Genomic DNA, 47,748 nt, shown 5'->3' on the forward strand with positions numbered 1-47,748 from the left:
GCGACGAGGTCCGGCGCGGCCGCTGGGCCACCCTCGACCTGGCCGCGGGCCCGGCCCCGCAGAGCGAGCAGGAGGCCGTCGAACTCGTCCGCGCCGACCTCGAAGCCGCGGTCGACGTGCGGCTGCGCAGCGATGTCGAGGTCGGCGTCTACGCCTCCGGCGGCCTGGACTCCTCGATCATCGCGCACCTCGCCGCGCAGCGGACGAGCCGCCCGCTGCGGACGTTCTCGATCGAGTTCGAGGACGGCGAGTTCGACGAGTCGGCCGAACAGGCCGCGCTGGCCGCGCATCTGGGCACCCGGCACTCCACCGTGCGGGTGTCCGACGAGGACGTCGTCAACGCCTTCCCCGAGGCCGTCCGGCACGCCGAGGTGCCCGTCTTCCGCACCGCCTTCGTCCCCATGTACCTGCTGGCGCGCCACGTACGGAGCGAAGGGATCAAGGTGGTGCTCAGCGGAGAGGGAGCCGACGAGGCGTTCCTGGGCTACGGCGTCTTCAAGGACACCCTGCTGCTGTCGAGCTGGCACGAGCTGGACGACGACACCCGCCTGCGCCGCATGGGTCAGCTCCACCCGTATCTGCGCCACTTCAGCGGCGAGGACGGCCACCGCCGCATGCTCGGCCTCTACCGGCAGTTCACCGAGGAGACCCTGCCCGGCCTCTTCTCCCACCAGATGCGCTTCCAGAACGGCCGCTTCGCCGCACGCCTGCTGAAGAACGCCGGCGACCCCTTCGCGGCCCTTACGGACCTCGTGGCCGGCGAGCCCGGATACGCGCAGCTCACCGCCGTGCAGAAGGCCCAGTGGCTGGAGTTCCGCACCCTGCTGAGCGGCTATCTGCTCTCGACCCAGGGCGAGCGCATGGCGCTGGCCCACGGCGTGGAGAACCGCTGCCCCTTCCTCGACCCCGCCGTGGTCCGCCGCGCCGCATCGGTCAACCTGCGGTTCGGCGACCCCTACGACGAGAAGTACCTGCTCAAGCGCGCCTACGCCGAGGTGCTGCCGGAACGGATCGTCAAGAAGGGGAAGTTCCCCTACCGCGCCCCGGACAGCGCCGCGTTCGTCCGCTCCCGCCCGGACTACCGCGAGCTGCTGACCGACCCCGGCACCCTCGACGAGATCGGGGTCCTCGACGCGCGCTTCGTGCGGCGGTTCACCGACCGCGTCTTCGACAGCCCGCCCGAGCAGATCGGCACCAAGGAGAACCAGGCCTTCGTCCTCCTGGCGTCGACGGTCTGGCTGCACCACTGGTACGTGCGCGGCAACGCCCGCCACCGGGACCCGCTGAGGGTCCCCCTGTACGTCGTCGACCGGCGCAGCGGCGCCAAGTCGGCCTAGGACGAAAGAGCGCGCCATGAACAAGGAGAACGACGTCCTCGCCGACGACCGGGACATCGCCGTCGTCGGCCTGTCCCTGCGGCTGCCCGGCTCGCGCACGCCCGAGGAGTTCTGGAGCCACCTGGCCGCCGGCCGCTCGCTGATCAGCGAGGTCCCCGAGCGCCGCTGGCGCAAGGAGGACCACCTCGGCCACCCGCGCCGCGAGTTCAACAAGACCAACAGCGTCTGGGGCGGCTTCGTCGACGACGCCGACTGCTTCGACGCCGACTTCTTCCAGATCTCCCCGCGCGAGGCGCGGTCCATGGACCCGCAGCAGCGGATGGCCCTGGAGCTGAGCTGGCACGCCCTGGAGGACGCCGGCTACCGGGCCGACCGCGTCGCGGGCTCCGCCACCGGCGTCTTCATGGGCGTGTGCCACTGGGACTACGCCGAGCTGATCGAGCAGGAAGTCGAGGAGATCGACGCCTACTACCCGACCGGCGCCGCCTACGCGATCATCGCCAACCGGGTCTCCCACCACTTCGACCTGCGCGGCCCCAGCGTCGTCAACGACACGGCCTGCGCCGGCTCGCTGGTGGCCGTGCAGCAGGCGGTGTCGGCCCTCCAGGCCGGCGACTGCGACCTGGCGCTGGCCGGCGGGGTCAACCTGACCTGGTCGCCGCGGCACTTCATCGCCTTCGCCAAGGCGGGCATGCTCTCGCCCGACGGCCTGTGCCGGGCCTTCGACGCCGGCGCCAACGGCTATGTGCGCGGCGAGGGCGGCGGCATCGTCCTGCTCAAGCGGGCCGCGGACGCCCGTCGCGACGGCGACGCCGTGCACGCCGTGATCAAGGGCATCGGCAGCAACCACGGCGGGCGCACCAGCTCGCTGACCGTCACCAACCCCGCCGCACAGGCCGAACTGATCGCCGGCGTCTACCGCAAGGCCGGCATCGCACCCGAGACCGTCAGCTACGTGGAGACCCACGGCCCCGGCACACCCGTCGGGGACCCCATCGAGGTCCGCGGCCTGAAGCAGGCCTTCGCCGACCTGGCCGCGGACCGGCCCGGCCCGGCCGTGGCCCACCGGTGCGGCATCGGCTCCGTGAAGACCAACATCGGCCATCTGGAAGGCGCCGCCGGCATCGCGGGCATGCTCAAGGTCATCCTCGCCATGCGCCACCGCAAGCTGCCCGCGACGGTCAACTTCCGCAAGCTCAACCCCCTCATCAACCTCGACGACAGCCCGCTGTACGTCCTCGACCGCCTCACCGACTGGCACACCGAAGGGTCCGCACCGCTGCGCGCGGGCGTCAGCTCCTTCGGCTTCGGCGGGACCAACGCCCACGCCCTGCTGGAGGCCGTGGAGCCGGTGGCCGCCACCGAGGACACCGGCGAACAGTGGCTGCCGGTGTCCGCCAGGGACGAGGACCGGCTCCGTGAGACCTGCGACCGACTCGCCCGCTGGGTCCGCACCCGCATCGAGCACGACGACCCCCCGTCCCTGACGGATGTCGCCCGCACGCTGCGCGAGGGCCGGGTGCCGCTGCGCGAGCGCGTGGTGTTCCGGGCGAGCGACATCGAGGAGTGGGCGGCACAGCTGGAGAGCGTCGCCGCGGGGGAGGAGCCGCCCGCGCACTGCCCGCGCGGCCGGGCCGGCGCCGAAGCGCCCGAGGGCCTGGACGCGGACGATCTGACGGCGCTGGCCGAGCGCTGGCTGGAGCAGGAGAGGTGGGACAAGTTCGCGGCCGCCTGGGCCCAGGGCCTGCCCGTGGACTGGGCGCAGTGGCCCGAGCGCGGCCGCCGGGTTCACCTGCCCGGCTATGCGTTCGCCCGTACGCCGCACTGGTTCCGGCCGACCCGGAACGACCCGGCCGGACGGCCGGAGCACGGCGGGGCGGACACCGGGCCGGAGCACGGCGCGGCGGACCCCGCGCCCGCCCCGCTCGGCGCGGGCGAGCCGCACGGCGACGGCTGGACCTTCCCCCTGCACTTCGACGCCGCACAGGGCTTCGTCCGCGACCACCTCGTCAACGGCGCACGGATCGTCCCGGGCGTGCTGGCCCTGGAACTCGTCACCGCGGCGGCCGGACGGGCCGCCGTCGCGGGCACCCGGGCCGGGCTCGTGCCCCGCATCCGCAACGCGGTGTGGATCCGCCCGCTGCTCGTCGGCGACGCCGGGCTCTTCCCACGGCTCCGCCTGACGCCCGCCGCCGACGGCTACGACTACGCGATCATCGACGGCGACGGCACGCCGTACACCAGCGGCCGGGTCGAGTACGCCGAGGCCGCCGAGGACGAGCGGACGGATCCGGCCGCGCTGCGCGAGCGGTTCCCCCGGCGCGTGGACGTCGCCGAGGGGTACGCCGCGCTGCGCTCCAGCGGCATCGAGCACGGCCACGCGCTGCGCGGCCTGCACGCCCTGCACCGCGGTCCGGACGGCGTGCTGGCCGAGCTGCGGCTGCCCGCGGGCACCCCGGACGGCATGGCGCTGCAGCCCGCGATCCTCGACAGCGCCCTGCTCGCGGCCCTGGCCCTCGGCGAGGCCGACGACGGCTGGCGCCGGCCCGCCGCCCCGTCGGTGCCCTTCGCGCTGGACCGGCTCACCGTGCACGCGGCGACGACCTCGACGATGTGGGCGTGGCTGCGGCCGGCCGGCGGCGACAAGGGCGTCCCGACCGGAGCCGACATCGAGCTGTTCGACGACGCCGGCCGGCTGTGCGTGCGCCTTTCCGGCTACACGTCCAGGGAGCTGCCCGGCGCGAAACCGGCGGCGGCGCAGGCCCCGGACGGGGAACTGCTGGAGGTCACCGGCGTCTGGGAGGAGGCCCCCGCCCCGGCCCCCGCAGCCGGGCAGGCCACCCCGGACCGCCCGGTAACCGTGCTCAACGCCGCACTCGACGGCGACCTCGCCGCGGCGAGCGCCGCCCGGCTGGGCCTGGACGTCCGGCAGCTGGCGGTGGCCACCGCCGCCGCCACCGACGCCGCCGCCATGAAGACGGCCTTCGAGGCCTGCTATCCGCAGGTACAGCAACTGCTCGGCCAGGGACGGCAGGTGCTCGTCGTCGCGCCGGGCGCCCCGGACTCGCCGGTCTACGCGCCGCTGGCGGCGCTGCTGAAGACCGCACAGCAGGAGAACCCCTCCTTCAGCGGCCGACTGGTGCTCCTCGACGCCTGCGACCCCCGCGACGCCGACCGCTTCGAGCGGGTGGTCCGGGCGGAGGCCGGCACCGGAGACGACACCGAGGTCGCCTACGACGCCCAGGACCGCCGGGTGCGGCACCGCTTCGTGGAGCTGCCCCGTGGCGAGGCGGGCGGGACCCTGCTGCGCGACGGCGGCGTCTACTGGATCACCGGCGGCGCCGGCGGACTCGGCCTGTTGCTCGCCGAGCGGCTCTGCGAGCGCCACCGCGCCACCGTCGTCGTCAGCGGCCGCTCGGCGGACAGCCCGGCCACCCTGGCACTGCGGGCCCGCCTGGCCCACGGCGAGGTGACCTACCGCCGCATCGACGTCACGGACCCCGACGCCGTGCGGAACGCGGCCGCGGACATCCGCGCGCTGTACGGACGGCTCGACGGGGTGTTCCACGCGGCCGGCGTCCTCGACGACGGCTACCTCGCGACCAAGCCCCTCGCATCCGCCGCCGCCGTACTCGCACCCAAGGTGGACGGCGCCACGAACCTCGACGAGGCGACCCGCGCCCACGACCTGGACTTCCTGGTGCTGTTCGGCTCCGTGGCGGGCGCCTTCGGCAACGCCGCGCAGGCCGACTACGCCGCCGCCAACGCCTTCCTCGACGCCTTCGCCGCACGACGGCAGGCCGCCGGCCGGGTGACCCGCTCGGTGGACTGGCCGCTGTGGGCCGACGGGGGCATGCGCGTGGACGACGCCAGCCTGGCCTATCTGCGCAAGCGCACCGGGACCGTGCCGCTGCCGAGCGGGACCGGCCTGGACGCGCTGGAGCGCGCACTGCACCCCGCCGCGCCGGTGCGCCGCGTGGTGCTCTTCGGGGAGCGCGCCAAGCTGCGCGGATACGCGGGCCTGGACCGCGCCGCGAAGCCCGGGCCGCGCACGTCCGGGGAGGCGGCCGGTGCGGCCGCGCCGGCCGCCTTGGACGAGGGCGAACTCCTCACCCGTACACAGGACCTGCTGCGGAACCTGTTCGCCGAGGTGACCCTCCAGGACCCGGAGCACATCCTGGCCGAGGAGAAGCTGGAGACCTACGGCATCGACTCGATCTCCATCGTCGAGCTGACCAGCAGGCTGGAGGACACCTTCGGGTCGCTGCCCAAGACGCTCTTCTTCGAGTACGTCGATCTGCGGGGCGCGGCCGGCTACTTCGTCGCCGAGCACCGCGACCGGCTGCGGGAACTCTTCGCCCCCGAAGCACCCGCACCCGAGGAGCCCGCCCCGGTGGCCGCCGCGGTCGAGGAGCCGCCCGCCGCCCCGCCCGCCGCCGAGGTTCCCGCCGTGACGGAGCCGCACCCGCCCGCTCCCACGACCGGGCCCGCCCCGGCCCCCCGGCCCGCCGACCCGGACCGCCACGACATCGCGGTGATCGGCATGGCGGGCCGCTACCCCGGCGCCGACACCCTGGAGGAGTTCTGGGAGCTGCTCAGCGAGGGCCGGCACAGCTTCGAACCCGTCCCCGAGGCGCGGTGGCGGCACAGCGACATCTACTTCGACGAGCGGGACGTCGACGGCAAGACCGTCGTCAGGACCGGCACGTTCCTGCGGGACGTCGAGGCGTTCGATCCGCGCTACTTCAACATCTCCCAGCGCGACGCCGAGCTGCTGTCCCCGGAGGTCCGGCTGTTCCTGCAGGCCGGCGTGACGGCCCTGGAGGACGCGGGCTACTCACGCGAGACGCTGCGGCGCCGCTACGACGGAGACGTCGGCGTGCTCGTCGGCTCGATGAACAACAGCTACGCGCTCTACGGCTTCCAGAACATGCTGATGCGCGGCACCGCGACCAGCGGCAGCGAGCTCGGCGTGATGGCGAACATGCTGTCCTACCACTACGGCTTCACCGGGCCGTCGGTGTTCCTCGACACCATGTGTTCCTCGGCGTCGGCCTGCGTCCACCAGGCGGTGCGCATGCTGCGCGGCGGCGAGTGCCGGGTGGCCGTCGTCGGCGGCATCAACCTGATGCTGCACCCGTTCGACCTCATCGCGACCTCGCAGGCGCACTTCACCACCAAGTCGGCCGACGTCGTGCGCAGTTACGGCCTCGGCGCCGACGGCACGATCCTGGGCGAGGGCGTGGGCACGCTCGTGCTCAAGCCGCTGGCCGACGCCGTCGCCGACGGCGACCACGTCTACGGCGTGATCAAGGGCAGCGGCATGACCAACGCCGGGGTCCGCAACGGCTTCACGGTGCCGAGCCCGCAGCAGCAGGCCCGCGCCATCGAGAAGGCGCTCGACGACGCCGGCGTCGACGCCCGCACCATCAGCTACCTGGAGGGCCACGGCTCGGCGACCTCCCTCGGCGACCCCATCGAGATCAAGGGCGCCACCCTCGCGTTCGGCCGCCACACCCCGGACCTGGGGTTCTGCGCGCTGGGCTCGGTCAAGTCCAACGTGGCGCACCTGCTGTCCGGATCCGGCATGGCCGGCCTGACCAAGGTGCTGCTGCAGCTCAAGCACCGCACGCTGGCGCCCTCGCTGCACGCCGAGACGCTCAGCTCGGCGATCGACTTCGACCGCACGCCGTTCGTGGTGCAGCGCCGCCGCGACGCGTGGCGGCGCCCCGTGGTCGGCGGCGAGGAGGTGCCGCGCCGGGCGGGTGTGACGTCCATCGGCGCGGGCGGCATCAACGTGCACCTCGTCGTAGAGGAGTACGACGGGCAGGTCGCCGCCGCACCGGAGCGCGGTCGCCCGCGGCTGCTGGTGTTCTCCGCCATGACGCCGCAGGCCCTGCGGACGGTGCTGGGCGACCTCCACGCGCACATACGGCGGACCGCACCGGGCCTGGACGCCCTGGCCTACACCCTGCAGACCGGCAAGAACGAACTGCCGTGCCGGCTGGCCTTCGTCGCGGACGACCTCGCCGACGCCGAGGCCCGGCTGGCCCAGCTGTCCGCCGTGGACTTCACGGCGCCGTCACCCGCCGTCCCCGCGGGCGTGCACTTCACCGCGAGCACGCTGCGGCGCCGGCGCACCGCCGACGCCGCGAGCGTCGAACAGGCCCTGCGCGACGGCGGCCAGGCGGAGCTGGCGCGGCACTGGGCGGACGGCGCGAGCGTCGACTGGGACCGGCTGTGGCCGGCGGGCCACCGCCCGGCCAAGTCGCCGCTACCGGCTTACCCCTTCGACAAGGTGCGCTGCTGGTACCCCGAGGACGACGACGCGCCCAGCGTGCTGCGGCCGCTCGCCTTCACCCGGCGCGCGCACCCCTGGGTCGGCGTCAACGCCTCCGACCTCAACGGCGTGCGCTACACCCTCCGGCTGCGCGGGGACGAACTCCTCGACTACGTCTACACCGTGGGCCGCAAGCGCCGTTACGCCACGGTGGCGCTGCTGGACGCGGGGCTGGCGTTCGCGCGGCTCGCCGGGCTGGCAGGCCCGCTGCGGCTGCGGCACGCGCGGTGGGCCGCGCTCCCCTCGCCCGCCGACGCCCCCGAGGCCTTCACCTGGCGGCTCGGCACGTGCGACGACGGCGGGCACCGCGTCGAGCTGTGGGACGCCGCCGAGGCCACCGTGCGCTTCGCCGCCGACGTCGTACCGTCCGCGCCCGCCGAGGACGCCTCGATGCCGCAGGTGCTCTCCGCGCCCGCGACCCTGGACCAGGACGACTTCTACGCCGCGCTCGGCCGTGCGGGTCTCGACGCCCGGCCGTACGCCCGCAGCGTCGAAGGGGTCACCGAACTCGACGGCCACCGGCTGCTCGTCCGGGTCGCCGAACCGGCCATGTGCCAGGACCCGCACAAGCGGCAGGTGCAGCTCCCGGCCTGGGCGCTCGCCGGGCTGGTCCAGGGCGCCTCGCACGCGTTGGGGCGGGTCGACGCCGCCGTGGCGCGGGTCGGATCGGTGCAGGGCGAGCACTGGGAGCGCACCCGGGCGATCGTGCTGGCGCGGACGTCCGAGACGGTCTTCCATGTGGCCTTCCTCGACGAGGACGGCCGGGTGCTGGGCCGTATCGAGGACGCCGAGTTCACCGTCGACGCCCTCGATCCGGCACTTCCCGCCGAGGCCGGACGGGCACCGGCGGCACTGTCGCCGACGCCGCTTCAGCTGCCGCCGGCACCGGCCGGTACGGGGGAGCGGAACCGGCCGGCGGCCGAGCGGCCGGAGTCCGCGCCGCCCGTGACCGCCGCGGGCGCGGACGCCCCGGCGGCGCTCCTGGCGTCGCTGCGCGAGACCGTCGCAGACCTCCTCAAGTTCGACCTGGCCGAGATCGACCTCGACACGCACTTCCACGCCTACGGCTTCGAGTCCATCGCGCTGGCCAAACTGGCCTCGGAACTCAACGGCCTCCTCGGCACGGACCTCACCCCGGCCGTCTTCTTCGAGTGCCCCGACATCCGCAGCCTCGCCGAGCACCTGCAGAGCCGCTACGGCCCCGAGCTGACCCGCCCCGCGGCCGCCGACGCCCCCGCGCCGGTCGCCGCCGCCCAGGCGTTCCCGCAGCCGCTCCAGGCCCCCGAGCCGCCGGCGGCACCCGAGCCGGACGACGACGCGGTGGCCATCGTCGGCGCCGCCGGGCGGTTCCCCGGCGCGGACGACCTGGACGCCTTCTGGCAGCGGCTGCGCGCGGGGGAGGACCTGATCACCGACTACCCCGGCGACCGCTTCGACGGCCCCTACGCGGACGTCGTGGCGCGGGCGGACTTCCCGAAGTTCGCCGGCCTGGTCCAGGACGTGGACCGCTTCGACGCGGACTTCTTCCACCTCTCGCGGCTCGAAGCGGAGCTGATGGACCCGCAGCACCGACTGGCCCTGCAGACCGTGTGGGCCGCGCTGGAGAACGCCGGCTACGCCCCGGCGCGCCTCCCCGCCGACACCGGCGTCTACTTCGGCGTCTCCGGCGGCGACTACCACCACCTGCTCAACGCCAGCGGCGTGGCACCCGACGGCTTCACCGCCACCGGCAACGCCCACTCGATGCTGGCCAACCGGATCTCCTACGTGCTGGACGTGAACGGGCCGAGCGAACCCGTCGACACGGCCTGCTCCAGCTCGCTGGTGGCGCTGCACCGCGCCGTCGAGAGCATCCGCTCGGGCCGCTGCGAGATGGCCGTCGCGGGCGGGGTGAACCTGCTGCTGAGCGTGGACACCTTCGCCGCGACGCAGATGGCGGGCATGCTCAGCCCGGACGGCCGCTGCAAGACCTTCGCCGCCGGCGCGGACGGATACGTACGCGCCGAGGGCGTCGCGGCCGTGCTGCTCAAGCCGCTCGCCCGGGCGCGGCGGGACGGCGACGCCATCTGGGGCGTGGTCCGCGGCAGCGCCGAGAACCACGGCGGCCGCGCCGGTTCGCTGACCGCCCCCAACGGCAAGGCACAGACCGCGCTGATCCAGGACGCGATGCGCGGCATCGACCCGGACAGCATCGGCTACGTCGAGGCGCACGGCACCGGCACCGGTCTGGGCGACCCGGTCGAGGTCAACGCCCTCGACCGGGCCTACCGCGCGCTGCGCACCGCCGAGGGCAGGCCGCCGCACCCGGCCCGGCCGTGCGCGCTCGGCTCGGTGAAGTCCAACATCGGCCACGCGGAGTCGGCCGCGGGCCTGGCCGGCGTGCTGAAGGTGCTGCTGGCCATGCGCCACCGCGAGCTGCCGCCGAGCCTGCACTGCGACCGGCCCAACCCCCAACTGCCGCTCGACGGCGGCGGTTTCGAGGTGGTGCGCGAGCTGCGCCGCTGGGAGCCGCGCACCGACGCCACCGGGCGGCCGTGGCCCCTGCGCGCCGGCGTGAGCAGCTTCGGCTTCGGCGGCGCCAACGCCCATGTCGTGCTCGAAGCACCCCCCGTGGCGTCCGCACCGGCGGAGCCGGCCCGCCCGGCCGCCTCCCAGGCCATCGTGCTGTCCGCCCGCGACGACGGCCGGCTGCGGGCCGCGGCCGGCCGGCTGCGGGACTTCCTCGACCGGGCGCGCCGCGACGGACACGCCCCGGATCTGGCGGACCTGGCGTTCACCCTCCAGGTCGGCCGGGAGGCCATGGAAGCGCGCCTGGGCTTCGTCGCCGGAAGCCTCGACGACGTGCTCGGCACGCTGGAGCGGTTCCTCGCGGGCGACGAGCCCGCCGGCTGGCACACCGGCGGCCTGCGGCGGTCGCGCGGCGCCGGCGTGCGGCGCGAGCCGGAGCAGGCCCCCGAGGTCACCCGGGCCCTGCACGACGGGCGGCTCGACCACGTCACCGCCCTGTGGTGCGAGGGAGCCCCGGTCGACTGGCAGGCGGGCCATCCCGCGGGCGAACGCCGCACCGTGCGGCTGCCGGCCTACCCCTTCGCCCGCGACCGCTACTGGGTGCCCGCGGACGGCCAAGTACCCGTCCCGCCGCCGGGAGCCGTCCCGCCCCCCGCGGCCGAGCCCGCGTTCGAGACCGACGCCCGGGCGGCGCTGCTCGACGCGGTCCTCGACGGCCGGGCCGGCCCGGACGCCCTGAGCCGGATCTGACGCTTCCCCCCTGCCTCCTGACTGGACCGGGCCGCCCGGCCGCCCAGTGACCTGGAACGGAATGAACGTGAGCAGAAACATCCTTCGTGTGCCGGCCTGGCGCGACGAACCGCTGCGAGGGCGCACCGCGACCCCCGCCGCCCGTCGGCTGGTCGTGCTGTGCGACGTCCCCGACGCGGACGTGACCGCGCTGCGCCGGAAGCTGCCCGGTGTGTCCGTCGCCCGTGTGGAGAGCCGTGCCGACGGGCCGGCCGCCGTCTACGAGCACGCGGCGACCCTGCTGCTCGGCGAACTCCAGCGGCTGCTGAACCAGCCGGCCGGCGGCCCCCGTCGCGTGCAGGTCGTCTGCCGGGAGGGGAGCCCGTACGGCTACGCCGGTCTGATCGGCATGCTGCGCACCGCCGCACAGGAGGACCCGGCGCTGCAGGGGCAGCTGATCGAGTTCACCGCGTGGCCGCCGGGCGGGGAACTCGCCGAGGTACTGCGGGCGGAGTACGGGCAGGCGGCGGACCACGTACGCCACACCGACGGCCGCCGCCAGGTGCGCACCTGGGCGGCGGCCCCGGGCCAGACGGCGCCCCCGCCGGTGTGGAAGGCCGACGGTGTCTACCTGATCAGCGGGGGTGCGGGCGGCGTCGGCCGGCTGGTCGCCGCCGACATCGCGGCCCACGCCCCCGGCGCCCGGGTCGTGCTGTGCGGACGCTCGCCGGCGGACCTCCTGCCGGGGCGGCCGGGCCCGGGCATCGAGTACCGCCGGGTGGACGTCACCGACGCCGCCGCCGTGGCCGATCTGGTCGACTCCCTTGTGCGCACCTGCGGCAGGCTCGACGGAGTCGTGCACGCGGCGGGCCTGATCAGCGACGACTACGTGATCCGCAAGTCCCATCAGGACGCCCAGCGGGTCCTGGCGCCGAAGGCGGCCGGGCTGGTGAACCTCGACGAGGCCACCCGCCGGCTGCCGCTGGACTTCCTCGCGGCGTTCTCCTCCGGCGCCGGGACGCGGGGCAACCCCGGGCAGGCCGACTACGCCGCCGCCAACGGGTTCCTCGACGCCTATCTGACCCACCGCGCCGGCCTGGCCGCCGCGGGCGAGCGCCACGGCACGAGCGTGTCGATCGGCTGGCCGCTGTGGCAGGACGGCGGGATGGCCGTCCCGGCCGAGGAACTGCCCGCGCTCACCGCGCGCTTCGGGCGCCCCCTGGCAACGGACACCGCACTGCGGGCCCTGCACGGCGCACTGGCGCTCGGCACACCACACCTACTGGTCATGGACGAGGAGAGCGCAGTGGACGGCGAAGACCCGCAGGAGGCGGCGACGACGCAGCCGACCCAGACGATGCAGACGACGCGGACGGAACCGGCGGGGCTGCGGGCACGCGTACTGCCGCTGCTGAAGGAGCTGGTCGCCCGGACGGTGCGGCTGGACGTCGCCCGGCTCGACGCCGCCGCCCCGCTCGACGGCTTCGGCATCGACTCGCTGGCCGTGACCCGGCTCAACCGCCACTTCGCGCGGTGGTTCGGCGCCCTGCCCAAGACGGTGCTCTACCAGTACCCGACGCTCAACGACCTGGCCGGCCACCTGGCGGAGCAGCACGCGGACGGCTGCCGCCGCTGGCTGGACGACGCGGCGGGAGCGGCCGCCGCGCCGGAGGCGACGGCCACGACCGACGCGCCGGGCCCGGCGCGGACCGCCGAGGCCGCCGCACCGGTGCGCTCACGGGCCCGCGCGGCGAGGACGCCGCGTCCGGCCGGCGCCGACGAGCCGATCGCCATCATCGGCCTGAGCGGGCGCTACCCGGGTGCCGCGACCCTGGAGGCGTTCTGGGAGAACCTGCGCGCGGGCCGGGAGAGCGTCCGCGAGATCCCCGCCGAGCGCTGGTCGCTGGACGGCTTCTTCGAAGCGGACCCGCAGCGGGCCGTGGAGCGGGGCGCCAGCTACAGCAAGTGGGGCGCCTTCCTCGACGACTTCGCCCGCTTCGACGCCGCGTTCTTCGGGATCGCGCCGCGCGACGCGGCCGACATGGACCCGCAGGAACGGCTGTTCGTCGAGAGCGCCTGGTCGGTGCTGGAGGACGCCGGCTACACCCGGCGGCGCCTCGCCGAGCGGCACGGCTCGTCGGTCGGCGTCTTCGCCGGGATCACCAAGACCGGCTTCGACCGCCACCGCCCGCCGGCCACCGACGGACTGCCGCCCGCACCGCGCACGTCCTTCGGATCGCTGGCCAACCGGGTGTCGTACCTGCTGGACCTGCACGGCCCGAGCATGCCGATCGACACCATGTGCTCGTCGTCGCTGACCGCGATCCACGAGGCGTGCGAGCATCTGCGCCACGGCGCGTGCGAACTGGCCATCGCCGGCGGCGTCAACCTCTACCTGCACCCCTCCTCCTACGTCGAGCTCAGCCGCTCCCGGATGCTCGCCACCGACGGGCACTGCCGCAGCTTCGGCGCGGGCGGCGACGGGTTCCTGCCCGGCGAGGGCGTCGGCGCGGTGCTGCTGAAGCCGCTGGCCGCGGCCGAGGCCGACGGCGACCCCGTCCACGCGGTGATCGTCGGCTCCGCCATCAACCACGGCGGACGCACCAACGGCTACACCGTGCCCAACCCGCGCGCACAGGCCGCGCTGATCCGCGACGCCCTCGACCGCGCCGGGGTGTCCGCCGCCGGCATCGGCTACATCGAGGCGCACGGCACCGGCACCCGGCTCGGCGACCCCGTCGAGATCGACGGCCTGACCCAGGCCTTCGCGCCCGACACCGGGGAGAGCGGGGCCTGCGCCCTCGGCTCGGTCAAGTCGAACATCGGCCACCTGGAGGCCGCCGCGGGCATCGCGGGCCTGACCAAGGCCGTACTGCAGCTGCGGCACGGCGAGTTCGTGCCCACCCTGCACGCCGAGCAGACCAACCCCGACATCGACTTCGCGGCCACCCCGTTCACCCTGCAGACGGGCGGGGCCCCCTGGCCGCGGCCCGCGGACGGCGGCCCGCGGATGGCCGGCATCTCCTCGTTCGGTGCCGGCGGCGCCAACGCCCATGTCATCGTCGCCGAGTACCGCGGCACGACGCCCGCATCCGCCCCGCCCGCCCCGCCCGCACGGCCGGTGCTGCTGCCGCTGTCCGCCCGCACCACCGAGGACCTGAGCGCACGGGCCGGCCAGCTCTCCGCGCTGCTGCGCTCCGGGGCCCCGGTGGACCTGCCCGCCGTCGCGGCCACCCTGCAGACCGGCCGGGAGGAGATGGACGAGCGGGTGTGCTTCGTCGCGAGCACACCGGGGGAGTGGCTCGACCAGCTGGCCGCCTTCCTCGCCGACCCCGAGGCCGAGGGCCCGTGGTCCCGCGGCCGCGTCCGCGCCACCCGCGAGACCCTGGCCGCCCTGGCGGAGAAGGACGAACTGCGCGAGCTGGTCGCCCGCTGGACCGGCCGCGGCGACTGGCGGGACCTGGCCGCCTTCTGGGCCAAGGGCATGCCGCTCGACTGGACCCGTCTGCACGCCGGCGCGAAGGCGCCCGCACGGGTCCACCTGCCCGCCTACCCCTTCGCCGGACGGCGGTTCTGGTACGGCCCGGCCGGCGGCGAGCGCCCGCAGACCACGCCGGCCGCCGCCCCGCCCGGCACGTCGGCGGCCGGGACCGCCGACGTCGAGCGCATCCTGCTCGACGCGCTGGCCGAAGCCCTGCGGATGCCGGTCGCCGAGATCGAGCGCCGCCGCCCCTTCGCCGACTACGGCCTGGACTCCATCCTCGGTGTGAACCTGGTCCACACGCTCAACACGGCCCTGGGCACCGCGCTGGAGACCACCGACCTGTTCGACCACGGCACCGTCGAGCGCCTGCACGCGTTCCTCGTCGCCACCCGCGGCGACGCGTCGCCCGCACCGGCCTCCCCAGCGGCCGCCGCCGCGACACCGGACGACGACGCCGTCGCCGTCGTCGGGATGGCCGCCCGCTACGCCGACGCCGAGGACCCGCGCGCCCTGTGGGACCACCTGACGGCCGGCCACGACCTCGTCGAACCGGTGACCCGCTGGCCGCTCGGCCAGGACGTGGCCTGCCGCGCCGGCGGCTTCGTCCGCGGCATCGACCAGTTCGACCCGGTGTTCTTCGCCCTCTCCGGCGTCGAGGCCGCCGCCATGGACCCCCAGCAGCGGATCTTCCTCGAACAGTGCTGGAACGCCCTGGAGGACGCCGGCTACACCGGCGAACGCCTGACCAGCCGCAACTGCGGTGTCTACGTGGGCTGTTACGCCGGCGACTACCACGACCAGCTGGCCGCCCGGCCGCCGGCGCAGGCCCTGTGGGGCACCATGGGCTCGGTCGTCGCCTCCCGGATCGCCTACCACCTCGACCTCAAGGGCCCCGCCCTCACCACCGACACCTCCTGCTCCAGCTCGCTGGTCTCGCTGCACCTCGCCTGCCGCGACCTGCTCTCCGGCGACGCCGACATGGCCCTCGCGGGCGGGGTGTTCATCCAGACCACGCCGCGGCTGTACGAGTCGGCGACGCGGGCGGGCATGCTCTCGCCCAGTGGCCGCTGCCACAGCTTCGACGCCCGTGCCGACGGCTTCGTGCCGGGCGAGGGCGCGGGCGCGGTCGTCCTCAAGCGGCTCGCCGACGCCCGCCGCGACGGCGACCACATCTACGGCATCGTCCGCGGCTCGGGCATCAACCAGGACGGCACCACCAACGGCATCACCGCCCCCAGCGCCGCCTCACAGGAACAGCTGCTGCGCGAGGTCCACACCGCCTGCGGCATCGAGCCCGGCGGCATCCAGCTCGTCGAGGCCCACGGCACAGGCACCCAGCTCGGCGACCCGATCGAATTCCGCGCGCTGAGCCGCGCGTTCGAGGGCGCCCCGGCCGGCAGCGCCGTCCTGGGATCGATCAAGACCAACATCGGGCACACGCAGTTCGCCGCCGGCATCGCGGGTGTCATCAAGGCGCTGCTGGCCCTGCAGAACCGGCAGATCCCGCCGTCGCTGCACTTCCACGAGGCCAACCGGGCCGTCGTGCTCGACGGCAGCCCGTTCACCGTCACCACCACCGCGCAGCCCTGGGCGGCGCCCGCCCGCGGCCCGCGCCGGGCGGCCGTCAGCTCCTTCGGGGCCAGCGGCACCAACGCGCACGTCGTACTGGAGGAGCACCCGGCCCCCCAGGCCACCGGCGCGGTCGGGGAACACGCCTTCCTGCTGTCGGCCCGCACCCCGGCCGCCCTGCGCGCCGTCGCAGAACGGCTGCTCGCCCACCTCGACCGCGAACCCGCGCTGCCCGCCGACGCCGTCGCCTACAGCCTGGCCGCGGGGCGCAGCCACTTCGCGCACCGGCTGGCCGTCGTCGCCGCCGGGCTGCCCGACCTGGCGGCACGCCTGCGCCGCTGGCTGTCCGGCACCGCCGGTGACACGGTGCTGCAGGGGGAGACCGCCGCGGACCCCCGCCCGGTCGGCGGTGTGCGCGCCCTGGCCCCGGCCGCGCTGGCCGCGGCGTACGTACGGGGCGAGGCCGACCGGTTCACCGACAGCTTCCCGTCCGCCTCGCGCCGCCAGGTGTCGCTGCCGACCTACCCGTTCGAGCGGCAGCGCTACTGGACCGACACCGCCGACACCACGGCCACTCGGGAAGGCCGGGCGCCTGAAGGAGCCGATGACGCCGCGTACCGCCTCCGGCTCGGCGGCGAGGAGTTCTTCCTGGCCGACCACCACGTGGGCGGCCGGGCCGTGCTGCCCGGCGTGCTGGCGCTGGAGGCCGCCCGCCGCGCCGTGACCGGCGGTTCCTTCGCACCGGTCGGCCTGCGCGACGTGGTGTGGCCCGAGCCGTTCCCCGTCGGGGCCGGCGGCGCCGAACTGCGCGTCGAGCGGGAGGGCGACGCCTTCCGCGTCCTGCGCGACGACTCCGGTGTGCACGCCCAGGGACGGATCGCCACGCCCGGCTCGCCCCGGCCCACGCAACTGGACGCCCTGCGGGCCCGTTGCGGCCGCCGCACCCTGACGCGGAGCCAGGTACGGGCGGCCCTCGATGCCGTCGGCATCCGCCACGGAGCACGCCTGCGCGCCATCGACACCCTGGCCGTCGGCGACGGCGAGGTACTGGCCCGGCTCGTACTGCCCGACGGCGCCCGCGACGGCGCGTTCGCGCTGCACCCCGCGATGCTCGACAGCGCCGTCCAGGCCGTCGTCGGCCTCTACGGCGACGCCACCGGCACCCTCGACGAACAACGCGGCGCGCCCGCGCTGCCGTTCGCCCTGGACGCCGCCGACCTCTTCGCCCCCACCACCGAGCGGATGTGGGCCCACCTGCGCCACACCGAGGGCTACGCCCCCGCCGCCGACCAGGACGTCACGAAAGCCGACATCGACGTGTACGACGACGACGGACGGCTCTGCGCGAGCCTGCGCGGCTACGCGTTCCGCCGCATGACCGCCCCGACCGGCGAGGCGCCGCGCGCGACGCTGCTGGCACCGGTGTGGGACGCCCTGCCCGCCGCGCCCGCCGCACCGTGGCCCCACCCGCGGGCCCGCGTCGTGCTGCTCGGCGGCACCGCCGAGGAACAGGACCGACTGCGCCGCCGCTACCCGGACGCCACCGTCCTGGACGCCCGCGCCGACGAGCCGGCCGACCGGCTGGCCGCCCGGCTGCCCGCCGGCGCCGAGCACGTCTTCTGGCTCGCTCCGGCCGGCTCCGCCGGCGATCCGGCCACGGCGCGGTACGGCGCCCCCCTCGCCGTCTTCCGCCTGGTCAAGGCGCTCCTGGCCGACGGCGCCGACGCCCGTGAACTGGGTCTGACCCTGGTCACCCGGCAGGCGCGCCGACTGCCGGGCGACACCGGCTGCGACCCCGCCCACGCCGGTGTGCACGGCCTCGCCGGCACCCTGGCCAAGGAGTACCCGCACTGGCACCTCCGCGTCGCCGACGTCGAGGCGGACGCCCCGGTGCCCTGGCCGGCGCTGCTGGACCTGCCCGCCGACCCCCGCGGCGAGACCCTGGCCCACCGGCACGGCGAGTGGTACCGCCCGCGCCTGCTGGAGACCTACGAGCCCGGCACCGCGGCCGCCCCGCCCGAGCCCGGCGGCGTGCTCGTGGCCATCGGCGGCGCCGGCGGCATCGGCACCGTGTGGACCGAGCACATGATGCGCCGGCACGGCGCCCGGGTCGTCTGGATCGGCCGCCGCCCCCTGGACGCCGAGATCGCCGCCCGGCAGGAAGCACTGGCCGCGCACGGCCCCGCACCGGACTACGTCCAGGCCGACGCGACCGATCCCGACGCCCTGCGCCGCGCCCGCGACGAGATCGTGCGGCGGCACGGACCCGTGCGCGGCGTCCTGCACACCGCGATCGTCCTCGGCGACCAGACCCTCGCCCGGATGGACGAGGACCGGTTCCGCACGACCTACGCCGCCAAGGCCGACATCGCGGTGAACCTCGCCGACGCCTTCGCCGACCAGCCGCTCGCGTTCGTCGCCTTCTTCTCCTCCATGCAGGCCTTCTTCAAGGCCCCCGGCCAGGCCAACTACGCGGCGGGCTGCACCTTCGCCGACGCCTACGCCGAGCATCTGGCCACCCGGCTCGACTGCCCGGTCAAGGTCATGAACTGGGGTTACTGGGCCGGCGTCGGCGTGGTCACCGCCGACGGCTACCGCCGGCGCATGGCACAGCTGGGTCTGGGCTCGATCGACCCGGACGAGGGCATGGCCGCCTTCGACGCCCTGCTGGCCTCCCCGTACCCGCAGTTGGCGCTGCTCAAGGCCACCGACACCCGCAGCATCGACGGCCTCCACGACGACGACGCCCTCACCCACCCGGCCGCCACCCTCCCGTCCCTGATCGGCGCGCTGGGCGAGCACCGCCCCGACCGCCGCGCCGAGATCGCGCGGCTGCGCGAGCAGGCGGGCGGGCACGCCGGCGCCATGCAGGACGCACTCGTCGACCTCACCTGGGCGCTGCTTGAGTCCCTGGGTCTGTTCCGCGACGGCCGCGCGGCCACCGCCGCCCAGTGGCGCGCCGTCGGCGGCATCGAGGACCGCTACCAGCGCTGGACCGAGCACACCCTCGCCGTCCTCGCCGACGCGGGCCGCCTGCGCCGCGTGGGCGAGGACGCCTACGCCGCCCTCGACACCCGCACCGGATCCCTCGACGACGCCTGGGCCGACTGGGACCGGGCGCGGCAGCCATGGCTGGCCGACGACGCCAAACGCCCCCAGACCGTCCTCGTCGACACCACGCTGCGCTCGCTGACCGGCATCCTCACCGGCCGCCGCCGGGCCACCGACGTGATGTTCCCCCACGCCTCGCTCGAACTGGTCGAGGGCGTCTACAAGAACAACCCGGTCGCCGACTACTTCAACGACGTGCTCGCCGACACCCTCGTCGACTACCTCGAACGCCGGCTGGCCGAAGACCCGGACGCCCGCCTGCGCATCCTGGAGATCGGCGCCGGCACCGGCGGCACCAGCGCCACCGTGTTCCGCAGGCTGCGGCCGTGGGCCGGGCACATCGACACCTACAGCTACACCGACATCTCCAAGGCGTTCCTGCTGCACGCGCAGCGGGAGTACGGCGAGATCGCCCCGTACCTCGACACCCGGCTCTTCCACGCCGAGAAGCCCCTGGCGGGCCAGGAGGTGGCCCCCGGCGCGTACGACGTGGTGATCGCCACCAACGTGCTGCACGCCACCCGCAACATCCGCGCGACACTGCGCAACGCCAAGGCCGCCGCGCGCCCCCACGCCCTGCTGCTGCTCAACGAGCTGAGCGACAACATCCTCTTCAGCCACCTCACGTTCGGCCTGCTGGACGGCTGGTGGCTCTACGACGACCCGGCGCCGCGGATCGCCGGCTCGCCGGGCCTGGCGCCGGAGAGCTGGCGGCGGGTGCTCGGCGAGGTCGGCTTCCGCGCGGCGTTCGTCGCCGCCGAGGGCGCCGACGACCTCGGCCAGCAGGTGATCGTCGCCGAGAGCGACGGGGCGGTCCGCCAGCCGCGCCCGGACGGGGAGTCCGCCTTCCGCGGCACCCTCGCCCCGGCGCGGCCCCGGCCCGCCGAGCCGCGACCGCCCGCCCCCGCGCCGACGCCGGCCGCCGCCGACGGTGGGCGCGACGACGAGCGGCTGGCGGAGCTGGCCCGCGAGCACTTCCGCGCGCTGGTCGCGGACACCCTGCGACTGCCGGTCTCCGACATCCGGGCCGATGTGTCCTTCGACCGCTACGGCATCGACTCCATCCTGGTCGTCCAGCTGACCGAGGCGGTCCGCAAGGGGCTCGACGACGTCGGCAGCACGCTGTTCTTCGAGGTGCGGACGGTCGACGGCCTCGTAGGGCACTTCCTGCGGACCCAGCCCGACGCGCTGGCGGCGCTGGTCGGACTGGCGGACGAGGGCCCCGCGCCCTCGTCGACCGGGCCCCTGCCCGCTGAGCCCTCCGCCACCGCGCCCGAGCCGAACGGCGCCGCGGAGCGCCCTGCCGAGGCCCCCGTCCGCGCCCTCGCCGCCGAACCGGCGGCCGAGCCGCCCCGCGACGGACAGCAGATGCCCATCGCCGTCGTCGGCATGGCCGGCCGCTACCCCGGCGCACCCGACCTGGACACCTACTGGGAGAACCTGCTCGCCGGCCGGGACAGCGTCACCGAGATCCCCGCCGGGCGCTGGGACCACGACCGCTACTACGACCCCCGCCGCGGCGTGCCCGGCAGGACGTACAGCAAGTGGGGCGGCTTCCTCGACGGGATCGACGAGTTCGACCCGCTGTTCTTCGGGATCTCGCCGAAGGCGGCGTCCACGATGGACCCCCAGGAGCGGCTGTTCCTGCAGTGCGCCCACACCACGCTGGAGGACGCCGGCTACACGCGCGACGCCCTGCGCGCCGCGGCCCGCGCCCGGGTGGCCGAGGACGCCGGTGACATCGGGGTGTTCGTCGGCGCGATGTACTCCGAGTACCAGCTCTACGGCGCCGAGTACAGCGTGCGCGGCGAGCCGGTCGTCGTCCCGGGGAGCCTGGCGTCCATCGCCAACCGCGTCTCGTACTTCCTCGACGCGAGCGGCCCCAGCGCCACCGTCGACACCATGTGCGCCTCGGCGCTGTCCGCGATCCACCTCGCCTGCGCCGCCCTCCAGCGCGGGGAGTGCGGTGTCGCCCTGGCCGGCGGGGTCAACCTGTCGGTGCACCCGGGCAAGTACCTGATGATCGGCGAGGGCGGGTTCGCCTCCAGCGACGGCCGCTGCCGCAGCTTCGGCGAGGGCGGCGACGGCTATGTGCCCGGCGAGGGCGTCGGCGCGGTGCTGCTGCGCCCGCTCGCCGACGCCGTCGCCGACGGCGACCGCATCCTCGGCGTGATCCGCGGCACCGCCGTCAACCACGGCGGCCACACGCACGGATTCACCGTGCCCAACCCGCTCGCGCAGGCGGCGGTCGTCCGCAGCGCCTGGCGCCGGGCCGGCGTGGACCCGCGGGACATCGGCTGCATCGAGGCGCACGGCACCGGCACCGCACTGGGCGACCCGATCGAGATCGCCGGGCTGAACGCGGCCTTCGCCGAGTTCACCGACGACCGGAACTTCTGCGCCATCGGCTCGGCGAAGTCCAACATCGGCCACCTGGAGTCCGCGGCCGGCATCGCTGGCCTGGCCAAGCTGCTGCTGCAGCTGCGGCACGGCACGCTCGTACCGTCCCTGCACGCCGAACGCGTCAACCCCGAAATCGACTTCGCCGACAGCCCCTTCGTCCTGCAGCGCGAGGCCGCGCCCTGGCCGCGGGCCGGCGCCCGCCCGCGCCTGGGCGGCCTCTCCTCGTTCGGCGCGGGCGGCTCCAACGCCCATGTCGTGGTCGAGGAGTACGTCGAGCGGCCCGCCGGAACGGACCGCGCGCCCGACGCGCCCGCGCACCGCGGCGAACCCGTCGTCGTGGTGCTGTCCGCCTTCGACGAGGAGCGGCTGCGCGAGTCGGCCGGCCGGCTGCGCGACGCGCTGCGCACCGAGCGGTGGAGCGCCGCGGACCTGCCCGACATCGCCTACACGCTGCAGGTCGGCCGCGAGGCGATGACCGCACGGTTCGCCGTGGTCGCCGACACGCTGCCCGCCCTGGTCGACGCGCTGGACGCCTGCGCGCTCGGCGGCGCACTGCCCGCGGGCGCCTACCTCCACGCCGGCGGCGAACGGGGCCGCGCGGTACGGGACTTCCTCACCGACGAGGACTTCCAGGAGACGGTCGTGCGCTGGGCCCGGCGCGGCAAACTGTCACCGCTGGCCGAGGCCTGGACCAGCGGCCTGACCGTCGACTGGGCCCGCCTCCACACCCAGGGGGCCACCCCGCGCAAGGTCGCACTGCCCGGCTACCCGTTCGCCCGGGAGCGCTACTGGTACACCGACGGACTGCCGGAACTCGCGGCCGCGCCCGCCGCGTTCGGCGACGCCGCGCCGCGGCCGGCCGCCCCGCGCCCCGCCGCGGCGGCCGCGCCCGCGACGACGCCCGCCGCAGCGTCCCCGCCCGCCCAGCCGGCCCACTCCTACGAGCTGCCCGCGGGCGACCTCACCCTGCATCCCGTCTGGGAGCCCGCCCGGCTGCTGCGCGGCAGCCCCTACCCGTCCGCGGCCTCCCGGGTGGTGGCGATCGGCCTCGAACCGGACGTCCTCGCGGAGCTGACCGCCCGCCGCCCGGAGACCCTGGTGCTGGACACCACCGGCGCGTCGTCCGCCGAAGAGGTGCGTGACGCACTCGCCCGCCTGGGCGACGACTTCGACCACCTCGTCCTGCAGTTCCCGACCGCGGCCGCCACCGATGGCGCCCAGGCGCAGATCGGCGCCCAACGCGCGGTGATCCGGCGGATGTTCCGCGTGCTGAAGGCGCTGGCCCTCACCCGGGACGAGCAGCGGCTCGGACTGACCCTCGTGACCCGCGACGCGTTCGACGCGGGCGGCTCCCGGGCCGCCGACCCCGCCCAGGCGAGCCTGCACGGCCTGATCGGCGGTCTGGCCAAGGAACAGCCGCACTGGCGCATCCGCGCGGTCGACCTGGCCGACGGCGAACCGTTCGTCGCCGACGAGGTCTTCGCCCTGCCCGCCGACCGCCGCGCCCACCCGCTCGCCCGCCGCGGCGGCCAGTGGCTGCGCCGCCAGCTCCTGCCGGTGGACGCCGCCGAGCCGCCCGCCGAGCCCGTGCTGCGCCGCAACGGCGTCTATGTGCTCATCGGCGGCGCGGGCGACCTCGGCCGGCTGCTCAGCGAGTACCTCGTACGGCAGCACGACGCACACGTCGTATGGGTCGGCCGCCGCGCCGAGGACGAGGACATCCGGGCCAAGGCGGCCCGGGTCGGGGCGGGCGGGCGCAGCCCGGTCTACCTCTCCGCCGACGCCTCCGACCCCGGCGCGCTCGCCCGCATGCGGGACGAGGTGGTCCGCCGCCACGGCCGGATCGACGGCGTGGTGCACCTGGCGATGGTGTTCAGCCACACCCCGCTCGCCCGGATGACCGAGCACGAGCTGGAGGCCACCCTCGCGGCCAAGGTCGACCCGTGCGTGCACTTCGCCGACGTCTTCGCCGGCCACGGCCTGGACTTCGTCCTGCTGATCTCCTCGCTGGTCAGCTTCATCCGCAACTCCCACCAGGCGCACTACTCGGCGGCCTGCGCCTACGAGGACGCCCGCGCCGACGCCCTGCGCGCGGCGCTGGACTGCCGGGTCAAGGTCGTCAACTGGGGTTACTGGGACAACGTCCCCGACGAGCTGCTGCGCGAGGTGACCTCCATGGGGCTGGCCCCGATCGACCCCGCCACGGCGATGGGCGCGCTGGAACGCCTCCTGGCCGGCCCGCTGCACCAGATCGGCTTCATGCGGCTGGGCCGCCCGCTGCCCGTCGAAGGGGTGCTCACCACGGAGACGCTGACCCCGCAGGCGCACGGTGCGGCGGCCCGCGGCGGCGCCGCGGCCCTCGCCCTGCCCACCGACCTGGCCGCGTACCACGCGGGCCCGGTCCCGGGCGAGATCGACGCCTGCCTGCTCCGCCGCGTCGCCGCCGAGCTGCGCCGGGCGGGCCTGGACGAGCCGCGCCACGGCCTGGCCGAGTGGAAGGAGCGGCAGGGCGTGGACGCGCGGTTCGACGGCTGGCTCTCGGCCACCCTGCGCGTGCTCGCCGAGCACGAGGTCATCGACGGCGAGGGCCGCTGGAGCACCGGCGGCCCGACCGCCCAGGACGCCGACGCCTGCCGTGCCGACTGGGCCGCGGCGACGCCCCGGTGGGCCGCCGCCAACCCCGATCTGCGGGCACCGCTGCACCTGCTGGACCAGACCCTGCCCGCGCTCGCCGACATCCTGTGCGGCCGGGTGCGCGCCACCGACGTGCTGTTCCCCCAGGGGGCGTTCTCCCTGGTCGAAGGCGTCTACCGGGACAACCGCGTGGCCGGGTACTTCAACGCCGTCCTCGCCGAACACGTGGCGTCCTTCCTGCGGGCGCGCCGGGACGCCGATCCGGGGGCCCGTCTGCGGGTGCTGGAGATCGGCGCGGGCACCGGTGGGACCACCGGCCCCGTGCTCGACCGCCTCGCCCGCGAGGGGCTGGACCTGGCCGAGTACTGCTTCACCGACCTGTCCCAGGCGTTCCTGCACGGCGCCCAGGACACCTTCGGGCCGGGCCGGGACCACCTCACGTACCGCGTCTTCGACGCGGCTCGGCCGCCGCACGCCCAGGGGCTCGACACCGGCGCCTTCGACGTCGTCATCGCGGCCAACGTGCTGCACGCCACCGACAACATCCGCCCGGCCCTGCGGCACGCCAAGGCGCTGCTGCGCGGCAACGGTCTGCTGGCCCTCAACGAGATCAGCGGCTTCTACCTCGTCAACCACCTCACCTTCGGCCTGCTGGACGGCTGGTGGCTCCACGACGACGCCGAACTGCGCGTGCCCGGCAGCCCCGCGCTGTCGGCGGAGGCCTGGCAACTCGTACTGGAGCAGGAGGGCTTCACCGGCATCGGCCATCCGGCGCGGGACGCGCTGGTGCTCGGGCAGCAGGTCGTCGTGGCCCACAGCGACGGTCTCGCCCGCAGCCCGCGCCCGCTCGCCGAGGCGCCCGGGACGCCCGAGACGAGCGGTGCTTCGGCCCGGCCGTCGGCGCAGCCCGCGGCCCCGGCCCCCGGCTCCGCCCCGGCTCCGGCCCCCGCCCCCACCATGGCCCGGACGGTCACGGACGTGGTCCTGACCGAGCTCGCCGACGCGCTGCGGATGCCCGCCGACCGGATCAGCCCGGACCAGGCGTTCGCCGACTACGGCCTCGACTCCATCGTCGGCGCCCGGTTCGTCCAGCGTCTCAACGAGGAGCTGCGGATCGACCTGCTGACCACGGTCATCTTCGACTACCGCAGCGTGGCGCAGCTCGCCGCCCACATCGCCGAGAGCCACCGGCCGCAACCGGCGGCCCCCGCAGCACCGGCCCCCACCCCGCCGGCACCGGTGCCCGCACCGGACACCACCGCAGCCCCGCACCGCCCCGAAGGGCGCGAGCCCATCGCCATCGTCGGCATCAGCGGCCGCTTCGCGCAGTCGGACGACACCGACGCCCTCTGGCAGCACCTCGCCGCCGGCCGCGACCTCGTCGGCCCGGTCGAACGGTGGGACCTGTCCGGTTACAGCCGGGACGAACTGCCCTGTCGCGCGGGCAGCTTCCTCGACGACATCGACCGCTTCGACGCCCGCTTCTTCCACCTGACCGGCCTCGAAGCCACCTACACCGACCCCCAGCAGCGGCTGTTCCTCGAACAGGCGTGGGCGGCCATCGAGGACGCCGGCTACGCGGGCTCCTCGCTGGACGGCCGGCGGTGCGGCGTCTACGCCGGCTGCACCGGCGGCGACTACCCGCAGTGGTTCGAGGGCGCGCCGCCCGCCCAGGCGGCATGGGGCAACGCGCCCTCGGTCGTACCGGCGCGCATCGCCTACCACCTGAACCTCCAGGGCCCCGCCGTCGCGGTCGACACCGCCTGCTCCAGCTCACTGGTCGCCGTTCACCTCGCCTGCCAGGGCCTGTGGACCGGCGAAACGGATATGGCCCTCGCGGGCGGCGTCAGCGTCCAGACCACCCCGGACACCTACCTGGCGGCCGGCCGCGGCGGGATGCTCTCACCCACCGGCAAGTGCCACACCTTCGACGCCGCCGCCGACGGATTCGTCCCCGGCGAGGGCGTGGGCGTCGTGGTACTGCGCCGGCTGTCCGACGCACTGGCCGACGGCGACCACATCCACGCCGTGATCCGCGGCAGCGCCGTCAACCAGGACGGGGCCACCAACGGCATCACCGCCCCCAGCGCCCTGTCGCAGGAGCGCCTCATCCGCCAGGTGCACACCGAATTCGGCATCGACCCGGCCGAGATCGGCATGGTCGAGGCGCACGGCACCGGAACCCAGCTCGGCGACCCCATCGAATGCCAGGCCCTGGTCGGCGCGTTCGGCACCGCCGGCGGCCGCGACACCTGCGCACTCGGCTCGATCAAGACGAACCTCGGTCACACCACCTCCGCCGCGGGCGTGGCGAGCCTGCTCAAGGTCGTGCTCTCGCTGCGCCACGGCCAGATCCCGCCGTCCCTCCACCACCACGAGCCCAACCCCGCGATCCGACTCACCGAAAGTCCCTTCCACGTGAACACCACGCTGCGGCCGTGGCAGCCCAACGGCCAGGGAAAGCGCGTCGCGGCCCTGAGCGCGTTCGGCTTCAGCGGCACCAACGGCCATCTGGTCGTGGAGAACGCCCCGGACCGTGACGAGCGCCAACCCGCCCCGGGCGAGCTGCTGTTCGTCCTGTCCGGTCAGCAGCCCGAGGCCCTGCACCGCCGCGCCGAGGACCTCCTGGCCCACCTGCGCCGCACCCCGGACACCCCCCTGGGCGACGTCAGCTACACGCTGGCGGTCGGCCGGGACCACTTCACCCACCGCGCGGCCTTCGTCGCCGCCGACCGCGAGGCGCTCGCACATCAGCTGGCGGCCTGGCTGGCCGACGGGCGCGGCGAGGCCGCCGGCCGGCGCGGCGACAGCGCGCCGGAGCGTGCCCGGGACCGGTACCTCAGTGGCGAAGCGGTCGACTTCGCACCGCTGTTCGCGGGCCTCGACGTGCGCCGCACGCCGCTGCCCACCTACCCGTTCCAGCGCAGGAGCTACTGGCCGGCGGCCGCCGCTCCGAGCCGGCGCCATCGGGCCCCGGAGGCCGCGGACGGCCCGGCCGCGGCGCCGTCGGCCGAGGCCGCCCCGTCGCCGGAGGCCGCCCGGCCGGCTCCCGTGCGGCGGACGCCGGAGACGGACGAGGCGACCGTGCGGTACCAGGCCGGCGCACTGCTGCTGGCCGAGCTGTCCCGCGTGCTGATGATGGAGCCCGACGAGATCGACCCGCAGGCGTCGTTCTCCGACTACGGCGTGGACTCGATCCTCAGCGTCAAGCTCGTCGCCGCGGTCAACCAAGCCTTCGCCGTCGATCTGCCGAGCACCGCACTGTTCGAGCACAGCTCGCTCGACCGGCTGACGGACCACCTGGTCACCCGGTACGGGCCGCAGTTGCGATCGTTGGCCGTCGAGGCTCCGTCGGCCGCCGCCCCCGTCTCGGCGCCCGCGGTCCCGGCTTCCACTCCTCCCGCTCCTCCCGCTCCTCCCGCTCCTGCGGCCTCCGCGGACACTCCGGACACCCCGGAGGCCCCGGACGACGACGGCATCGCCGTGGTGGGCATCGCCGCCCGCTTCGCGCAGTCGCCCGACGCCGCCGCCCTGTGGGCACACCTCGCCGCGGGCGACGACCTGGTCGGCGAGGTCACCCGCTGGGACCTGGACAAGGAGCTGGGCGCGGGCGCCGGGCGCCAGTACGGAAGCTTCGTCGACGACATCGAGCGCTTCGACGCCTGGTTCTTCCGGATGTCCGGCAAGGAGGCCACCCACACCGACCCGCAGCAGCGCATCTTCCTGGAGGAGTGCTGGCACGCCCTGGAGGACGCGGGCTACGCCGGTGAACGGCTCGACGGCCGCGGCTGCGGCGTCTACGTCGGCGGCTCGCCCAGCGACTACCAGCAGCTGATCGGCGACGACGCGCCACCGCAGACACTGTGGGGCAACATCTCCTCGGTCATCGCCTCGCGGATCTCCTACTTCCTCGACCTGCAGGGGGCCGCGCTGTCGGTCGACACCGCCTGCTCCAGTTCGCTGGTGGCCGTGCACCAGGCCTGCCAGGACCTCCGCCTGGGCAACACGTCGATGGCGCTGGCGGGCGGGGTCTTCGTCCAGTCCACGCCGATCTTCTACCGGTCCGCCGTGCGGGCGAACATGCTGTCCGCCCGCGGCCGCTGCCACACCTTCGACGAGCGCGCCGACGGCTTCGTGCCGGGGGAGGGCGCCGGTGTGGTCGTGCTCAAGCGGCTCGCCGACGCGCTGCGCGACGGCGACCAGGTCTACGGAGTGATCCGCGGCTCCGGCATGAACCAGGACGGCACCACCAACGGGCTCACCGCACCCAGCGCCGGATCGCAGGAACGCCTCCTGCGCGGCGTCCACGAGCGCGCCGGCGTCGACCCCGCCGGAATCCAGCTGATCGAGGCGCACGGGACCGGCACACCGCTGGGCGACCCCATCGAGTTCGAGGCGCTGCGCGCCGCGTTCGGCGACGCGCCCGAGGGCGGCTGCGCCCTGGGGTCGGTCAAGACCAACCTGGGGCACACCCAGTTCGCCGCGGGCGTGGCCGGCCTCATCAAGGTGCTCCTCGCGCTCAGGAACGAGCAGTTGCCCCCCTCGCTGCACTTCCGCCGGCCCAACCCGGCGATCACGCTGGCGGGCAGCCCCTTCTACGTCAACACCGCACTGCGCCCGTGGCCCGCGCCCGCCGACGGTCCGCGCCGCGCCGGCGTCAGCTCGTTCGGCGCCGCGGGCACCAACGCGCACGCGCTGATCGAACAGGCCCCCGCCGTGCGGACCGCCGGGCACGCCCCCCGGCAGGCCTGGTTGATCGTCCTGTCGGCCCAGGACGACGCCGGCCGTCGCGCCCAGGCCGAGCGCCTGCTGGAGCACGTCCTCGCCCACGAGGACCTGGACCTGGGCGACACGGCCTACACCCTGGCCACCGGACGCCGCCACTGCAGCCACCGCTGGGCGGGCGTGGCCACCGACCGCGAGCAGCTCGCCGCCGTCCTGCGGACCTGGTTGCGCGACGGCCGGGCCGAGCACGTGGTCACCGGTGAGGCGCCCGACGGGCACCGCCGCCAGGACCCCGCGGCAGCCGCCCGCGCCGCCCACCTGATGGCCGGATCCGAGGGCCACGACGGCCTCACCGAGCTGGCCGGGCTCTTCGCCCAGGGCCAGGATCTGCGCTTCGCCCCGCTCTTCGGCGACGGCGGCTTCCGGATCGTGTCCCTGCCGGCCTACCCGTTCGCGGGCGAGCGCTACTGGGTCGGGTCGCGTCCGGCGGCACCCGCCGCGCTCCCGGCACCCACCCCGGTCGGCGCCCCGGTCGTGGTCGCGGCCCCGTCGCCGCTGGCCGGCCGCCGGCTGGACCGTGACCCCGGCTCGCCGTCCTTCGCCGTCGAGCTGACGGGCCGTGAGTTCTTCCTCGACGACCACCGGGTGCGCCATGTGCCGGTGCTCCCCGGCGTGGCCTATCTGGAGCTGGCCTACGCGGCGGCCCGGGCCGAGGGCATCGACCCCGCCCGCGCCCGCCTGCGCAACGTCGTCTGGTCGCGCCCCGCGACGGTCACCGGCCCGACCCCGGTCGAGATCGCGCTGCGGCCGGGCGGCGACGACGCAGTCGCCTACGAGATCACCACGGCGGCCGGCGGCGAAGCGCCCGTCGTCCACGGGCAGGGACGCATCGAGCGCTGCGCGCCGCCGTCACCCGCGCGCCTGGACATCGCCGCGCTGCGCGCCCAGTGCGAGGTGCGCACGGTGGAACACGACGACTGCTACCGGCTCTTCGACCGCATGGGCATCGGCTACGGCCCGGCCATGCGCGGCATCCGGCGGATCCACGTCGGCGCCGGGCTCGCCGTCGCACGTCTGAGCCTGCCGCCGGCCGCCCGCGACGGCGCCGGCTGGGACCTGCACCCGTCGCTGCTCGACGCCGCCGTGCAGGCCACCCTGGGCCTGTCACTGGCCGAGGACACCGACACCGATACCGACACCGTGGCGGCACTGCCCTTCGTCGTGGAGGAGGTGCAGCTGCTCGCCCCCGGCCCGGCCGACGGGTGGGCCGTGGTGCGACCCGCCGCGGGCGAAGGCGGCGGAGCCGTACGCCGCATCGACATCGAACTGTGCGACGACGAGGGCGCGGTGTGCGTCCGCCTGCTCGGGTTCACCGCACGCATCCTGTCCGCCGGTGACGAACTCACCGGCGGCCAGGAATCCGCGGCCGGCGACACCGGGGGCGACGACACCGGGGGCGACGACACCGGGAACGCCACACTCACCCTGATGCGCGCCGGCTGGCGCCCGGCCGAACCCGCCGCCCGGGCGGCGCGTCCGCCGGAGCGGCAGGAGGTGCTGCTCGGCTCACTCACCGGGACCGACCCCGAAGCGGTCCGCGACGCGCTCGGCGTGCCCTGCACCGCGCTGCCCGCCGACGGCGACCTGGCCCGGCGCTTCACCCGCCAGGCCGAGACGGTGCTGGCCCGCCTCCAGCAGCTCGTCCCGGCGACCCGCGACGGGCAGGTCCTGCTGCAGGTGGTCGTGCCCACCGACGGCGACAACCGGGTCCTCGCGGGCCTGGGCGGCCTGCTGCGCACGGCCCGTATGGAGCACCCCAGGCTGCTGACCCAACTCGTCGAGGTGGAGACGCCGCTCGACACCGCGACGCTGTGCGAGCGCCTGCGCCAGGACGCGGCGAGCTGCGACGACGAGGCCGTGCGGTACTCCGGCGGGCAGCGCCGGGTGCCGCAGTGGACGGCCGTCGAGGACGCCCGGCCGGTCCGCCCGTGGAAGGCCGGCGGCGTCTACCTCCTCACCGGGGGAGCCGGCGGACTCGGCGCACTGTTCGCCCGCGAGATCGCCCGGCAGGCGCCCGGCGCCGTCCTGGTGCTCTGCGGGCGCTCGCCGGAAGGCCCCGACCAGCGTGAACTCCTGCGCGACCTCGGCGCCTTGGGGGCGTCGGCCGCCTACCGGGTGCTGGACGTCGCCCGACGCGACGCCGTGACCGCCTGCGTGCAGGGCGTCGTCGCCGAGCACGGCCGCCTCGACGGCGTCGTCCACACCGCCGGTGTGGTGCGCGACGGCTACCTGGCCCGCAAGAGCGCCGAAGAACTGCGGGAGGTCCTCGCCGCCAAGGTCACCGGCTTCGTCCACCTCGACGAGGCCACCGCCGCCCTCGACCTGGACTGCTTCATCGGGTTCTCCTCGCTGTCGGCGTACGGCAACCAGGGCCAGGGCGACTACGCGGCGGCCAACGCCTTCATGGACGCCTACGCCGGCCTCCGCCACGAGCGGGTGGCCACTGGCGAGCGCCGCGGCCGCACCCTGGTCGTCGGCTGGCCCCTGTGGGCCGACGGCGGCATGCGGGTCGACGCCGCCACCGAACGCCGTCTGCACGACAGCGTCGGCATGGTGCCGATGCGGGCCCCGCACGGCGTGAACGCGCTGGAACGCGCCTTCGGCACCGGCGACCCGCACGTCCTGGCCGTCTTCGGCGACCGCGCCCGCATCGACGCCACCCTCCTGGCCGCCCCGCGGTCCGCGGGCGCCGCACCGGCGGTGACCGCACCCGACCGCGCCGCCCTCCGCGCGGTGGTCCTCGGCCGCGCCCTCGGCCACGCCGCCGCGGTGCTGGGCGTGCCACCGCAGGAGCTGGACGGCGCGGTGCGGCTGAGCGAGTACGGGTTCGACCCGGTCTCGCTCACCGGGTTCACCGCCCGCCTCACCACGGAGTTCGGGCTCCCGCCCGTGCCCAAGCCCTTCGCCGAACACCTGACCCTGGGAGAGGTCGTGGACCTTCTGCTCGACAACCACCCGGATCGCTTCGGGACCCTCCCGCCGGCTCCCGCCCCCGAGCCCGCCACCGGGCCCGTAGGCACCGCAGCGCCCGCCGCGACGGCCGGCCGGGAGCAGCAGCACAAGGCGCTGCTGAAGAGGCTGATCGCCCGGGTGTCCGGCCTGCTGGACGTGCCCGCCGAACGGATCACCGGCGCGGCCGAGATGACCCGCTACGGCTTCGACTCCCTGTCGTTCATCGGCTTCGCCAACGCGCTCAACGCCGAGTTCGGGCTCTCGCTGGCCCCCACCCTGTTCTTCGAGAACCCCACCCTGGACGGGGTGGTCGACCACCTCCTCGACCACCACGCCGACCGCGTCGCCGCCACCGCGGCACCGCAGTCACCACCGCGCGCGGCGGCCCCCGCCGCCCCGGAGCCCGCCCCGGCCGTCACCACCACGTCCGCCGCCGAGCCGCCCGGCGACGAGCCGATCGCCGTCATCGGCATCAGCGGCCGCTTCCCGATGGCCGACGACCTCGACGCGTTCTGGGAGAACCTCAGCGCGGGCCGCGACTGCACCCGCGAGGTCCCCGCCGACCGCTGGGACTGGCGTGCCCACTACGGCGACCCGCTCAGGGAGCCCAACACCTCCCACGTGACGTCCGGCGGTTTCATGGACGGCGTAGGCGACTTCGACCCGCTGTTCTTCGACATCTCCCCCAAGGAAGCGGAGCTGATGGACCCGCAGCAGCGGCTCCTGATGCTGTACGTGTGGAAGGCGCTGGAGGACGCCGGATACTCGGCGGGCGCCCTCGCGGGCACGAACACGGCCCTCATCGCCGGCACCACCAGCACCGGCTACAGCACCCTGGTCACCCGGTACTCGCCGGTGATCGAGGGGTACGACATCACCGGCGCGGCCCCCTCGATGGGCCCGAACCGGATGAGCTACTTCCTGGACCTGCACGGCCCCAGCGAGCCCGTCGACACGGCCTGTTCGAGCGCGCTGGTCGCCCTGCACCGGGCCGTCCAGGCCCTCCGCGACGGCCAGTCGGACCTGGCCATCGCCGGCGGCGTCAACACGATGGTCAGCGTCGACGGGCACATCAGCATCTCCAAGGCGGGGATGCTGAGCCCCGAGGGCCGCTGCAAGACCTTCTCCGACCGTGCCGACGGCTATGCGCGGGGTGAGGGCGTGGGGATGCTGGTGCTCAAGCGCCTGTCGGCGGCCGAGCGCGACGGCGACCACGTCTACGGCCTGATCCGCTCGACGGCCGAGAACCACGGCGGCCGGGGCAGCTCCCTGACCGCGCCCAACCCCAAGGCCCAGGCCGCCCTTCTGAAGGAGGCGTACGGCAAGGCCGGGATCGACCCGCGGACGGTCGGCTACATCGAGGCCCACGGCACCGGCACCAAGCTCGGCGACCCGGTCGAGATCAACGGGCTGAAGGCGGCCTTCCGCGAGATGTACGAGGAGCGGGGCGCGGTGGTGGAGCAGGCCCACTGCGGTGTCGGCTCGGTGAAGACCAACATCGGTCATCTCGAACTCGCCGCGGGTGTCGCCGGCGTGATCAAGGTGCTGCTGCAGATGCGGCACCGCACCCTCGTCAAGAGCCTGCACTGCGACACCGTCAACCCGTATATCGACCTCGACGGCAGCCCGTTCCACCTGGTGCGCGAGCAGCAGCCCTGGCCGTCCCTGCGTGACGCGGAGGGCCGTGAGCTGCCGCGCCGGGCCGGCGTCAGCTCCTTCGGCTTCGGCGGCGTCAACGCCCATGTCGTCCTCGAGGAGTACGTGCCGCGCACGGCAGCCGAGCCGGACCGGGCGCCCACCGCGCCCGTCCCCGTGGTCCTGTCGGCGAGCCACCCCGACGTGCTGTGCGCACTCGCCGAGCGCTGGGTGGACGCGCTGCGCCGCGGCGACTACGACGACACCGACCTGGCGTCGATCGCCTACACCGCGCAGACCGGACGCACGCCCATGACCGAGCGCCTGGCCTGCCTGGCCGGCACGACCGGCGAACTGAGGGAGGCGCTGGAGTCCTGGCTGCGCGGCGAGCCCGTGGCCGGCGTCTTCCGCGGCACGGTCCCGCGCGGCGTCGACCTGCCGGACGCACCGGCCGGGTTCGGCCCGCACGACGACCGTTCCGCCGCGGTCCGGCCCGACTGGGGCCGCCTGCTCCAGGCCTGGGCCGACGGCGCCCCCGTCGACTGGGACCGCCTGCACACCGGGCGCCGCCCGCGCCGGATCGCCCTGCCGACCTACCCGTTCCGCCTCCGGCGCTACTGGGTCGACACCACGCGCCCCGCGAACGGCACCCAGCCGGCGGCGCTGCACCCGCTGGTGCACACCAACACCTCGGACCTGAACGGGACCCGCTACACCTCGCACTTCACCGGCCGCGAGTTCTTCCTCGCCGACCACCGCGTCCAGGCCCGGGTGATGGACACGGTCTCCACCTGGCGGCCCGGCGGCCGGCCCGCCGCCTCCGACGGCTCCGTGGACGCCGTACCGGTGCTGCCGGCGGTGGCCTACCTGGAGATGGCGCGCGCCGCCGCGGCCTCGGCGGCCGGCGGCGACGCCCACGCCTGGTCGCTGAAGCTGGCCTCCTGGCTGCGCCCGCTCACCGTGGAGCAGCCGACCGACGTGCACACCGCGCTGACCACCCGCCCCGGCGGCGGACTGGGCTACGAGGTGTACGTGCTGGGCGAGGACGGCGAACGCGTCGTCTTCGGCCGCGGCCAGCTGCGCAGCGCGTCCGCCGCGCCCGCCGAGCGGCTCGACCTCGCGGCCCTGCGCGCGGGGTGCGACGGCCCCGTGCTCGACGCCGAGGCCTGCTACGCGCGCTTCACCGGCATCGGCATGGCCTACGGCCCGGCACTGCGCGGCATCGAGCGCCTGTACACCGGCTCGCGGCAGGCGGTGGCGCGGCTGCGGCTGCCCGCCGCCGCGTCCCGCGAGAGCGGCCACGTACTCAACCCGGCCATGCTCGACGCCGCCCTGCAGGCCACGGTCGGCCTCTTCGTCGACGACCCCGGCACGCCGCGCACGGCACTGCCGTTCGCCCTGGCCGAGCTGGAGGTGCCCAGGGCGGTCCCGGACACCGGCTGGGTGGTCGTCCGGTTCGCCGCGGACGACCACGTGGGCGCGGTGCGCCGCCTCGACCTCGACCTGTGCGACGACGACGGCGAGGTGTGCGTACGCCTGCGCGGCTTCAGCGTCCGCACGCTCGGCGGCGGCGAGCCCACCGGTGACGACGGGCCCGCCCGGCTCGCCGAACCGGCACCCGAGCCGCCGTCCGGGTCCGACGACGCCCACCTGCTGGACCTGATCGAAGCCATTGGTCGGCGCGAGATGAGCGCGGACGAATTCAAGAGGAGCCTGGCATGAGCACCACCCGCATCGCATCCCTGGACGACCTGCACCGGCTCATACGCGAGGGACAGGTGGGACAGGACGAAGCGCTCCGCCTGATCCGCGACTGGAAGCAGGCGCAGCAGCAGGCACCGACGCCGGCCGCCCGGCCCGCCGAGGCCGCCGACACCGAGGCCCTGACGGAGCGGGTCTGCGCCGTCGTGGTGGAGAAGGTCTGCGAGCTGCTGAAGGTAACCCCCGACGACCTGGACGTGCATGTCGACCTCAGCGAGTACGGGCTCGACTCCCTCGTCATCACCCAGCTGGTGAACATGGTCAACGACGCCCTGGGCCTGGAGCTGGTGCCCACCGTGCTGTTCGAGCACGCCACGATCCAGGCCTTCGGCGCCCACCTGGCCGACGCGTACGGCCCGGCGCTCGCCGCCCGCCTGGGGCTGCGGCCGCCCGGCGCCGCCGCGGAGCCCGCCGCCGCGGAGCCGCCGGCCGCGGAGCCCGCCGCCGTGGAGCCCGCCGGCCCGCCCGTGCCGGCCGCGGCCCTCCCCGCACGGGCCGTAGCCGCCGCAGCCCCCGCGCCCGCCGACCGGCCGGGCGACCCGATCGCGGTCGTCGGCATGAGCGGCCGGTTCCCCCAGGCCGAGGACCTCGACGCCTTCTGGCGGAACCTGCGCGACGGCCGCGACTGCATCGCCGAAGTCCCCGCCGACCGGTGGGACTGGCGCGCCCTGTTCGGCGACCCCTTGCAGGAGCCGGGCCGCACCAACGTCAAGTGGGGCGGCTTCATGGACGGCGTCGCCGACTTCGATCCGCTGTTCTTCGGCATCGCCCCGAGGGACGCCGTCCACATGGACCCCCAGCAGCGCCTGCTGATGCTCTACGTGTGGAAGGCGCTGGAGGACGCCGGCTACGCCGCCGACGCCCTGGCCGGGAGCAGCCTCGGCCTGTTCGTCGGCACCGGCGACACCGGCTACGGCCTGCTCTCCGACCGCAGCAGCGGCCGGGGCGACAGCGTCACGCCCACGGGCAGCGTGCCCTCCGTCGGCCCGAACCGGATGAGCTACTTCCTGGACGTGCACGGACCGAGCGAGCCGATCGAGACCGCCTGTTCGAGTTCCCTGGTCGCCATGCACCGCGGCGTCGTTTCTCTCGAACGGGGCGAGTGCGACATGGCCGTCGTCGGCGGCATCAACACCATGGTGATCCCCGACGGCCACATCAGCTTCGGCAAGTCCGGGATGCTGAGCCCCGAGGGCCGCTGCAAGACCTTCTCCGACCAGGCCGACGGCTATGCGCGGGGTGAGGGCGTGGGCATGCTGGTGCTCAAGCGCCTGTCGGCGGCCGAGCGCGACGGCGACCACATCCACGGCCTGATCCGCTCGACGGCCGAGAACCACGGCGGCCGCTCCAACTCCCTGACCGCGCCCAACCCCAAGGCCCAGGCCGCACTGATCCGGCGCGCCTACCGCGCCGCCGGGATCGACCCGCGGACCGTGGGCTACATCGAGGCCCACGGCACCGGCACCAAGCTCGGCGATCCGATCGAGATCAACGGGCTGAAGGCGGCCTTCCGCGAGATGTACGAGGAGCGCGGCGCGGTGGTCGAGGACGCCCACTGCGGTGTCGGCTCGGTGAAGACCAACATCGGTCATCTCGAACTCGCCGCGGGTGTCGCCGGCGTGATCAAGGTGCTGCTGCAGATGCGGCACCGCACCCTTGCCAAGAGCCTGCACTGCGACACCGTCAACCCGTACATCGACCTCGACGGCAGCCCGTTCCACCTGGTGCGCGAGCAGCAGCCCTGGCCGTCCCTGCGTGACGCGGAGGGCCGTGAGCTGCCGCGCCGGGCCGGCGTCAGCTCCTTCGGCTTCGGCGGCGTCAACGCCCATGTCGTCCTCGAGGAGTACGTGCCGCGCCCCGCGCCGCCGGTGAGCACGCCGGACCCCGTGGCCGTCGTCCTGTCCGCCCCGGAGCCCGAGACGCTGCGTGCCAGGGCCCGGCAGCTGGCCGACTGGATCGACGCGGGCCGGCTCGGCGAACCCGACCTGCCGGACCTCGCCTACACGCTGCAGGTGGGCCGGGTCGCGATGGACGAGCGCCTCGCCTTCCTGACCCCCTCGCTCGCCGACCTGCGCGAGCGGCTGGGCGGCTTCCTCGACCGCGGCACCGCACAGGGCCTGCACACCGGCCGGGCCCAGCGCCAGGGACCGTGGAACGAGCTCGCCGGCGACGACGACATCGCCCTCGCCCTCGACAGCTGGATAGCCAAGGGCAAGCTCGGACGCCTGCTCAAACTCTGGGTCACCGGCTTCGACCTGGACTGGCAACGCCTGTACGCCGGCCGGCCGATGCGGCGCATCCCGCTGCCCGCCTACCCCTTCCAGCTGCAGCGCTACTGGATCGCCGACGCCAAGCGCGCCACGCCGAGCACACCGCGGCCCCCGGCACCGGTGGCCGCGGCGCCGGCCGCACCACCGGCGCCCTACCGCAGCGAACTGAGCGGGCACGAGTTCTACCTGCGCGACCACCGCGTGGCGGACACGCCCGTCCTGCCCGGCGCCGCCTACCTGGAGTTCGTCCGCGACGCGCTGGTCCGGGCCGCGGACCACGGCACCGCCACGGGCGTGCGCCTGCGCGACGTCACCTGGCTGCGCCCCCTGGAGGTGACGGCGCCGCGCACCCTCACCGTCGAAGTGGACCCGGCCGGCGGGGCGTTCGAGGTGTACGCCCAGGGCGACGGCGACCGTGTCCTGCACGCGACCGGCACCGCACACACCGACCCCGCCCTCCTCGCCGCCGACCACACCCACGACATCGACGCACTGCGCGCGAGCCTCCCCTCCCGGCGCGAAGGCACCGAGTGCTACGCGCTGTTCGCACGCATGGGCCTGGAGTACGGCCGCGCGTTCCGGGGCGTGCAGGAGCTGTACCACGGCGCGGACACCGCCCTCGCGCGCCTGCTCCTCCCCGAGGAGGCGGCCGCCTCCTCGACGCTCAACCCGGGCATGCTCGACGCCGCCCTGCAGGCGACCCTGGGACTGTCGCTCGGCGAGCACGGCGACGCCCCGGAGGGGACGGCGCTGCCGTTCACCGTGCGCGAGGTGCAGGTCCTGGCCCCCACCCCGGTCGAGGGCTGGGCGCTGGTCGGCCGGGCCGCGGACGACCGCCGCGACTCCGGCGTACGCCGCCTGGACATCGACCTGTGCGACACCCGGGGCAACGTCTGCGTACGGTTGCTGGGCTTCAGCACACGGAGGAAGCCGGGCCCGGCGCCCCGCGCCGCCGAGCCGGCCACCGAGCCCGCCCTGCTGATCCAGGCGGACTGGCGCGACAGGGCGGCACCGCGGCACCACGGCGACGACGTCGAGCGGCACGTCGTCCTGTGCGAACTCCCGAAGCCGGACGCCACCGCGCTCGCCGCGGCGCTGGGCGGCGCCACCTGCGAAACCTGGCAGGCCCGCGGCGAGACGCCCGCCCGCTACACCGAGTACGCCGAGCGGTTGCTGGCGCTGCTGCGCGACACGGCGCAGCGGGCCGCCCGTGCGCCGCGCCTCATCCAGGTCGTCACCCCCGCGCACGCGCCCTGGCTGGGCGGGCTGAGCGGCATGCTCCGCACGGCCCGCATGGAGCACCCCAAGCTGCTGACGCAGTGGATCGAACTGGACGGTGACGGCGACGCCCCGGAGGAGCTGGCCGGACGGCTGCGGGGCGACGGCGCCGACCCGGTCGAGGAGGCCGTGCGCTACCGCGCCGGACGCCGGCAGGTGTCCCAGTGGCGCGAAGTGGCACCGGCCGCCCCCGAACTGCCCTGGCGCGACGGCGGCGTCTACCTGCTGACCGGCGGCGCCGGAGGGCTCGGCGCGCTGTTCGCCGAGGACATCGCCCGGCGCGTCGCGTCGCCCGCCCTGGTCCTGTGCGGCCGCGGCCCGGCCGGCCCGGCACAGCGGGAACTGCTCACCACCCTGCGCGCCCTGGGCGCCCGCGCCGACTACCGGGTGCTCGACGTCGCCGACCGCGCCGCCGTGACCCGGGCCGTACGCGAGGTCCAGGCCGAGTACGGCGCGCTGCACGGCATCGTGCACGCCGCCGGAGTGCTGCGCGACGGCTTCGTGGCCAGGAAGACCGCGGACGACCTCCGCGCGGTGTTCGCGGCCAAGGTGGCCGGGCTGTACCACCTCGACGAGGCGACCGCCGCCGTCCCGCTCGACTGCTTCATCGGCTTCTCCTCCATGGCCGCCTTCGGCAACGTCGGACAGGCCGACTACGCCGCCGCCAACGCCTTCATGGACCGATACGCCGCCCACCGCGCCCTGCTGGTGGACCGGGGCAGCCGGTCGGGCCGCACCCTGATGGTGAACTGGCCGCTGTGGGAGAAGGGCGGCATGGGCGCCGACCCGTCGACCGTCGACCTCCTTCAGGCCGTGGGCATGCGGCCGATGCGGGCAGCCGTGGGCGTCGAGGCCCTGGACCGCGTCTGGGCGGCCGGCCTGCCCAGCGCCATCGCCCTCGACGGCGACCACGCCCGGATGCGGGAGCGCTTCCTGCCGGCGCACCCCGAGCCGCAGACCACTGCCGAACCCGCGCCGGCCGCCGCGCCGACGCCGTCCGTCGAGGCGACGCCCGCCGGCGCACCGGCCGCCGAGCCCACCGAGCCGGCCGAGCCGGCCGAGCCGCAGGCCGTGGGAGACGTCGTCGCGGACCTCATGGCGACGCTGCTGGAGGTCGACGTGGCGACCCTGCGGTGGGACCGGTCCCTGGGCGACTACGGCTTCGACTCCATCTTCATGATGCAGTTCCTCACCCAGGCGCAGACGCACCTCGACGCCTCCCTCACCCTCGACGTCATCGCCGGCTGCCAAACGCTGCAGGAGGTCGTCGACGCGATCACCGGCACGGCGGCCGCCGCGGACACCGGCACGCCCGCCCCGGAGCCCGCCGCGGTGACTTCGGCCGAGCCGGCCCCGGCGGCCGCCGCCCCGGCCCAGGCCCCGGCACGGCGCGCGGAGCCCGCCTCGCCGGGCGACTTCCCCGAACTGGTCCGCATGAACGGAGTCACCTCCGGCCGGCCGGTGTTCTGGATCCACCACGGCAACGGCGGCGTGGAGTCCTACGCTCCGCTGGCCGCACGCTGCCCGCGCCCCTTCTACGGCATCCAGCCCAAGGGCTGGATCGACTCCACCGACATCCTCACCGGCCAGTACGCCATGGCCGAGCACTACGCCTCGCTCATCCTCGCCGTACAGCCGGAAGGCCCCTACGACATCGGCGGGTTCTCCCTGGGCGGCCTGTTCGCGTACGAGACCGTGCGCCAGCTCCAGCTGAAGGGCGCCGACGTGCGCACGCTGGTCATGCTGGACACGCTGGACGCGGCCGCCACCAACAAGGCCAACGCCCTCATCGTCGGCGGGAACTTCGACGCCGACGTGGTCACCAAGGTGAGCGACTTCCGCGCCGTCAACCTGATCCTCGGCAACAACCGCTTCGACTCGCACGGCGGCGCCAGCCCCATCCTGCGCCGCGACGAGGTCGACACCACCCTGGACACCAAGGCGTTCCTCGACTCCCTGATCGCCGCCGCCCTCGACCGCGGCGTCAGCAAGACCGAGGCGCAGCTGCGCTCCCGCGTCCGTCAGCTGTCCCGCTACTTCGCGGCGACACAGGACGAGAAGTACACGGTGGACCCGCTGCCGCGCCGCGACGGACTGCGCTGCTACTACCTGCGCAACCGGGGCGGCAAGTTCTTCGGCGCCTTCGAGGAGCACATGGTGCTCTTCCCGAACCCCGACCTGCCCACCGTGGACGGCATCGCGTACTGGCAGGAGTGGGCCGACCAGATCGACGACTTCTTCACCATCGACGTCGACACCTCGATGCACGCCGAGGTCATGACGGCCCCGCAGTCGCTCGACAAGCTGATGCGCCTCGGCGACCGGCTCTACGCCGCCGAGGACGTCGCCGCCCCGGCGACCGACGCGCAGGGAGGCCGCTGACATGAAGGCACTGGTCTTTCCCGGCCAGGGCGCCCAGCGGCGCGGCATGGGGCGCGAGTTGTTCGACGCGTATCCCGAGCTCGCCGACGAGGCATCCGAGATCCTCGGCTACTCCCTGCGCACGCTGTGCCTGGACGATCCGCACCGGCAACTGGGCCGCACCGAGTACACCCAGCCCGCGCTGTTCGTGGTCGGCGCGCTCGCCCACCGGCAGTGGCGCGAGCGCACCGGCGGCGAGCCGGACTTCCTCGCCGGGCACAGCCTGGGGGAGTACTGCGCCCTGCACGCCGCCGGCGCCTTCGACTTCGCGACCGGACTGCGCCTGGTCCAGCGGCGCGGCGCGCTGATGGCCCAGGCGCGGGGCGGCGGCATGGCGGCCGTGGTCGGGCTCGACGCGGCAGCGCTGGGCGAACTCCTCGACGAGGGCGGCTTCGCGGGCCGGCTGACCGTCGCCAACGACAACGCACCGCAGCAGAAGGTCGTGTCCGGCGACACCGCGACCGTCGACGCGCTGGTGGCCCACCTCGACGCGCGCGACGTCCGCTGTGTGCGACTGAACGTCTCCGGCGCGTTCCACTCGCCGCTGATGCGCCGGGCGCAGCAGGACTTCGCCCGCTTCGTCGACGGGTTCGCCCTCGGGGACCCGGCGACGCCGGTGATCGCCAACGCCACGGCGCGCCCGTACGTCCCCGGCCGGACCGCGCACACGCTCGTCGACCAGATCGTGCGGCCGGTGCGCTGGACCGAGAGCGTGCACCACCTCCTCGACCAGGGCGTCACCGACGTCGTCGAGCTCGGCGGCCGGGTACTGGGCAAGCTGGTCGACCAGATCCGCTCCGCCCCGCGTCCGGCCGCCCACCCCGAGGCGCCGGCCGCCCCACGCGAAGAGCCGGCCGCCCCACTCGGTACGGCGGCCGACCCACGGGGCGCCCGGCCCGGCACACCCGCCGCCGCGCTCGGCAGCCCCGTGTTCCGCCGGAGGATGGGCGTGCGCCACGCCTACGCAGTGGGCGGCATGTACCGGGGCATCGCCTCGGCCGAGATGGTCGTCAGGCTCGGCCGGAACCGCATGCTCGGCTTCCTGGGCACCGGTGGCCTGCCGCTCCCGGAGGTCGAGCAGCGGGTGAAGGAGGTCCAGCACGGCCTGGCCGACGGGCAGCCCTACGGCGTCAACGTCCTGGCCGACCACGACGACCCCGCGGCCGAGCGCGCACTGGTCGACCTGCTGATGCGCCAAGGGGTCCCCGTCATCGAGGCGTCGGCCTTCCTGCAGATGACCCCCGCGCTCGTCCTCTACCGGGCGCGCGGACTGCGCCGCGGTGCCGACGGCCGCACCGTGTGCGACCACCGCATCATGGCCAAGGTCTCCCGGCCGGAGGTCGCCGAGCAGTTCATGGCACCCGCCCCCGAACCCGTCCTGGACAGGCTCCGCCGGGAGAACGCCCTCACCGACGAACAGGTACGGCTCGCCCGGACGGTGCCGATGAGCCACGACATCACGGTCGAGGCGGACTCCGGCGGGCACACGGACGGCGGAGTCGCCACGGTGCTGATGCCCGCCATGCTGGGGCTCCGGCAGCGGGCCCAGGACCGGTACGGCTACCACGAGCCGATCTGCCTGGGCCTCGCCGGCGGCCTGGGCACCCCCGCGGCGCTCGCGGCGGCCTTCATGCTGGGCGCCGACTACGTACTCACCGGATCCATCAACCAGTGCACGGTGGAATCCGGCATGAGCACCGAGGTCAAGGACATGCTGCAGGACGCCGGCATCGCCGACACCGGTTATGCCCCCGCAGGCGACATGTTCGAGTTCGGCGCCAAGGTACAGGTGCTCCGCAAGGGCGTCTTCTTTCCCACCCGGGCCAACAAACTGTTCTCCCTGTACTCCCACTACGACGGCCTCGACGAAATACCGGACAAGACCCGCTCCTTGCTGGAGCGGACCTATTTCGGAAAGAGCGTCGAAGAGGTCTGGGACGAGGTATGCGACTATCTCCGGTCGCAGGGACGCGACACCGAAATCGACCGGGCCGACGCGGAACCCAAACAGAAAATGGCCCTGGTGTTTCGCTGGTACTTCTTCCACTCCACGCGCCTGGCGATGAACGGCGACGGTTCGGGAAAAGTGAACTACCAGATCCAGACCGGACCGGCGCTGGGCGCCTTCAACCAGTGGGTCGAAGGCACCGAACTCGCCTCATGGCGGCACCGCCACGTCGACCGGATCGGCCTGCTGCTGCTCGACGGCGCCGCCGCACACATCGCCACCGCATGCCGCCACTGGCGCCACACCCTCGGAGTGCCCCGTGCGTGACGGACACCCCACCGCAGTCGAGGAGAGCGTGATGACCGTTCCGTCCACGGGCACCGAAGTCCGGCTCGCCGCCCGCCCCGAGGGGCGGCCGACCGCCGCGGACTTCTCGGTCGTGCGGGCGGAGCTGCCCGCCGTCAGGACCGGCCAGGTGCTGATCCGCAACCTGGTGATGAGCGTCGACCCGTATATGCGCGGGCGGATGAACAACACCAGGTCCTACGTTCCGCCGTACATCGTCGGCAAGGCGCTCGACGGGGGCGCCGTCGGCGAGGTCGTCGTCTCGAAGTCACCGCGGCTGGCCGTCGGCGACCTGGTCCTGCACGGCCTCGGCTGGCGGGAGTACGCCGTCGTGGGCGCCGCCGGAGTGGTCCGCATCGACCCGGCGCTCGCGCCGCCCGGCGCGTACCTCGGCGTGCTCGGCATGCCCGGCCACGCCGCCTACACGGGGCTGCTCAAGGCCGCCGAATTCCGTGCCGGCGACACCGTGTTCGTCTCCGGGGCCGCGGGCGCGGTGGGCTCCCTCGTCGGGCAGATCGCCCGGATCTGCGGCGCGAAGCGGGTGATCGGATCGGCGGGGAGCGCCGAGAAGGTCGCCTATCTGACCGAGGAGCTGGGCTTCGACGCGGCGTTCGACTACAAGGACGGACCGGTCCTCGAACAGCTGGCGAAGGCCGCACCGGCGGGCATCGACGTCTACTTCGACAACGTGGGCGGCGACCATCTGGACGCGGCCCTGATGGTGGCCAGGCTGGGCGCGCGGTTCGCCCTCTGCGGCAGCATGTCGCAGGCCCACGGCAAGAACGGCCCGGCCGGTCCACGGAACCTGACGCAGGCCATCGCCAAGGGCATCACCCTGCGCGGCTTCCTCGTCTGGGGCCACGGCGACCTCGGCGAGGAGTTCACCGCCCGCATGGGCGGCTGGCTGACCTCCGGGAGGATCTCCTACCGGGAGACCGTCGTCGAAGGTCTACAGAACGCGCCCACCGCGTTTCTCGACATGCTGCGCGGCGCCCACACCGGGAAAATGCTCGTGAGAATCGCCGAATGAAGCCGCCGCGCCGCACAGCGGAAAGCGGTGAACTCCCCGAATTTCCCCAACGCCCCGGAAACTCCCGGGCACATGTTCCGCAAATGCCTTCCGGTCGGTATCGTGAACTCCAGGCGCATACGCCACGCAGATGGCGAGCAGACGGCGAACTCCACGCCCTGCGCACGGACTTCCCCACCGGCCTTTCCTTTCCCGGTCGTTCGGCCTGCGGCGAGTCGGCGCTTTCCGGCCGACCGGACCCACGCACCCGCCGTGCAGGCACCACCTTCTGATTCACCAGAAAGAAATCGGAGAACTCTCATGTCCAGCACGTCCACGCCCACGTCCCCGGCCGACTCCACCCTCACGGCCACCCCCGTCCCCGAAGAGGTCGGACGCCTCTACGACCGCCTCACCGCACTGGACACCGCGGCGGTCGGCGGCAGCCTCCACCTCGGCTACTGGGACGTCGACGACCACGACACCCCGCTGCTGGAGGCGGCCGACCGGCTCACCGACGAGATGACCGACCGTCTGCGGATCGTCGAGGGCCAGCGGGTCCTGGACATCGGCTGCGGAGTCGGCCAGCCGGCCATGCGGATCGCCCGGCGCACCGGGGCCCATGTCACGGGCATCGCGATCAGCAAGGACCAGATCGCCCGCGCCACCGCCCTCGCCGAGGGCGCCGGCCTGGGCGACCGGGTGGAGTTCCGGCACGCCGACGCCATGGAACTGCCCTTCCCCGACGACTCCTTCGACGCCGCCGTCGCCATCGAGTCGATCTTCCACATGCCCGACCGCGGACGGGTCCTCGGCGAGATCCGCCGCGTCCTGCGCCCCGGCGGCCGCCTGGTCCTCACCGACTTCTTCGAGCGCGGCCCCATCCCCGCGCAGAAGCAGCCCGCCGTGGACCGGCTGCTCCGCGACTTCATCATGACGCTGGCCCGGCCGGAGGACTACGTGCCCATGCTGCGCGACGCGGGCCTCCGCTTCGTCGAGCTGCTCGACATCACCGAGCAGAGCGTGCGCCAGACCTTCGAGCAGATGAGCCGGGGCTCCCAGGAGATGCAGACCGTCTTCGACGACGAGGCGGAGGAGAAGTTCAGCCCCGCCTCCATGATCGACGTCGACGAGTTCGGGTCCGTGCTGCTGACCGCCCGCAAGCCCCTCTGACCGGGGACGTTCGCACGCGGTGGCGCCGCAGGAGCGCCGTCCCGGCCGCCGGGCGACGACGCCACGCGCCTCCGGCGCCACCGCGCACCCACCACCCACCAGGAGCGACATCCCGTGACCGAACCGACCGACGGCGGCGCCCCGCCCGCCTTCCCCTTCCCCCGCACCTGCCCCTACCGGCTGCCCGCCGAGTACCACGGCCTCCGCGAGACCGGGCCCGTGTCGAAGGTGGTGCTGCCGACCGGCCAGCCGGCGTGGATCCTGACCCGCTACGACGATGTGCGCAAGGCGCTGCTCGACCCGCGCCTGAGCTCCGATCGCGCCGATCCGAACTTCCCGATGCTGGTCGAGATGGCACGGAGCGACAAGGACTCCACGCTGTCCCTGGCGGGCATGGACGCGCCCGAGCACACCCGGGCGCGGCGCGCCGTGGTCGGCGAGTTCACCTTCCGCCGGATGGAGGCCCTGCGGCCGCGCATCCAGGAGATCGTCGACGAGTGCGTCGACGCGATGCTCGCCGGCCCCAACCCGGCCGACCTGGTGAAGGCGATGTCCTTCCCGGTGCCGTCCCTGGTCATCTGCGAGCTGCTCGGTGTGTCCGTCGACGACCGCGACTTCTTCGAGGACCGCACCTCGCGCATGCTCAGCATGGCCCTGCCGCCGCTGACCCGGCAGCAGGCGTTCTTCGACCTGCAGGCATACCTGGACGAACTCGTGACGACCAAGGAGAAGGTCGCGGGGGAGGACCTGCTCAGCCGTCAGATCGCCAAGGGCCGCAAGGACGCCGCCTACGACCACGACGCACTCGTCGACCTGGCGTTCCTGCTGCTGACCGCCGGGCACGACACGACCGGGAACATGATCTCGCTGGGCATGCTCGCCCTGATGGAGACGCCCGAGCTGCGGGCGCGCATCACCGGCGACCCCGGCAGCACGCCGCAGGTCGTCGAGGAACTGCTGCGCTACTTCACCATCACCGACATCATCACCACCCGCGTGGCCAAGGAGGACGTCGAGATCGGCGGGCAGACCATCCGCACCGGCGAAGGCGTCTTCGCGCTGGGCGGCTCGGCCAACCACGACCCGGACGTCTACGAGAACCCCGGGAAGCTGGACGTCGACCGCGGCGCACGCCAGCACCTCGCCTTCGGCCACGGCCCGCACCAGTGCCTCGGACAGAGCCTCGCCCGTATGGAACTGGAGATCGTCTACGACACCCTGCTCCGCCGCATCCCCGAACTCCGCCCGGCCGGCCCGGTCGAGGCCCTCCCGCTGAAGAACGACGCGGCCATCTTCGGCCTGCACGAGCTCCCGGTCACCTGGTAGAGGGAGACGAGCGGGTGCGGCACCGGATCCCGGCGGTCAGGGGATACGGCGCGTCACTCAGCGGCTCCGTGGTATTTCGCATTAGCCTTCAGTAACTGTATGGATTCGATCGATTACCGACCGAATTCATTCGATCTACCGGAGATGATATGCAAATGCTTCGCAAGGCTGCCGTCGTGACTGTCGTCCTCGCCAGCGTCGGCCTCGTCGGCGCCGGCACCGCCTACGCCGGCGGCGCGGGCGGCGGCGGCACCCCCCGCCGCACCCAGGTGACCCACGTCGAGGCCCCTCAGCAGCAGACGGTCCGTCAGGTCGTCAGCCCGCAGCAGTGGGGCGGCGACCACCACCGCCGCAAGGCGCACAGCCACAAGGTCGAGATCCGCCAGCACACCTCCTGCAGGACGCACGAGGCGAACGTCGACGTGCTCGGCAACGTGGGCATCCTCAACGGCCTGTTGGCCAACGCGGGCGGCGGCGAGGGCAGCTCGGGCACGCAGTCCACCAGGATGGGCACGCACCAGGGCTGCAACAACATCATCCGCAGGTAACGGAAACGAGCCCCGGCCTTAGCCGCGGGCCGGGGGGGGGGGGGGGGGGGGGGGGGGGGGGGGGGGGGGGGGGGGGGGGGGGGGGGGGGGGGGGGGGGGGGGGGGGGGGGGGGGAAGGAGGGGGGGGGGGGGGGGGGGGGTGGGTGGGGGGGGGGGGGGGGGGGTGTGGGGGTTATGAGGAT

Annotated in this window: 9 protein-coding genes (1 of these 9 only partly in view); all 9 read left to right on the forward strand. The window is 74.6% G+C overall.

Going from position 1 to position 47,748, the window contains the following annotated elements; all coding sequences use genetic code 11:
- Positions 1-1,337 carry the 3' portion of an asparagine synthase (glutamine-hydrolyzing) gene (gene asnB / locus ACZ5XZ_RS12635; protein WP_468977025.1) on the forward strand. Its footprint begins 634 nt before the window's first position, so only the last 1,337 of its 1,971 coding nucleotides appear in the window; its start codon lies beyond the left edge, outside the window; its stop codon occupies positions 1,335-1,337.
- A gap of 16 nt (positions 1,338-1,353) precedes the next feature.
- Positions 1,354-10,935: an SDR family NAD(P)-dependent oxidoreductase gene (locus ACZ5XZ_RS12640; protein ID WP_468977026.1), complete on the forward strand. Its 9,582-nt coding sequence runs from the start codon at positions 1,354-1,356 to the stop codon at positions 10,933-10,935.
- A gap of 67 nt (positions 10,936-11,002) precedes the next feature.
- The gene (locus tag ACZ5XZ_RS12645; RefSeq protein ID WP_468977028.1) at positions 11,003-35,209 is read left to right on the forward strand and encodes an SDR family NAD(P)-dependent oxidoreductase; all 24,207 of its coding nucleotides are present in this window, start codon (positions 11,003-11,005) and stop codon (positions 35,207-35,209) included.
- A complete protein-coding gene (locus tag ACZ5XZ_RS12650) occupies positions 35,206-41,178 on the forward strand; it encodes an SDR family NAD(P)-dependent oxidoreductase (protein ID WP_468977030.1) in 5,973 nt (1,990 codons plus the stop codon). Before ACZ5XZ_RS12645 ends, ACZ5XZ_RS12650 begins: the two co-directional genes overlap by 4 nt.
- 1 nt (position 41,179) lies before the next feature.
- Positions 41,180-43,492, forward strand: a complete 2,313-nt coding sequence (gene fabD / locus ACZ5XZ_RS12655) for an ACP S-malonyltransferase (RefSeq protein ID WP_468977032.1) — start codon at positions 41,180-41,182, stop codon at positions 43,490-43,492.
- A 31-nt stretch (positions 43,493-43,523) separates the two neighbouring features.
- Positions 43,524-44,540, forward strand: coding sequence for an NADP-dependent oxidoreductase (locus tag ACZ5XZ_RS12660; RefSeq protein WP_468977034.1), 1,017 nt, complete (start codon positions 43,524-43,526; stop codon positions 44,538-44,540).
- Positions 44,541-44,840: 300 nt separating this feature from the next.
- Entirely contained in the window at positions 44,841-45,692 is an 852-nt protein-coding gene (locus ACZ5XZ_RS12665) for an SAM-dependent methyltransferase (RefSeq protein WP_468977037.1), read from the forward strand.
- A gap of 114 nt (positions 45,693-45,806) precedes the next feature.
- Entirely contained in the window at positions 45,807-47,018 is a 1,212-nt protein-coding gene (locus tag ACZ5XZ_RS12670; RefSeq protein ID WP_468977040.1) for a cytochrome P450, read from the forward strand.
- A 155-nt stretch (positions 47,019-47,173) separates the two neighbouring features.
- Entirely contained in the window at positions 47,174-47,566 is a 393-nt protein-coding gene (locus ACZ5XZ_RS12675) for a hypothetical protein (RefSeq protein WP_468977042.1), read from the forward strand.
- The last annotated feature ends 182 nt before the right edge of the window (positions 47,567-47,748 follow it).

The organism is Streptomyces sp. NPDC033270 (assembly GCF_055576575.1).

Bases quoted from the DNA above. Each gene is read 5' to 3' on its own strand.
- ACZ5XZ_RS12660 (WP_468977034.1), top strand. From the start codon at position 43,524: ATGACCGTTCCGTCCACGGGCACCGAAGTCCGGCTCGCCGCCCGCCCC.
- ACZ5XZ_RS12675 (WP_468977042.1), top strand. From the start codon at position 47,174: ATGCTTCGCAAGGCTGCCGTCGTGACTGTCGTCCTCGCCAGCGTCGGC.
- fabD (WP_468977032.1), top strand. From the start codon at position 41,180: ATGAAGGCACTGGTCTTTCCCGGCCAGGGCGCCCAGCGGCGCGGCATG.
- ACZ5XZ_RS12640 (WP_468977026.1), top strand. From the start codon at position 1,354: ATGAACAAGGAGAACGACGTCCTCGCCGACGACCGGGACATCGCCGTC.
- ACZ5XZ_RS12650 (WP_468977030.1), top strand. From the start codon at position 35,206: ATGAGCACCACCCGCATCGCATCCCTGGACGACCTGCACCGGCTCATA.
- ACZ5XZ_RS12665 (WP_468977037.1), top strand. From the start codon at position 44,841: ATGTCCAGCACGTCCACGCCCACGTCCCCGGCCGACTCCACCCTCACG.